General features: G+C 35.4%; 61 protein-coding genes (2 of these 61 only partly in view). 32 read left to right on the forward strand and 29 right to left on the reverse strand.

What is annotated here, in order from left to right:
* The 12 genes from sufB to RM542_RS03115 all read left to right on the forward strand — a co-directional run.
* On the forward strand, nucleotides 1–1,182 hold the 3' portion of the coding sequence (sufB, locus tag RM542_RS03060) for a Fe-S cluster assembly protein SufB (RefSeq protein WP_311384239.1). 264 nt of this gene lie to the left of the window's left edge; only the last 1,182 of its 1,446 coding nucleotides appear in the window; its start codon lies off the left edge, out of view; its stop codon occupies nucleotides 1,180–1,182.
* 31 nt (nucleotides 1,183–1,213) lie between these two features.
* Nucleotides 1,214–2,086 (forward strand): N-acyl homoserine lactonase family protein, encoded by an 873-nt coding sequence (locus RM542_RS03065; protein WP_311384240.1) that lies wholly within the window; start codon nucleotides 1,214–1,216, stop codon nucleotides 2,084–2,086.
* A 4-nt stretch (nucleotides 2,087–2,090) separates the two neighbouring features.
* The gene (gene sufC / locus RM542_RS03070) at nucleotides 2,091–2,843 is read left to right on the forward strand and encodes a Fe-S cluster assembly ATPase SufC (RefSeq protein ID WP_311384241.1); all 753 of its coding nucleotides are present in this window, start codon (nucleotides 2,091–2,093) and stop codon (nucleotides 2,841–2,843) included.
* A gap of 69 nt (nucleotides 2,844–2,912) precedes the next feature.
* A complete protein-coding gene (gene sufD / locus RM542_RS03075) occupies nucleotides 2,913–4,229 on the forward strand; it encodes a Fe-S cluster assembly protein SufD (protein WP_311384889.1) in 1,317 nt (438 codons plus the stop codon).
* 1 nt (nucleotide 4,230) lies between these two features.
* Nucleotides 4,231–4,902, forward strand: coding sequence for a porin family protein (locus tag RM542_RS03080; RefSeq protein ID WP_311384242.1), 672 nt, complete (start codon nucleotides 4,231–4,233; stop codon nucleotides 4,900–4,902).
* Between the two features lie 56 nt (nucleotides 4,903–4,958).
* Complete coding sequence (locus RM542_RS03085; protein WP_311384243.1) at nucleotides 4,959–6,173, forward strand: cysteine desulfurase; 1,215 nt, start codon at nucleotides 4,959–4,961, stop codon at nucleotides 6,171–6,173.
* A gap of 115 nt (nucleotides 6,174–6,288) precedes the next feature.
* Nucleotides 6,289–7,377, forward strand: a complete 1,089-nt coding sequence (locus RM542_RS03090) for a zinc metalloprotease (RefSeq protein ID WP_311384244.1) — start codon at nucleotides 6,289–6,291, stop codon at nucleotides 7,375–7,377.
* Nucleotides 7,378–7,447: 70 nt separating this feature from the next.
* Nucleotides 7,448–7,852: a hypothetical protein gene (locus tag RM542_RS03095; RefSeq protein WP_311384245.1), complete on the forward strand. Its 405-nt coding sequence runs from the start codon at nucleotides 7,448–7,450 to the stop codon at nucleotides 7,850–7,852.
* Between the two features lie 40 nt (nucleotides 7,853–7,892).
* Nucleotides 7,893–8,315: a SufE family protein gene (locus RM542_RS03100; RefSeq protein WP_311384246.1), complete on the forward strand. Its 423-nt coding sequence runs from the start codon at nucleotides 7,893–7,895 to the stop codon at nucleotides 8,313–8,315.
* A 1-nt stretch (nucleotide 8,316) separates the two neighbouring features.
* A complete protein-coding gene (locus tag RM542_RS03105; protein WP_311384247.1) occupies nucleotides 8,317–8,646 on the forward strand; it encodes an SUF system Fe-S cluster assembly protein in 330 nt (109 codons plus the stop codon).
* Between the two features lie 18 nt (nucleotides 8,647–8,664).
* Nucleotides 8,665–9,171: a DUF2480 family protein gene (locus RM542_RS03110; RefSeq protein WP_311384248.1), complete on the forward strand. Its 507-nt coding sequence runs from the start codon at nucleotides 8,665–8,667 to the stop codon at nucleotides 9,169–9,171.
* Nucleotides 9,172–9,239: 68 nt separating this feature from the next.
* Nucleotides 9,240–10,166 (forward strand): DUF3078 domain-containing protein, encoded by a 927-nt coding sequence (locus RM542_RS03115; protein ID WP_311384249.1) that lies wholly within the window; start codon nucleotides 9,240–9,242, stop codon nucleotides 10,164–10,166.
* Nucleotides 10,167–10,385: 219 nt separating this feature from the next.
* On the opposite strand, the gene hflX is transcribed toward RM542_RS03115, so the two are convergent.
* Nucleotides 10,386–11,597 (reverse strand): GTPase HflX, encoded by a 1,212-nt coding sequence (hflX, locus tag RM542_RS03120; RefSeq protein ID WP_311384250.1) that lies wholly within the window; start codon nucleotides 11,595–11,597, stop codon nucleotides 10,386–10,388.
* 84 nt (nucleotides 11,598–11,681) lie between these two features.
* On the opposite strand from hflX, the gene RM542_RS03125 reads away from it, so the two are divergent.
* The 3 genes from RM542_RS03125 (at nucleotide 11,682) to RM542_RS03135 (ending at nucleotide 15,788) form a co-directional block, all read left to right on the forward strand.
* Nucleotides 11,682–12,449, forward strand: coding sequence for a TMEM175 family protein (locus RM542_RS03125; RefSeq protein WP_311384251.1), 768 nt, complete (start codon nucleotides 11,682–11,684; stop codon nucleotides 12,447–12,449).
* Between the two features lie 32 nt (nucleotides 12,450–12,481).
* Complete coding sequence (locus RM542_RS03130) at nucleotides 12,482–13,441, forward strand: endonuclease (RefSeq protein WP_311384252.1); 960 nt, start codon at nucleotides 12,482–12,484, stop codon at nucleotides 13,439–13,441.
* A 151-nt stretch (nucleotides 13,442–13,592) separates the two neighbouring features.
* The gene (locus tag RM542_RS03135) at nucleotides 13,593–15,788 is read left to right on the forward strand and encodes a S8 family serine peptidase (protein ID WP_311384253.1); all 2,196 of its coding nucleotides are present in this window, start codon (nucleotides 13,593–13,595) and stop codon (nucleotides 15,786–15,788) included.
* On the opposite strand, the gene RM542_RS03140 is transcribed toward RM542_RS03135, so the two are convergent.
* Together RM542_RS03140 and RM542_RS03145 are read right to left on the reverse strand one after the other, a co-directional pair.
* A complete protein-coding gene (locus RM542_RS03140; protein WP_311384254.1) occupies nucleotides 15,785–16,153 on the reverse strand; it encodes a glyoxalase/bleomycin resistance/extradiol dioxygenase family protein in 369 nt (122 codons plus the stop codon). The two genes, RM542_RS03135 and RM542_RS03140, sit on opposite strands and share 4 nt — an antisense overlap.
* Entirely contained in the window at nucleotides 16,150–16,863 is a 714-nt protein-coding gene (locus RM542_RS03145) for a 3'-5' exonuclease (protein ID WP_311384255.1), read from the reverse strand. The genes RM542_RS03140 and RM542_RS03145 overlap by 4 nt, the downstream gene beginning before the upstream one ends.
* 78 nt (nucleotides 16,864–16,941) lie before the next feature.
* Between RM542_RS03145 and RM542_RS03150 the strand changes: the two genes are divergently transcribed.
* Complete coding sequence (locus RM542_RS03150; protein ID WP_311384256.1) at nucleotides 16,942–18,051, forward strand: hypothetical protein; 1,110 nt, start codon at nucleotides 16,942–16,944, stop codon at nucleotides 18,049–18,051.
* Here the strand turns inward: RM542_RS03150 and RM542_RS03155 are convergent.
* Genes RM542_RS03155 through hemA form a run of 12 tightly spaced genes read right to left on the reverse strand, consistent with a single transcriptional unit; the run spans nucleotide 18,048 to nucleotide 28,597 of the window.
* Nucleotides 18,048–18,518 (reverse strand): methylated-DNA--[protein]-cysteine S-methyltransferase, encoded by a 471-nt coding sequence (locus tag RM542_RS03155; protein WP_311384257.1) that lies wholly within the window; start codon nucleotides 18,516–18,518, stop codon nucleotides 18,048–18,050. The genes RM542_RS03150 and RM542_RS03155 overlap by 4 nt on opposite strands.
* Entirely contained in the window at nucleotides 18,518–19,639 is a 1,122-nt protein-coding gene (locus tag RM542_RS03160; RefSeq protein ID WP_311384258.1) for a hemolysin family protein, read from the reverse strand. Before RM542_RS03160 ends, RM542_RS03155 begins: the two co-directional genes overlap by 1 nt.
* 55 nt (nucleotides 19,640–19,694) lie before the next feature.
* Nucleotides 19,695–20,966 carry a serine hydrolase domain-containing protein gene (locus RM542_RS03165; protein WP_311384259.1) on the reverse strand — a complete coding sequence of 424 codons (1,272 nt, stop codon included), beginning with the start codon at nucleotides 20,964–20,966 and terminating at the stop codon, nucleotides 19,695–19,697.
* Between the two features lie 34 nt (nucleotides 20,967–21,000).
* Nucleotides 21,001–21,990 (reverse strand): porphobilinogen synthase, encoded by a 990-nt coding sequence (gene hemB / locus RM542_RS03170; RefSeq protein ID WP_311384260.1) that lies wholly within the window; start codon nucleotides 21,988–21,990, stop codon nucleotides 21,001–21,003.
* A gap of 15 nt (nucleotides 21,991–22,005) precedes the next feature.
* Nucleotides 22,006–22,794 carry a PhzF family phenazine biosynthesis protein gene (locus RM542_RS03175; RefSeq protein ID WP_311384261.1) on the reverse strand — a complete coding sequence of 263 codons (789 nt, stop codon included), beginning with the start codon at nucleotides 22,792–22,794 and terminating at the stop codon, nucleotides 22,006–22,008.
* Nucleotides 22,795–22,801: 7 nt separating this feature from the next.
* On the reverse strand, nucleotides 22,802–23,704 hold the full coding sequence (gene hemF / locus RM542_RS03180; protein WP_311384262.1) for an oxygen-dependent coproporphyrinogen oxidase: 903 nt from the start codon (nucleotides 23,702–23,704) through the stop codon (nucleotides 22,802–22,804).
* A gap of 2 nt (nucleotides 23,705–23,706) precedes the next feature.
* Nucleotides 23,707–24,195 (reverse strand): DUF6973 domain-containing protein, encoded by a 489-nt coding sequence (locus tag RM542_RS03185; protein WP_311384263.1) that lies wholly within the window; start codon nucleotides 24,193–24,195, stop codon nucleotides 23,707–23,709.
* Nucleotides 24,192–24,734 (reverse strand): GNAT family protein, encoded by a 543-nt coding sequence (locus tag RM542_RS03190; RefSeq protein WP_311384264.1) that lies wholly within the window; start codon nucleotides 24,732–24,734, stop codon nucleotides 24,192–24,194. Before RM542_RS03190 ends, RM542_RS03185 begins: the two co-directional genes overlap by 4 nt.
* 9 nt (nucleotides 24,735–24,743) lie before the next feature.
* Nucleotides 24,744–25,772, reverse strand: coding sequence for a uroporphyrinogen decarboxylase (hemE, locus tag RM542_RS03195; protein WP_311384265.1), 1,029 nt, complete (start codon nucleotides 25,770–25,772; stop codon nucleotides 24,744–24,746).
* A complete protein-coding gene (locus RM542_RS03200) occupies nucleotides 25,769–26,446 on the reverse strand; it encodes a uroporphyrinogen-III synthase (RefSeq protein ID WP_311384266.1) in 678 nt (225 codons plus the stop codon). The genes hemE and RM542_RS03200 overlap by 4 nt, the downstream gene beginning before the upstream one ends.
* Nucleotides 26,421–27,344, reverse strand: coding sequence for a hydroxymethylbilane synthase (hemC, locus tag RM542_RS03205; RefSeq protein ID WP_311384267.1), 924 nt, complete (start codon nucleotides 27,342–27,344; stop codon nucleotides 26,421–26,423). Before hemC ends, RM542_RS03200 begins: the two co-directional genes overlap by 26 nt.
* On the reverse strand, nucleotides 27,341–28,597 hold the full coding sequence (gene hemA, locus RM542_RS03210; protein WP_311384268.1) for a glutamyl-tRNA reductase: 1,257 nt from the start codon (nucleotides 28,595–28,597) through the stop codon (nucleotides 27,341–27,343). Before hemA ends, hemC begins: the two co-directional genes overlap by 4 nt.
* A 204-nt stretch (nucleotides 28,598–28,801) precedes the next feature.
* On the opposite strand from hemA, the gene RM542_RS03215 reads away from it, so the two are divergent.
* Entirely contained in the window at nucleotides 28,802–29,683 is an 882-nt protein-coding gene (locus tag RM542_RS03215) for an AraC family transcriptional regulator (protein ID WP_311384269.1), read from the forward strand.
* Nucleotides 29,684–29,693: 10 nt separating this feature from the next.
* On the forward strand, nucleotides 29,694–30,449 hold the full coding sequence (locus tag RM542_RS03220; protein WP_311384270.1) for a ThuA domain-containing protein: 756 nt from the start codon (nucleotides 29,694–29,696) through the stop codon (nucleotides 30,447–30,449).
* Here the strand turns inward: RM542_RS03220 and RM542_RS03225 are convergent.
* Nucleotides 30,446–31,282 carry an N-acetylmuramoyl-L-alanine amidase-like domain-containing protein gene (locus tag RM542_RS03225; RefSeq protein ID WP_311384271.1) on the reverse strand — a complete coding sequence of 279 codons (837 nt, stop codon included), beginning with the start codon at nucleotides 31,280–31,282 and terminating at the stop codon, nucleotides 30,446–30,448. The two genes, RM542_RS03220 and RM542_RS03225, sit on opposite strands and share 4 nt — an antisense overlap.
* A gap of 110 nt (nucleotides 31,283–31,392) precedes the next feature.
* Here RM542_RS03225 and hemH point away from each other — a divergent pair, with 110 nt between their 5' ends.
* Nucleotides 31,393–32,427 carry a ferrochelatase gene (gene hemH / locus RM542_RS03230; RefSeq protein WP_311384890.1) on the forward strand — a complete coding sequence of 345 codons (1,035 nt, stop codon included), beginning with the start codon at nucleotides 31,393–31,395 and terminating at the stop codon, nucleotides 32,425–32,427.
* Between the two features lie 15 nt (nucleotides 32,428–32,442).
* Here hemH and RM542_RS03235 read toward each other — a convergent pair whose 3' ends face one another.
* Nucleotides 32,443–35,604 carry a S41 family peptidase gene (locus RM542_RS03235; protein WP_311384272.1) on the reverse strand — a complete coding sequence of 1,054 codons (3,162 nt, stop codon included), beginning with the start codon at nucleotides 35,602–35,604 and terminating at the stop codon, nucleotides 32,443–32,445.
* A gap of 128 nt (nucleotides 35,605–35,732) precedes the next feature.
* On the opposite strand from RM542_RS03235, the gene RM542_RS03240 reads away from it, so the two are divergent.
* Nucleotides 35,733–36,833, forward strand: a complete 1,101-nt coding sequence (locus RM542_RS03240; protein WP_311384273.1) for a lactonase family protein — start codon at nucleotides 35,733–35,735, stop codon at nucleotides 36,831–36,833.
* A 2-nt stretch (nucleotides 36,834–36,835) separates the two neighbouring features.
* Here the strand turns inward: RM542_RS03240 and RM542_RS03245 are convergent, their stop codons facing one another.
* The 4 genes from RM542_RS03245 to RM542_RS03260 all read right to left on the reverse strand — a co-directional run bounded on the left by RM542_RS03245 (nucleotide 36,836) and on the right by RM542_RS03260 (nucleotide 40,041).
* The gene (locus RM542_RS03245) at nucleotides 36,836–37,222 is read right to left on the reverse strand and encodes a DUF2306 domain-containing protein (RefSeq protein WP_311384274.1); all 387 of its coding nucleotides are present in this window, start codon (nucleotides 37,220–37,222) and stop codon (nucleotides 36,836–36,838) included.
* A 6-nt stretch (nucleotides 37,223–37,228) separates the two neighbouring features.
* Nucleotides 37,229–37,666, reverse strand: coding sequence for a nuclear transport factor 2 family protein (locus RM542_RS03250; protein WP_311384275.1), 438 nt, complete (start codon nucleotides 37,664–37,666; stop codon nucleotides 37,229–37,231).
* Between the two features lie 51 nt (nucleotides 37,667–37,717).
* Nucleotides 37,718–38,809: a DNA helicase PriA gene (locus RM542_RS03255; RefSeq protein WP_311384276.1), complete on the reverse strand. Its 1,092-nt coding sequence runs from the start codon at nucleotides 38,807–38,809 to the stop codon at nucleotides 37,718–37,720.
* A 92-nt stretch (nucleotides 38,810–38,901) separates the two neighbouring features.
* Nucleotides 38,902–40,041 (reverse strand): SPFH domain-containing protein, encoded by a 1,140-nt coding sequence (locus tag RM542_RS03260; RefSeq protein WP_311384277.1) that lies wholly within the window; start codon nucleotides 40,039–40,041, stop codon nucleotides 38,902–38,904.
* Between the two features lie 115 nt (nucleotides 40,042–40,156).
* Here RM542_RS03260 and RM542_RS03265 point away from each other — a divergent pair, with 115 nt between their 5' ends.
* Complete coding sequence (locus RM542_RS03265) at nucleotides 40,157–41,260, forward strand: DUF2891 domain-containing protein (RefSeq protein ID WP_311384278.1); 1,104 nt, start codon at nucleotides 40,157–40,159, stop codon at nucleotides 41,258–41,260.
* 9 nt (nucleotides 41,261–41,269) lie between these two features.
* Here RM542_RS03265 and RM542_RS03270 read toward each other — a convergent pair whose 3' ends face one another.
* On the reverse strand, nucleotides 41,270–41,830 hold the full coding sequence (locus tag RM542_RS03270) for a DUF427 domain-containing protein (protein ID WP_311384279.1): 561 nt from the start codon (nucleotides 41,828–41,830) through the stop codon (nucleotides 41,270–41,272).
* Between the two features lie 12 nt (nucleotides 41,831–41,842).
* Nucleotides 41,843–42,223 (reverse strand): DoxX family protein, encoded by a 381-nt coding sequence (locus tag RM542_RS03275; RefSeq protein ID WP_311384280.1) that lies wholly within the window; start codon nucleotides 42,221–42,223, stop codon nucleotides 41,843–41,845.
* Between the two features lie 49 nt (nucleotides 42,224–42,272).
* Between RM542_RS03275 and RM542_RS03280 the strand changes: the two genes are divergently transcribed.
* Genes RM542_RS03280 through RM542_RS03290 form a run of 3 tightly spaced genes read left to right on the forward strand, consistent with a single transcriptional unit; the run spans nucleotide 42,273 to nucleotide 43,776 of the window.
* Complete coding sequence (locus tag RM542_RS03280; protein ID WP_311384281.1) at nucleotides 42,273–42,641, forward strand: DoxX family protein; 369 nt, start codon at nucleotides 42,273–42,275, stop codon at nucleotides 42,639–42,641.
* Between the two features lie 37 nt (nucleotides 42,642–42,678).
* A complete protein-coding gene (locus tag RM542_RS03285; RefSeq protein ID WP_311384282.1) occupies nucleotides 42,679–43,053 on the forward strand; it encodes a DUF2237 domain-containing protein in 375 nt (124 codons plus the stop codon).
* A 60-nt stretch (nucleotides 43,054–43,113) separates the two neighbouring features.
* Complete coding sequence (locus RM542_RS03290) at nucleotides 43,114–43,776, forward strand: HAD family phosphatase (protein WP_311384283.1); 663 nt, start codon at nucleotides 43,114–43,116, stop codon at nucleotides 43,774–43,776.
* Here RM542_RS03290 and RM542_RS03295 read toward each other — a convergent pair.
* A complete protein-coding gene (locus RM542_RS03295) occupies nucleotides 43,773–44,153 on the reverse strand; it encodes a hypothetical protein (protein WP_311384284.1) in 381 nt (126 codons plus the stop codon). The genes RM542_RS03290 and RM542_RS03295 overlap by 4 nt on opposite strands.
* A gap of 303 nt (nucleotides 44,154–44,456) precedes the next feature.
* Here RM542_RS03295 and RM542_RS03300 point away from each other — a divergent pair, with 303 nt between their 5' ends.
* Nucleotides 44,457–45,425 (forward strand): helix-turn-helix transcriptional regulator, encoded by a 969-nt coding sequence (locus RM542_RS03300; protein ID WP_311384285.1) that lies wholly within the window; start codon nucleotides 44,457–44,459, stop codon nucleotides 45,423–45,425.
* A gap of 1 nt (nucleotide 45,426) precedes the next feature.
* Here the strand turns inward: RM542_RS03300 and RM542_RS03305 are convergent, their stop codons facing one another.
* The 3 genes from RM542_RS03305 to RM542_RS03315 are packed head-to-tail and all read right to left on the reverse strand — an operon-like array spanning nucleotide 45,427 to nucleotide 47,994.
* Nucleotides 45,427–46,659 carry an FAD-dependent oxidoreductase gene (locus tag RM542_RS03305; protein ID WP_311384286.1) on the reverse strand — a complete coding sequence of 411 codons (1,233 nt, stop codon included), beginning with the start codon at nucleotides 46,657–46,659 and terminating at the stop codon, nucleotides 45,427–45,429.
* Between the two features lie 54 nt (nucleotides 46,660–46,713).
* Nucleotides 46,714–47,175, reverse strand: a complete 462-nt coding sequence (locus RM542_RS03310) for a RidA family protein (RefSeq protein ID WP_311384287.1) — start codon at nucleotides 47,173–47,175, stop codon at nucleotides 46,714–46,716.
* Nucleotides 47,176–47,226: 51 nt separating this feature from the next.
* A complete protein-coding gene (locus RM542_RS03315; protein ID WP_311384288.1) occupies nucleotides 47,227–47,994 on the reverse strand; it encodes a carboxypeptidase-like regulatory domain-containing protein in 768 nt (255 codons plus the stop codon).
* Nucleotides 47,995–48,153: 159 nt separating this feature from the next.
* Here RM542_RS03315 and RM542_RS03320 point away from each other — a divergent pair, with 159 nt between their 5' ends.
* The 7 genes from RM542_RS03320 (at nucleotide 48,154) to RM542_RS03350 (ending at nucleotide 54,646) form a co-directional block, all read left to right on the forward strand.
* Nucleotides 48,154–48,444: a DUF2188 domain-containing protein gene (locus RM542_RS03320; RefSeq protein WP_311384891.1), complete on the forward strand. Its 291-nt coding sequence runs from the start codon at nucleotides 48,154–48,156 to the stop codon at nucleotides 48,442–48,444.
* Nucleotides 48,445–48,455: 11 nt separating this feature from the next.
* Entirely contained in the window at nucleotides 48,456–49,016 is a 561-nt protein-coding gene (locus tag RM542_RS03325; RefSeq protein ID WP_311384289.1) for a TlpA disulfide reductase family protein, read from the forward strand.
* A gap of 395 nt (nucleotides 49,017–49,411) precedes the next feature.
* The gene (locus tag RM542_RS03330; protein ID WP_311384290.1) at nucleotides 49,412–50,005 is read left to right on the forward strand and encodes a hypothetical protein; all 594 of its coding nucleotides are present in this window, start codon (nucleotides 49,412–49,414) and stop codon (nucleotides 50,003–50,005) included.
* Nucleotides 50,002–51,852, forward strand: coding sequence for a sensor histidine kinase (locus tag RM542_RS03335; protein WP_311384291.1), 1,851 nt, complete (start codon nucleotides 50,002–50,004; stop codon nucleotides 51,850–51,852). Before RM542_RS03330 ends, RM542_RS03335 begins: the two co-directional genes overlap by 4 nt.
* Nucleotides 51,849–52,463, forward strand: a complete 615-nt coding sequence (locus tag RM542_RS03340) for a response regulator transcription factor (protein WP_311384292.1) — start codon at nucleotides 51,849–51,851, stop codon at nucleotides 52,461–52,463. Before RM542_RS03335 ends, RM542_RS03340 begins: the two co-directional genes overlap by 4 nt.
* A gap of 13 nt (nucleotides 52,464–52,476) precedes the next feature.
* On the forward strand, nucleotides 52,477–53,232 hold the full coding sequence (locus RM542_RS03345; protein ID WP_311384293.1) for a DUF998 domain-containing protein: 756 nt from the start codon (nucleotides 52,477–52,479) through the stop codon (nucleotides 53,230–53,232).
* A gap of 157 nt (nucleotides 53,233–53,389) precedes the next feature.
* On the forward strand, nucleotides 53,390–54,646 hold the full coding sequence (locus tag RM542_RS03350) for a hypothetical protein (RefSeq protein ID WP_311384294.1): 1,257 nt from the start codon (nucleotides 53,390–53,392) through the stop codon (nucleotides 54,644–54,646).
* An 83-nt stretch (nucleotides 54,647–54,729) separates the two neighbouring features.
* Here the strand turns inward: RM542_RS03350 and RM542_RS03355 are convergent, their stop codons facing one another.
* The gene (locus tag RM542_RS03355) at nucleotides 54,730–56,199 is read right to left on the reverse strand and encodes a DUF2779 domain-containing protein (protein ID WP_311384295.1); all 1,470 of its coding nucleotides are present in this window, start codon (nucleotides 56,197–56,199) and stop codon (nucleotides 54,730–54,732) included.
* Nucleotides 56,200–56,204: 5 nt separating this feature from the next.
* A protein-coding gene (locus RM542_RS03360) for a DUF262 domain-containing HNH endonuclease family protein (protein ID WP_311384296.1) crosses the window boundary here: on the reverse strand, nucleotides 56,205–57,671 show its 3' portion. Its footprint extends 348 nt past the window's final position; only the last 1,467 of its 1,815 coding nucleotides appear in the window; its start codon lies off the right edge, out of view; the stop codon is at nucleotides 56,205–56,207.

A 57,671-nucleotide genomic window follows, 5' to 3' on the forward strand; every position in this document is an offset into this window, starting at 1 on the left:
GCTCCAAAACAAGCAGACCCTAACAAATCTTTGGATGATGTAGATCCTGAGTTGTTAGAGATGTATAAAAAGCTAGGAATCTCAGTTGATGAACAGAAGCGTTTGCAGAATGTTGCTGTTGATATTGTGGTTGATTCTGTTTCTGTAGCGACAACGTTTAAAAAGACTTTGGCAGAAAAGGGAATTATTTTCATGCCTATTTCTGAGGCGATTCAAGAGCATCCTGAATTGGTCAAAAAATATATGGGAACTGTCGTTCCAAGAACAGACAATTTCTACGCAGCATTAAATTCTGCTGTTTTTACAGATGGTTCTTTTTGTTATATACCAAAAGGTGTGAGATGCCCAATGGAGCTTTCAACGTATTTTAGAATAAATGAAGGTGGAACCGGCCAATTTGAAAGAACTTTAGTAATCGCGGATGAAAGTAGCTATGTAAGTTATTTAGAAGGTTGTACGGCACCTTCTCGTGATGAAAACCAATTGCACGCTGCGGTTGTAGAATTGATTGCCATGGATGATGCTGAAATAAAGTATTCAACAGTCCAAAATTGGTTTCCTGGTGATAGTCAAGGTAAAGGTGGGGTATACAACTTTGTGACTAAAAGAGGTCTTTGTGAAAAGAATTCTAAGATTTCATGGACACAGGTTGAAACGGGTTCAGCAGTAACTTGGAAATATCCTTCGTGTATTTTGAAAGGTGATAATTCGGTAGGCGAATTTTATTCAATAGCAGTAACCAATAACTACCAACAAGCCGACACAGGTACTAAAATGATACATCTTGGAAAGAATACCAAGAGTACCATTATCTCAAAAGGAATTTCTGCGGGTAAATCACAAAATAGTTATAGAGGTTTAGTACAAATTGGTTCTAGAGCTGCAAATGCTCGTAATTTTTCTCAATGTGATTCTCTTTTAATGGGCAATGAATGTGGAGCCCATACTTTTCCTTATATCGAAGCCAAAAATAAGACAGCCCAAATAGAACATGAGGCCACAACTAGTAAGATTGGTGAAGATCAAATCTTCTATTGTAATCAAAGAGGTATTGATACGGAAAAAGCCATTGCACTAATTGTAAACGGTTTTAGCAAAGAAGTTTTGAATAAGCTGCCAATGGAGTTTGCAGTTGAAGCTCAAAAATTATTAGAAATAAGTCTAGAGGGTTCAGTTGGATAAGCCTAGAAAGTGAGCACTAAATAAGTTGAAAATGAAAAAAGTAGTACTTGTCTTTTTACTCTTTGGAGCCTTAGGCTGTAAAAACGCAAAAAAAGAAGTTGAAACTGAAAACGCAATTGAACTTGCCGCAGAATCTGGGGTCAAGTTATATACTCTTAGTGGAGGTACCGTTCAAGTAAATCAATTAGAATTATTCTCACAAGATACTACCTACACTGGACAAACTAAGGTGTTTGCTGATGCATTTTATGTTATTGAACACCCCAAAGGAACTTTAATGTGGGATGCCGGATTACCAGAAATGTTAGTTGGGATGCCTGAACCTTACACGGACCCTAGTGGTGCATTTACAGTATCAAGAAAAGATTCCGTTGAAGCTTTATTAGCCTCAATTGATATGACTATAGATGATATTGATTATTTGTCATTATCTCATACTCATTTTGATCATAGCGGACATGCGGAAAAATTAAAGAAGGCAATTTGGTTAGTTCAAGAAGCAGAATATGATTTTGTGACCAGTGAAGAAGTACAACAAACTAATGCTGATGTTTACAATGCAGTAAATGATTTGACCAATATCAAAAAAATCAATGGAGATTATGATGTTTTTGGGGATGGTAAAGTGGTTTTAAAATTGATGCCAGGTCACACACCAGGACATCAAGTTTTGTATTTAGAATTAGATGAGCACGGTCCTCTTCTATTGACAGGAGATTTGTATCATTTTTATGAAAATAGAGAATACAAGCGTATTCCAATCTTCAATTTTGATGTAGATAAGACCAAAGAAAGTATGGCTGCCTTTGAAACATTTGCAGTGGAAAAAGGAGCAAAAGTATATTTACAACACGCCAAGGGTGATTTTGACATGCTACCCAAAGCACCAAACTATTTAAAGTAGAATAATGTTACAGATTAAAGATTTGCACGCGAGTGTTGAAGACAAAGAAATTCTTAGAGGTATTAACCTTGAAGTTAATCCAGGTGAAGTACATGCTATTATGGGGCCTAATGGTTCGGGTAAAAGTACTTTAGCTTCTGTTATTGCTGGTAAAGAAGAGTTTGAAGTAACTAAAGGTTCGGTTTCTCTTGATGGAGAAGATTTAGAAGATGTTGCACCAGAAGAAAGAGCACATAAGGGTGTTTTTCTTTCTTTTCAATATCCTGTAGAAATTCCTGGTGTTTCCGTAACCAATTTTATGAAAACAGCAATCAACGAATCTAGAAAAGGGAGAGGTTTAGAAGATATGCCAGCAAATGAGATGTTGAAATTAATACGTGAAAAATCAGAATTGCTGGAGATTGATCGTAAGTTTTTATCAAGATCATTAAATGAAGGCTTTTCAGGTGGTGAAAAAAAGCGAAATGAAATATTTCAAATGGCAATGCTAGAACCTAAGGTTGCTATTTTAGATGAAACTGATTCTGGGCTTGATATTGATGCCCTTAGAATTGTTGCTAATGGTGTGAATAAACTAAAAAGCAAGGATAATGCTGTTATTGTTATTACCCACTACCAAAGACTTTTAGATTATATCGTTCCTGATTTTGTACATGTACTTCACAATGGTAAAATTGTAAAGTCTGGAGGTAAAGAATTGGCGATGGAATTGGAAGAAAAAGGATACGACTGGATCAAACAAGAAGCTACAGTATAGCTTAAGAAGTTCAATTGTTAGCACCGGTAATTATGTCAAGTGAGAACCACGAACTGAAAATTTAAAATGATGGATTTAAAAGATAAATTAATTTCTTCTTTTATGGCATTTGAGAACAACGTGGATGTTGAACATCCTGTTCACGATGTGCGCAGCGAAGCCATAAAGAATTTTGAAGCAAAAGGTTTTCCTACAAAGAAAGAAGAGGCTTGGAAGTATACTTCATTAAATAGCCTTCAAAAAATAGATTTTAGCATTTTTCCAAAGCAAGAGAATACGCTTGATTATAAAGAAGTTAAACGCTATTTTTTGCATGAGATTGACACTTATAAGATTGTTTTTATAGACGGAATTTATAGTTCTTTCCTATCAGAGACTACTCATGACGGTGTTGATATTTGTTTAATGAGTTCGGCTTTGACCAAACCGATGTATAAACAGATAATAGATGTTTATTTCAATAAAGTGGCTTCAAAAGATGAGTCTTTAACTACCTTAAACACAGCATTTAGTAAAGAAGGTGCTTACATCTATATTCCTAAGAATAAGATGCCTAAAAAGCCTGTAGAAATTATTCATTTTGCTACAGGGAATGAAGCTTCTTTGATGTTACAGCCGCGTAATTTGTTTATTGTTGAAGAAAATGCTGAGGTTCAAATTATAGAACGTCATCAAAGTTTAACGAGTAATGAAGTGCTAACCAATGCTGTTACTGAGATTTTTGCTGCCGAAAGTGCTATAGTTGATTATTACAAAATACAAAATGATAGGTCTTCCGCTTCATTAATTGATAATACCTATATCAATCAAAAAGGGAAAAGCAATGTGAATGTGCATACTTTTTCTTTTGGAGGTAAACTAACACGTAATAACCTAAACTTCTATCAGAATGGAGAGTATATGGATTCTACCATGAAAGGGGTTACCATTCTTGGAGAAAAGCAACATGTAGACCACCATACTTTAGTGCATCATATAGAACCTAATTGTGAGAGTCATCAAGATTATAAAGGCATTTATGGGGAGAATTCTACAGGAGTGTTTAATGGTAAAATAATCGTAGATAAAGTTGCTCAAAAAACCAATGCCTTTCAGCAAAACAATAATATTCTTATTAGTGATAAGGCTACAATTAACACTAAACCGCAGTTAGAAATTTTTGCTGACGATGTTAAATGTTCGCATGGCTGCACAATCGGCCAACTTGATGAAGACGCCATGTTCTATATGCAATCAAGAGGTATACCTAAGAAAGAAGCGAGAGCATTATTGATGTATGCCTTCTCAAATAATGTTTTAGATAGTGTTCGTATTCCTGAATTGAAGATTAGAATTAATAAGATTATTGCCAAAAAATTAGGAGTTAATTTAGGGTTTGATTTATAAGATGAAGACTAGACAAGAGGTTACCATTAAGAGATTATTTTTTCATTCTCTTTTGCTCTTTATTCTCTTTTCATCATTTGTGAGCGCCCAAGAAACTAGATTGGGCATTAAGGCGGGACCAAGTTATTCTTCAATAGTTGGAGATTTAACTGACGGTCTCAAATTTAGATTTTCTGGTCATTTAGGAGTGTTTTTAGAGGTAGACTTATCTTATAAATTCAAATTGCAGCCAGAATTAGTGTATAGTTCGCAAGGCTTTCAATTTAGTAGTGATTTGGCATCCATTCAAACTGGTGCCCCAGTTGCTGGTGAAAATGATTTCAGGACCAATGTGCAATTAAATTACCTAACAATTCCTTTAATCGGTAAGTTCGCACTCAATGAAAACATCACAGTAGATTTTGGACCCCAATTCGGTTTCCTTTTGAATCAGGTTACTATCATTAAAAATTTAGATGAAATTGATGGCACTGATCTCGCTAGAAGAACATCTATTTCCGGAGATTTTCAATTGGATTATGGGGCTGCTGTTGGATTGGGAATACAATTAAACGACAACTTTTCTTTATCCCCAAGGGCTTATATCGGTTTAAGAAATCGTTTAAACGGTCTTGGAGGAAATGTGCAGAATTATAATGCGGCCATACAACTTTCTGTAGATTATCTATTTTAAAACAGATAGCACAATCTACTAAATACTAAATATCTTTGTAAATCAATTGAATTGCTATGTTCGATGTTACTAAAATAAGAGCTGATTTTCCCATTCTCAACAGACAGGTTAATGGTAAACCTTTAGTGTATTTAGATAATGCAGCCACATCACAAACCCCGACTCAGGTAACTGATGTTATCGTAGATTATTACCAACGTTTAAACGCCAACATTCATCGAGGGGTGCACACTTTATCTCAAGAAGCAACTGATGCTTACGAAGAAGCTCGGATAAAAATTCAAAAGCATTTCAATATTGCCAAATCACATGAAGTTATTTTAACCTCTGGAACCACGCATAGTATTAATTTGGTAGCTAATGGTTTCACAGCACTATTAGAAAAAGGTGATGAATTATTGGTGTCAGCCATGGAACATCATTCTAATATTGTGCCTTGGCAAATGTTATGCGAGAGAACAGGAGCAATTTTGAAGGTGATTCCAATGAATCAGAATGGAGAATTGGTAATGGAAGAATTTCACCTGTTGATTTCTGCAAAAACAAAACTGGTATTTTGTAACCATGTCTCAAATGCTTTAGGCACCATAAATCCAATTGAAGAAATAATAGCGAAAGCCCATAGTGTTGGGGCAGCTGTTTTAGTAGATGGGGCTCAGGCTGCTCCGCATATTAAAGCAGACGTACAAGCTTTGAATGTTGATTTTTACACCATTTCGGCACATAAGGTTTGTGGACCAACAGGTGTAGGAATGTTGTATGGTAAAGAAGAATGGCTAAAAAAACTACCGCCCTATCAAGGCGGCGGTGAAATGATTGCTGAAGTTACTTTTGATAAAACCACCTATGCTGATTTACCACATAAATTTGAAGCTGGAACACCAAATATTTGCGGAGGTATTGCTTTTGGTGCGGCACTAGATTATATGAATAGTATAGGATTTGAAAATATTGCTAGTTACGAGCATGAACTTTTAGAGTATGCTACTTCAGAGTTACTTAAAATAGAGGGGCTTAAAATTTATGGGACTGCTGAGCATAAAACTTCAGTAATTTCATTTAATATTGAACACATTCACCCTTATGATATCGGAACTATTCTTGATAAATTAGGAATTGCAGTACGAACAGGACATCATTGTGCCCAACCAATTATGGATTTTTATAAAATTCCAGGTACAGTTAGAGCTAGTTTCAGTTTCTATAATACTAAAGAAGAGATTGATGTTTTAGTTCAAGGTGCTGAGAGAGCTAAGAGTATGTTGCTGTAAATTCAATTTCTTAACATTTTAACTATGTGTTAACAATATTTTTAACATTCCCTTTGTCTTTTGTTAAATAATGGTAACTTCTACCCCGATAATAACCATTATAATTCTAAGTTTTATGAAAAAAGTAATTTTTACAATAGCCGTAATTGGTATTGTAGCCGTTTCTTGCGTGAAGGAACAATCCCCTGAAAATGATGATTTAAATTCTCAAGAAGTACAAGTTGACATGAGTGACTTCTATGTATATACAGACGAGATTGAAACTGGAGATCAGACTGCTAAAGGAAATAGTGGTCGCGAATGCCATAGTATGAAAGTTTTAAATGAAAAACTAAGAGCAAACCCAGGCCTCGAAAAGAAGATGTACGACATCGAATTTAATATTAGAAAGTTTATAGCTTCAAAAAAACCAGATGGAGTAGGAAACGGAAATGGCAATGGTAATGGTGGCGGAGGTGAGGAGCCAGAACCGCCAGTAGATGACAATCTTGGGACAATTACAATTCCTGTTATTGTTCATGTTTTATATAATAGCGCAGCAGAAAATATTAGCGATCAACAAATAAATTCTCAGATAGCTGTTTTAAATGCAGATTTTAATGCATCTAATAACGATATTAACCAAGTCCCTTCTTTATTCGCTCCAAATGTTGGTGATGTAGATATTCAATTTACTGTGGATAGAGTTATCAGAAAATCTACAACGAGAACTTCATTCGGAACTAATGATGCTATAAAATTTAATTCTCAAGGAGGGTCAGATGTAGTTACCCCAGATACGCATTTAAACATGTGGATAGGAGATATTGGAGGAGGAATTTTGGGTTATGCACAATTCCCTGGAGGTAGTACTGCTACAGATGGCGTAGTTGTTGGTACCGCATTTTTTGGCACCAGCGGTACGGCAACGGCACCTTTTGATGGTGGCAGAACAATGACACATGAGGTAGGACATTGGCTAAATTTAAGACATATATGGGGCGATGGTAGATGTAATAGAGATGACTTTGTTTCTGATACTCCTCGTTCAGATAGACCAAACTATGGTTGTCCTAGTTATCCAACTACACATTGCAGAACTACAGATATGACAATGAACTATATGGATTATGTAAATGATGATTGCATGTATATGTTTACTAATGGACAAACTGAAAGAATGCGTGCATTATTTGCACCAGGTGGAGCTAGAGACACCTTTTAATCATTCACTCATATTTTAAGATAAGAAGAGGCATCTATTTTTGGATGCCTTTTTTGTAGTTTTATATACTATGAAAACATTATTGGTGGCTATTATATTGATATTAGGCATGAACAATTGTCAACAAAATAATGTTGAGCTGAATTATTTAGCTCAGTCACGTGGGCTTTATCTTGAAATTGAATTGCACTCGAACGTATTAATTACAACTAATCAAAGAGAAGGTGAAACCAAAAAGAGAGAATTATCAAAAATTGAACTAGAAGATTTAAGAAGGATATTAGAGTATACAAATTTTGATAATATACTCTCCACTCCAGGTATAAAAAGTCATTATGATGCCGCTGCTATTGCAAGTTTAAATTTGACTTTCAAAGGCAATGCTCATGAATTTGAGTTTGATCACGGTAACCCTCCTAAAAACCTAGAAGCATTAGTAAACAAAATCATAACACTTTCTGAAATAGTTGAGTAGACCGAGGATATACACTAATTTTGTAAATAAATTGCTTTAAATGAATATCGATACTATTCAAGAAGAAATTATTGATGAGTTCAGCATGTTTGACGATTGGATGCAGCGTTATGAATACATGATTGATTTAGGTAAGGCATTACCTTTAATTGAAGAGCAATATAAAACCGATGATAACATTATCAAAGGCTGCCAAAGTAAAGTTTGGGTACATGCAGAGTTAGAGGATAGCAAGCTTGTTTTTACGGCCGACAGTGATGCTATCATAACAAAAGGAATTATTGCTATTTTAATAAGGGTTTTTAGCAATCAAAAACCACAAGATATTATCGATGCTAACACTAATTTCATTGATGAAATTGGTTTAAAAGAACATTTATCGCCTACACGGGCTAACGGTTTGGTAAGTATGATTAAGCAACTAAAGCTATATGCTGTTGCTTACCAAACACAATTAAATTAAAATGAGCGAAGAAACGAATATAGACACGGCAGCATTGGGGGATAAAATCGTAGGGGTTTTAAAAACAATTTATGACCCTGAGATTCCTGTTGATATTTATGAATTAGGTTTAATTTATGATGTTTTTGTCAATGAAGACAATGATGTTAAGATTTTAATGACTTTAACATCGCCTAATTGTCCTGTTGCAGAATCATTACCTGTTGAGATTGAGGAAAAAGTGAAATCATTGGACGCTGTTAAAGATGCCGAAGTAGAAATTACATTTGACCCACCTTGGACTCAAGAATTAATGAGTGAAGAGGCTAAGTTAGAATTAGGAATGCTATAATAATTTCTTAATGAACTTATGAGCGAAGAAATAATTAATAGAGTTGCAAAAAGTAACCTAGTAACTTTTAATCTTGAAGAATTTTATCCGGAGGGTCATAGGGCTATTTTGGATATTAAAGATTGGTTGTACGAAGAAATCATTCTAAAAGAAAGAGAATTTCGAGCATTTGTTGAAGCATATGATTGGTCGCAATATCAAAACCAATACGTGGCATTAACTTGTTCCAGTGATGCTATAATTCCTGGTTGGGCCTACATGTTGGTCACTTCAAAGATTAGCCCTTTCGCTAAAAAAGTGGTTATCGGTAATATGGAGCAGCTTGAATCTGCAATTTTTCAATCTATTATTGAGCATATTGATGTTTCAGATTTTAAAGACAAACCTGTAATTATAAAAGGTTGTGCGAACAAACCTGTGCCTCAGAACGCCTATATTATGGCTACCAGTAAAATTCAAAAAGTTGCTAAAAGTGTTATGTATGGCGAGGCGTGTTCATCAGTACCTCTTTTTAAGAGAAAATGAGCTTTTCTTTTACAACTATGTGACAATTCTTACTTTTACGGTTCTAATACACTAAACATTATATACAAATGAAAAAAATATTATTTGCTTTTGCATTTCTGTTTGTTACAGCTACTATTACTGCACAAACTGAGGAGGAATTAAAGGCCACTTTGGCTACAAAGAAAGATTCTATAGCCGCTATACAAGGCAGAGCTGACGCCATACAAGCGCAAATTGATGGTTTGCCAGGTTGGCGAACTGGCGCTTTTGGTACCATAGGTGGGAGTTTGTCAAACTTCAGTAATTGGTATGCTCAAGGTGTACCGAATAACTCTTCTGGTAATATCGGAGTTACGGCAAATGTTTTTGCCAATTTACAACAAGAGAAGTTCTTTTGGAGAAACTCTTTAACGGCAAATTTTGCATGGGTAAAGCTTGATGATAAAGATATAGATACGGACGAGGAAGGGTTTACCGGTACAACAGACGTTTTTAATATTTCATCACTTTATGGTCGTAAACTGAGCGAAAAATGGGCGGTTTCAGGTCTTATGGAATATAGAACAACAGTTTTAAATAACTTCAATGACCCAGGATACCTTGATTTAGGTGTTGGTGCAACTTGGACTCCAGTTCAAAACTTGGTAGTGGTAATACATCCTTTGAATTACAATTTTGTATTCGCTGATAACGATGCCGTTTTTCAATCTTCTTTAGGTGCTAAAATTGTGGCAGACTATACAAGACAGATAGGTGCAGTAGGTTTTAAATCTAACTTATCAATGTTTCAGAGCTATGAAAGTGGTGATTTGAGTAACTGGCAATGGACAAATACCTTCACATATACCTTATGGAAAATGATTGGTGTTGGATTTGATTTTGGCTTACGTAACAACGCACAAGAAGCACTTAACTACGAGCTGACTACTTTGGGTAATACGGGAGCAACTTTTGACAATATAGATAATGACCTCCAAAGCTTTTGGAACATAGGTCTTAGTTATGCCTTTTAAGTGCAATCAGAAATAAAAATAAAAAGCCTCTGATATTTATCAGAGGCTTTTTTAGTTAGGTTATTTAGTTCAATTGTTTTGGTAAACAATAGCCTTGGGGAGAACTATTGTTTTTACTGAGATAAATGTATGTGCTTTATAAAACAATTGAAATTCTTTGTTGAGTAAGCGTCAATAAATGTTGAGAATATGAATGTTAATTTTTTTCTGTCAGAAAAATTAATATTCATCTAAATTTTCAGGATACAAGAAGTTATTATAGGGGAAACGAGTTACATGAATATCTCTAACTTCATTATAAACACGTTTTCTAAAATCGTCTAAGTTTTCTTTATTCAAAGCTGATATAAATAGCGCTCGGTCACCTACTTTGTTATACCAGGTTTGTTTCCACTCGTCTAATGAAAAATGAATTTTGGTTTTTTCAGTAATCAAATCATCTTCATCAATTTTTTCAGGCAGATATTGGTCAATTTTATTGAAAACCATAATGGTCTTTTTATCAGCGCTTTTTATTTCATCTAAGATTTTATTTACAGACGCAATATGTTCTTCAAACTGTGGGTGAGAAATATCTACAACATGTAATAATAAATCAGCTTCGCGCACTTCATCTAGCGTGCTTTTAAAACTCTCTACCAATTGTGTTGGTAATTTTCTGATAAATCCTACGGTATCACTTAAAAGAAAAGGTAGGTTACCCAATACCACTTTTCTCACAGTGGTATCTAGTGTTGCAAATAATTTATTTTCTGCAAAGACATCACTTTTACTTACTACATTCATTAATGTAGATTTACCAACATTAGTATAACCAATAAGTGCGACACGTACTAAGGAACCACGATTACCACGCTGAGTTTCCATTTGGCGGTCAATCTTCTGAAGTTTCTTTTTTAATAATGAAATTCTGTCTCGAACAATTCGCCTATCTGTTTCAATTTCAGTTTCACCGGGTCCCCGCATACCAATACCCCCTTTTTGGCGCTCTAAGTGAGTCCATAAACCGGTTAATCTAGGCAATAGATACTGATATTGAGCGAGTTCTACTTGCGTTCGTGCATAACTTGTTTGGGCGCGTTGTGCGAAAATATCGAGAATTAAACTTGTACGATCAATTATTTTACAACGTAAAATCTTCTCAATATTTCTTTGTTGGGCCGGAGAAAGTTCATCATCGAATATTACAGATCCTATTTTGTTTTCTGTCACATATTTTTCAACTTCTTCCATTTTTCCACTTCCAATAAGTGTTTTAGGATTAGGTATATCCATACGCTGAACAAAACGTTTATACACCTCGCCACCTGCAGTGTAAGTCAAGAACTCCAGTTCATCAAGATATTCAGTAACCTTTTCTTGGTTTTGATGAGAGTTGATAACACCTATCAACACTGATTTCTCATAATCAATAGTCTTTTTCTCGAGCATAAAAATCTTTAATATGCAAAGCTACATAATGTTTACAAGCCGTTTTTTGTATTTTTCACTAAGTTTAAACATTATGAGTCTTGTATGAAGAAATTATTGGGTTCAACTAAAGAGATTTCAAAAGAAGGTTTTAGGTATCGCGGTATGCAGGCAACACGTCTTGAAAACCTCACTGATGCTGTATTTGGTTTTTCTATTACACTCTTAGTAATTTCCTCACAAGTTCCAACTACATATATTGAACTTCAGGCCTCTATGTATAGCTTTATAGGCTTTATTTTTTGTACCATGCTTTTGTTAGGTTTGTGGAATAACCATAGTAATTTTTTCTTGTATTATGGTTTAAGTGATGGTAAAACAAAGGTGTTAAATGCCTTGTTTTTGTTTGTCTTACTATTCTACATATACCCTCTAAAATATCTTTTTTCTTATATCGGAACAGCTATTTATGCTACTTTAAAACGAAGTTTAGGTGATTCGTCTGAAGCACTTAGAACAGCAGTTAAGAATCTTAATGCTGCAGAATTAAATGTTGAACAATGGGAAGATTTAATGATTCGTTTTGGTTTAGGTTTAGTCTTTATTTATGGCATAGTTATACTCATGCATTTAAATGCTTTGAAACAGTCTGAAGAGCTTCAATTGAATTTAAGAGAAAAGTATATCACTAATACTTTTATACATAATTATATTCAACTGATGCTTATATCTGTTGCATCTATTATGGTTGTGGTTATTTTTGGTGGTACGGCGGCAGGTTATTCAGGTATGGTTTATTTGTTGACCCCAATCATCATTCCATTATATAAAAAATATCGTGTTCGAAAAATGGTCGATTTGGACCAAGAATAAAAACTGCAGACGTTCTATTTAAAAAATTCTCTATGGATAACGAAAAGTTTTCGAATCGATTTACGCTGGCCTTTTATAACCTTGAAAATTATTTTGATACAACAAATGACGAACATGTTTTAGATGATGATTTTACGCCGAAGGGTTTCAAAAAATGGAATGATAAAAAGTTCTACAAGAAATCACATAAGCTGGCTAAAGCAATTGCGCATATAGGGGAAGGGGAGTCGAATCTGCCACCGGTGCTATTAGGTATTGCTGAGGTTGAAAATGACGGAGTTATCAAAAAACTGTTAGATACTGATGAACTTGAAGATATTAATTATGATTATGTTCATTTTGACTCTCCTGATGAACGAGGTATTGATACTGCATTAATATATCATCGTGATTATTTCAATGTTTTAGAAGCAGAGACTATTCCATTAATTATAAATTCTCAAAATGGCAATCGAGATTTTACTAGAGATATTTTATATGTAAAAGGGGAATTGAATGGGGAAGAAATTCACGTTTTTGTGAATCATTGGCCTTCAAGAAGGGATGGTGCAGATCAAACTGCTTACAAGCGTATTGAAGCTGCAAAAACCATTTTAAAAAAAATTAGTTCAATTCAAAATGAACAAAATCATCTGAATCTCATAGTTATGGGCGATTTTAACGATGATCCCAATTCAGAAAGTATAAAGACTTTAATGGCTTCAGGTTTGTTTATTAATCCCATGGAAAAACTACTATCACCTCATAGTGGTAGCGCAAATTATAAAGGCGAGTGGAGTCTTTTTGATCAAGTAATTCTGTCGCATAGTTTTCTAAATTTTGAACAAGGAACACACAGTTTTAAAAAGGCCAAAATTTTTGCTCCTGACTTTTTGAAAGAGTGGAAGGGTAAATATAAAGGCAACCCTTTTAGAACATATGCGGGTAAAAAATATATTGGCGGTTATAGCGATCATTTTCCCGTTTATGTAGTTCTTAAATGGAATTCATAAAAGAAAGAAAAATACTACACAACATAAAATTGAAGTTTCACAACAACTGAACTAGCCTAGTCGTGTCATTCATCGAAATAAAGATGTTTTTTATCGATAATACTTGAATTTGAAAATATATTTGTAGTCCAAATCTTACCTATCTATAATCATGGTCTGCAAAAACCCTACTGTAAATAAAGGCTTTTTTTTACCTTTCTATTTTCTATTTTTAGTTTCTTCTATTTTAATTGGACAATCAGAAGAGCAGCGGGCGGTTATAATATCGTCTTACAATACTGCTAAATTTGAACAGTTGATTAATACCTTCAAAAAAGAGCGCCAAGCACAGAAACAGCGAATACAGGCTGTAGTCAAAACAAAACAAGTAAAAGCGTTTGAAAAGGCTTTGGATGGAACTATTGTCGCATTGAATTCTATTGGAATTGACGATACACCATTATTCTATACCACGTATTTAGATCCTACTAGCAAAGTTTCCAGAACGGATGCTCTCTATAAAGGCGGAAGCTTAGAATCAGATATTACAGGTTTGGGTATGCAAATAGGTGTCTGGGATGCTGGAATTGCTTTAACATCCCATCAAGAATTTGACAGTAGAGTACGCAATGCCGATGGTAGCAGTCTTACTGATAGACATAGTACTATGGTCACAGGGGCAATGGTTTCTTCTGGTATAAAGGAAAAAGCAAAAGGGGTGGCTTTTGAAGCAAAAGCGCTTACTCATGATTGGACACGAGATAAAATTGAAGTTGCTGAAGCAGCTGCTAACGGTATGCTTATATCAAATCATTCATATGGTATAAAAACTGACCGTGTTCCTGATTGGTATTTTGGCAGTTATATCAGAGTTTCACAAGATTGGGATAAAATAATGTATAATGCCCCTTACTATTTGATGATTTCCGCAGCGGGTAATTCTCAAAATAGCCGAGATAATGAACTTCCAAATTCCGGTAATGCACAAGATGGATTTGATTTATTATTAGGATTTACTACTTCAAAAAATGGCTTAGTTATAGCCGGCGCAGATACAAAATTAGCTAACAATGGTGATTTAAAAGATGCAAGAGTATCAGGCTATAGTAGTTTTGGACCTATAGATGATGGTCGTATAAAACCAGATATAGCGGGTGATGGCACATTAATTTACTCGACCAGCTCTAATAACAATACTAGTTATAGCAGTGCAATGGGTACTTCTATGGCAGCCCCAGGAGTTTCGGCTTCTTTATTATTATTACAGCAATATCATGAAGAACTATTTAGTTCCTACATGAAAGCAGCCACATTAAAAGGCTTGGCGTTGCATAGTGCAGATGATGTTCAAGCACCTGGGCCAGATTATAGAATGGGATGGGGTGTACTTAATACCGCACGCGCTGGAGAGATCCTAAAGAAAAAAGAATACGCCACAATTGTTGAAGAAAATACTTTACAATCAGGCGAAACCTATTCGGTAATAGTTAATGCTAATGGTGAAGAACCTTTGATAGCGTCTATTTCATGGACAGATATTGAAGGTTCTTATATTAACAGAGGCGATTTAAATTCGGTCACCCCTGCACTTGTTAATGATTTAGATATTAGTATTTCTAAAGACGGAAGTAAATTTATGCCCTGGAAATTGAACGCTTCAAACGCTAGTGCGCCAGCTACTAAAGGTGATAATAGGGTTGATCCTTTTGAACGTATAGATATAGATAACGCATCAGGTGAATATGTTATTACTATTTCTCATAAAGGAGATTTACAAAACGGAGCACAAGATTTTTCTTTAATTATATCAGGAGTTTCATTGAGTCAATGTCAAATGAATCAAGCGCCAAAACCTCCACAAATTAAAAGCGCAGATGAAAATTCTTGCACCATAACATGGGAAACAAATCAAGACACTTTGTATGAAGTTCAGATTAAAGACATCTACGATGATAATTGGAAGACTGTAAACACTTGGGAAGGTGAAATGATATTTTCCGATTTAGAATTGGGAATTAATTATACCGCCCGAATAAGAGCCGTTTGTTCACAAAACCTTGCCTCCGAATTTTCTGAGGAATTACTGTTTGAATTTTCTGGTACAGAAACGGAGGAATTGCTTTATGAAACATTAAGTACTAATGAACTAGCGCTAAAAGTATATCCGAATCCTACTGTAAATGAGCTTCATTTAGCTTCAGAATTTTCAAAAGACGCTTATTATACCATAACAACTACAGCAGGTCAAACAATTAAAGGTGGTAATGCCAATGAAAAGATAAAAGTTACTGATTTATCATCAGGCTTATATATCATTTCTTTACAAGATTATAGTGGAATGGCGAGTACTATGTTTTTCAAGGACTAAATAGACTGAACAATAAAAATAGCATTATGGTTCAAATCAAAAAAACCAAATTCATGCGTACCCCAAGCCGTATTCATTCGAAGTTTATCTTTAGAAACAGTTGTTCTTTCGACGAATTCATCAAAAACTGGTTTAATATCTCCTACAAATAATTTGATTACAGAACCACCCAATAATGGGTCTTCAGGTGTTTCTGCATGCCATTGTAAATGAATATGCATATGCGCTCTTTGTAGTCCAGAATACATATTGTCTCCAAAAATAGGATTAAAACCAGTGTGTTTTTGATGCCACTCAATATCACGCATAATATTTTGAGAAGGGAGTACTGGAGTGATTTCTAAAAAATTTGATTCAAGATTCATATCTTCTTAATCTGGTTTTCATTTAATAAATCATCCCCTCTAAGTCTCAGTAATACCTGTGCGGTAGTAACCACATCTAATTCGCAATAAATAACAATCCTATCCAAATCATTTTCCTCATAAAAAACATCTCTGACCATACTGCCATCCATATCATCCTTTGGAGAAGGTATACCGAGCACGTTTGCCATGAGTTTAAGAGAAGTGTAGTGTTTATAATCACCAAACTTCCACAGTTCCATGGTATCTAAATGAGGAATTTCCCAAGGTTTTTTGCCAAATAAATTAAGTTTATAAGGCAGTTTTATGTTATTAATGAGCATCCTACGGGCTATGTAAGGAAAATCAAATTCTTTACCATTATGACCGCAGAGCAGGTGTTTGGCTTGGTTAAAATGTTCTTGTAATAAGTTTTTAAAGTCTTTTAATAGTTTAGGTTCGTCGCCGTAAAAAGAAGTAACTCTAAAGTTTCTTTGTGTTCCTTTTTCAGTAAAATAGCCTACTGAAATACAAATAATTTTACCAAATTCTGCCCAAATACCAGCGCGATCGTAATATTCTTCGGGGCTAAACTCTTCCTTACGTTGGTATTTAGATTTTTGTTCCCAAAGGATACGTTTTTCTTCTGATAGTTCTGAAAAGACTTTATTTTCAGGAACGGTTTCAATATCTAAAAACAGAATATTCGCTAAATCAAGTTTATAAAGCATGAAGTAAAATACTAAAATGCATTGAACTAAAGTACTTTACCTAAATTAAATTGTATCTTGAAAACGTATTGCTACGCTATGAATTGGAAAAATATCTTTGGGGTCACGCTGACCCTTTTAATCGTTGGTTGTTCTAATGATGACAATATTATTGAAGAACCTGATGAAATACTTGCCGCTAGTTTCGAAGTTATAGGTGAAGATACGGAAGCGGTATTTCAATACACATTTGATGCTACTACGAACACGACTGAGTTATTGAATTTGACCTCAGAGATTGGAGTTCCAACAGACTATTTAACTTTAAGACAAACCGATGATTTTCTTTCCTTTTACTCATTTAGACAAGGAGCGTTTTCTTTGGTTATAAAGAATATAAGCACGGGCGCAACAGCTAGTTTTGTTGATTTTTATGCCAACGGACCAGGTCGTTCGGTAGTGTGGGGTACTAACACCTTAACTAATGTCTTTTTTGGATATTTTGCTCCTGGCGACTCTCGAGAAATTGGCCTACAAGACGTAGAAATTCAAAACCAAACAAGTCTAGACGTTAGTATTGATATAGATATTGATCTTTTGTTTCAACCTCTTTTATTTAATGATAAGGTGTACATCACATTTTTAGATAATCAAGGAGAATATAAGCTTAGCGTTTATGATACCTTAACTAAGAGCCTTGGAAATATTATAAATTTCGGGGACACTCCTATCAGTATTTTCATAGATGATTTAGGTAATCTAGTTGTAATTAAAAACGGTATAGATGCATCTTTAGAACTTTATGATACAAATGATTTATCTTTTATTAGTTCTAGTAATCTTGGCTTCAATAGTGGTTTTGCATCTGGGCCAGTTTCAGGCACTGTGCTTTCTGAAAATAAGTTATACTATGCACGACCTTACATACAACCGGCTCGTTTTGCTTCAGGCCCAGCTATATTTGATATAGAAACACAAGAAAGTTTTATTCCTGATTTTATCACTATCGCTGACGAAATAGAGGCAGAAATTGGGTCGAATATAACAATCACTACACAAACTTACAGCAGTTCAAGAAATATGTTTTTTATTGGGTATGCAATTTTGACAACACCTAATCAGGGAGGCATTTTACAAATTTCGCCAGGGGGAGAATTAATTGATAACACCGCTTTACCCTTTTTCCCGTCTTATATCGTAGCAGACTAGAACAGACTTTGCTGTTTAACTGGGCTTTCATGTTCAAGTAACCATTTTTTGCGATGTAATCCTCCAGCATACCCTGTTAAATCACCATTACTGCCAATAACCCTGTGGCATGGCACTATAATCCATAGCGGATTTTTACCATTTGCTGAAGCGACAGCTCTAATGGCTTTTACATCTCCTAATGTTTTCGATAATTCTAAATAGGATGTTGTTTTTCCATAAGGAATTTCTAAAAGTCCTTGCCAAACTCTTTTTTGGAAGTCAGTGCCCTGCGGATTTATTTTCAAATCAAAGGTTTTGCGTTTCCCTTCAAAATATTCTTGAAATTGATAAACTGCGTCTTCTAAGACTTCTGGAATAGTATCTAAAAAAGTCATTTCATCAAAAACTTTTACAGAAACCAAGCCATTTACATCACCTTTAAATTCTGCATAACCAATAGGCGTTTTTAAATAAGCAGTTTCCATTATTCTACTTCATTAGAACCTTCAATTAACCCCAATCGTTTTGCACGGGCTTCCCAATTTTTTCTAGCCAAAACCTGCAAATCTTCAACATTGTCAGATTCATCCATAATTTCAAGACCAAGGAGGGTTTCAATTACATCTTCCATGGTAACTAGGCCACTAACTGATCCATATTCATCTACTACAAGAGTAACGTGCTCATTTTTTTCGACAAATTTTTCTAATAGTTCAGGAATGGGTTTAATACGGTTTGTAACTAAAATTTCACGTCGAATCGTACCAAGAGTTTCTCCTCCTTTTTTATTTATAATTGCTTCAAGCAGTTCATCTTTTAAGAAGAACCCCGTAATATTATCAGCACGTTCTTTAAAAACTGGAATTCTTGAAAATCGTAAAGGCCTATTAGCTTCAAAAAAATCTTGAATGGTCATATCTTCTGACGCAATTTTCATTACGGTTCTTGGAGTCATGACATCTTTGGCCTGAATTTCATTAAAGGTCAATAAGTTTCTAATTACAGTGGATTCAGATTCTTGAAATACACCTTCTTCCTCTGCAATATCAGTCATGGCTGTAAAATCTTCTTTGCTAAAAACACTACCATGGTGTCCCTTGCCACCAACTAACTTGGTAAATAGTTGAAGTATCCATAGCAAACCAGTCCATTTCATAAAAAAGACCATTGCCTTTAGTGCTTTAGCAGTAAAATTTGCTAGTTGCTTCCAGTAGGTGGCACCAATAGTTTTTGGTATAATCTCAGAGGCGACCAAAATTAAAATAGTCATGATTGTTGAAACTGCGCCAACCATTAAATCTTCAGTAAATTCTATTCCCAAAACAGAACGTGTTGTAGTTCCATATAACTCAGCATATGCAACCTTAGCTTGTACACCTACCAAAATTGCACCCACTGTATGAGCGATAGTATTTAAAGTTAAAATTGCAATTAATGGCTTGTCGACATCTTTTTTTAAGTTTTCTAGTTCTTCAGCATAAGCCTTGCCCTCGGTCTTTTTAACATTGAGGAAAGTTGGAGAAATACTTAAAAGTACCGCCTCAAGAATGGAGCACAAAAATGAAAAGAAAATAGAAATAACAGCGTAAAATATTAGGAGTCCCATAGGTTGTTTCTAGTGTATACTAAGGTAATCAATAGCAACAAATCTAAAGAAAGATTTATTGAGCCTTTATGAGTTCATCATAAAAAATATCATGAAGCCGTGTTCTGATGTTTAACCCATATAGTTTTCTATGACTTCTATCAGGATAAACCCTATTAGAAAGAAAAATAAATACCAATTGGTTTTTAGGATCTGCCCAAACAAAAGTGCCAGTGAAACCTGCATGGCCAAAGCTTGATGGGGCTGCCTTTGGTGAAGGGTAGGCATTTTCAAGAATTAAAGTATCATTCCCAATTAAAGGTTTGTCAAAACCAAGACCACGTCTATTGTTATTCTTTTGAAATTGTATTCTAGTAAACTCTTTTACTACTGCTTCAGATAGAATTTGTTGTCCTTTATATTTGCCCATATTTTGGTATAAATTCATCATTTTATAAAGATCATCTGCTGTGCCAAAAAGCCCAGCATTTCCGGAAACACCACCTAAAAGAGCTGCATTTTCATCATGTACATAACCTTTTACTAATGATTTACGCCAAAACGTATCTAATTCTGTTGGCACAATAGTGTTGGAATATTGTTTGTCATTTGGATTAAAACCAAGAGTTCTGCTTTTTACAGCGTCATAAATGTTTTCTTTAAGATAAGATTGATATGTTTTACCGGATAAATTTTCAATAACCTTCGGAAAGAGCAGAAAGCTTAATCCAGAATATCTATACTCTTTATTTGACGATACTTTTGATCGATTTATAATACGAAAAACCTTGTTTTGAAATCCATTTTTTACAAATTGATTTGAATAGGCTTGTTTTTTGTAATTCTTGCTCTGAGAATCCTTTATAAATCTATCTTTTGGAATTCCGTTTTTAGTTGCTCGGTTTAAAAACACAATATAAGGCACCAAACCTGCCTGATGAGCTAAAATCTCTCTTAGCGTTATCTGTTTTTTGTCTTTGTATTTGCGCCAAGGTTGCCAATAATCACTAAAGGGGACGTCTAAATCAATTTTACCTTCATCGACAAGTTTCATTAAAGCAGGTAAAGGGCCTAATATTTTGGTGACTGAAGCTAAATCATACAAGTCATTTAAACCAACTGATTGAACGCTATCATAAGTGTGATAGCCATAAGTTTTATGAAATACAATCGCGTCTTCATGTGCAACTAGAATTTGTGCTCCAGGGAAAGCTTGTTGCTGAATTGCATCTTCTAGTAATGCATCAATTTTACTTAAACCAGTGTCACTAATTGCTGAATTCTGAGCATTAGAAGTGCAAATAAAACCGATAAGTATAAATAATAGTAATCGTAGTTTTAATAGCAATGTTATTCACTTTGAGTTAAATATAATGATATTTTTAACTCATAAGTTGAACAGCGTCTTTAGCAAAATAACTAGCAATAATATTAGCTCCGGCTCTTTTTATACTAATTAATTGTTCCATCATGACTGAGTCATGGTCTAACCACCCTTTATCGGCAGCAGCCTTTAACATTGCGTATTCTCCGGAAACTTGATACACAGCTATTGGAACGTCAACTTCATTTCGTATTTCACGAACGATATCTAAATATGCTAAACCTGGCTTAACCATTACGATATCAGCTCCTTCATCTATGTCCATTTGAGTTTCTCTAATTGCTTCAAATCGGTTCGCAGCATCCATTTGATAGCTCGTTTTATCTTTAGGAACGTTTTTGATATCAACTGGTGCAGAATCCAAAGCATCTCTAAAAGGACCGTAAAAAGAACTAGCGTATTTTGCAGAATAGCTCATGATACCGGTATTATGAAAACCTTCGTCTTCAAGGGCTTCACGAATGGTAAGTATTCTACCATCCATCATATCACTTGGAGCTACAAAATCTGCACCTGCACCTGCATGACTCACGCTCATTTCAGCTAAAACTTCACTTGTTTCATCATTAAGTATTTGCCCATCAGTAACGATACCATCATGGCCATAAGAGGAAAATGGGTCCAAAGCTACGTCAGTCATAACGAGCATATCAGGACAACTATTTTTAATGGTCTTTATAGCGCGTTGCATAAGTCCGTCTGGATTTAGCGCTTCCGTTCCTTTATTATCTTTTAGATTATCGTTGACCTTTACAAAAAGAAGTACTGCACATAGCCCCATATTCCAGAGTTCTAAGACTTCTTTTTCTAGTTTGTCAAGGCTCATTCGATAGTAATTGGGCATTGATGAAATTTCTTCTTTAACTCCTTTACCTTCAACGACAAAAAGAGGAACTAAAAAATCACTGGGGGTGATAATAGTTTCTCTTACTAAATGCCGTATGGCCGAAGAGGCTCTTAATCTTCTATTTCTTATAAGTGGATACATATTTTAATTTTCTAATTAAATATTAATTTCACCAACCAAGTATAGCACAGCTTGCCCAGAAATTTTAACGCGTTCTCCTAAATATTCACATTGTAAATCACCACTTCGTTTGGATAACTGTTTTGCAGCTAACTGAGTTTTCCCTAAAACTTTTGACCAATAGGGTAACATGGTAGTATGAGCCGACCCCGTAACAGGATCTTCAGGAATTCCACATTTTGGAGCAAAAAAACGTGAAACAAAATCAACGTTCTTGCCTGGAGCTGAAACGATTACTCCACGACAATCAAGCAGGTCTAATAAATGAAAATTTGGTTGAATAGCTTCGATTTCTTCTTGAGAATTATAAATTAACAAGTAATCTGTTTTGCCTTTTAAGGTTCTAAGAGGAGTTAAACCAATAGCTTTGTCAATAGATGTATTTCCTTGTAAAGCAACTAGTTGGTCTGTTGGAAAATCCATGGTCATCCACCCGTTATCTTTTTTTGTAACTAGAAGTTCTCCACTTCTTGAAGAATAAAACCGAATGGTTTTTTCCGTATATCCATAATGATTGAAAATAACAAAGGCAGAGGCTAAAGTCGCATGGCCACATAAATCAACCTCAATTTCTGGAGTAAACCAGCGCAGTTCAAAAGTGCTATTTTTTTGAACTAAAAATGCGGTCTCTGCAAGGTTATTTTCTTGCGCAATTTGTTGCATAATTTCAGTTGGCAACCATCCATCTAAAATACATACAGCGGCAGGATTACCGCCAAAAACTTTGGCAGTAAACGCATCGACCTGGTAAATTTTAAGTTTCATAATTTATTTACACCCATTCTTTGGGATTTTTTAGAACCTGGATTAATTTTTCCTCTTCACTGCCGGTTTCTGGATGATGATCGTACTTCCATTGCACATGAGGCGGTAAACTCATTAAAATACTTTCAATTCGACCATTGGTGCGCAAACCAAACAATGTTCCCTTGTCATGAACTAAGTTGAATTCAACATAGCGGCCTCGACGAACTTCTTGCCAATCACGATTCTCATTAGTAAAATTAAGGTCTTTACGTTTTGTAACAATTGGTATATAGCATTCTAAAAAGCTATTGCCAACTTCGGTTACAAAGTTATACCAATCTTGCATGCTCATTTCTGGGGTGCTTTTGCAATAATCAAAAAAGAGTCCGCCTATTCCTCTAGCTTCATTGCGGTGGGCATTCCAAAAATATTCATCACATCTTTTCTTGTAAGTGCTATAAAAACCGGGGTCATGCTTATCACAGGCTTCCTTACAAATCGAATGAAAATGAGCTGCATCTTCATGAAAAAGGTAATATGGAGTTAAATCTTGGCCACCTCCAAACCATTGGTCTACTATAGCTCCCTTTTGATCATACATTTCAAAATAGCGCCAATTAGCATGTACGGTGGGCACAAAGGGATTTTTAGGGTGAAGAACTAAACTTAGTCCGCAAGCAAAAAAATCAGCATCAGTTACTCCAAAATAGTTTTGCATACTTTTAGGTAATGCTCCATGAACAGCTGATATATTAACACCTCCTTTTTCAAAAACAGCACCATTTTCTATAACTCTTGTTCTGCCTCCTCCGCCTTCTGGTCGTTCCCATATATCTTCAACAAAAGTTGCTGATCCATCTACTTCTTCAAGTTTTGAAGTAATGCTTTCTTGCAGATTTTGAATGTATTGATAAAATTCATCTTTCATCTTTATTCCGTAATATGAACTAAATTAAACTTGTTTTTAAGGATATCAGCCTCGACTTCAATTTTTTTAGAAGAATTAGTTAATTGGAGAAGTTGCTGTAGAACTTCTTCTTCCGTTTTTGTTTGATTTTGAATAAAAATAGCCCTGCCAATTTCATTATTGTGAAAGTCCATTAAACGCGCTAGCTCTCTATTTTTAAAGGTATTCTCGTGCCAATCTGTAATAGATTTGGTCCATTTCAGAATTCTTGAATTAATTTTAGACCATTTGGTACAATATTTTGCGATTAAATAATTCCAAAATGCATGGCGAAATGCATTTGCTGGGCTATTTTGGTAATGAGCTCTTCCAAAATGGTTAGTTGAAACCTTTAAACACATTCTAGTTGCCTTATATGTGGGATACAGGAATAAAGGATTTTGAATACTTATTTTAAAAAGCGACCAAAAGGAACTGATATCAATTCGTTTGAAAGTTGCAATCACATTCATGGAACTTTGTTATAAAGTTCATACAATTCCATATCTACAGATTCTCCATCAAATTTTTGATGAGATTTTGAAAGGGTCTTTTGAAAAGTAAAGCCATTTTTTTCTGCGACTCTCAAACTTCCTAGGTTGGTCTTATGTGCAATAATTTGAAGTGTCTCAAGTCCTAGGTGATTGAATGACCAATCCAGAATTTCAGAAACTAATTTAGAAGTAATACCTCTACCTTCATATTGATAACTAATACAATAAGCAAGTTCTGCTTGATTTGGCGCCTTGAACAGTTCCTTTACATAGAGCAATCCAATAATAGTCCGATTGGTATTTTCTTTTATTGTGAATAGATACTCTTCTCTATTGCCAAACTGTTTTACTTTGGTCTTGACAAAAATTTCTGCAAGAGTTGGTGTTAAATTCGCTTTTAATGTTTGTGGAAAGAAGGGTTTTAATCTTTCTGAATTTGAAACAACAAAATCACAGATTCGCCAGGCGTCTTTAATATGAACGGGAGCAATACTGTAGTTTTCAAAATCAATTTGCATAATAGGTTGTTATGGAGCTTTATATTCTTTTACAGCTTCAATAAAAGCACCAGCATTTTCAATAGGAATATTTGGAAGAATACCGTGCCCTAGGTTAACAATATATTGGTCTTTGCCAAATTCATTAATCATTTGATGGACCATTCTTTTTATTTCATCAGGAGGTGAAAGCAATCTAGAAGGGTCAAAATTACCTTGTAAAGTAATCTTTCCTCCACTTAAATATCGCGCATTACGAGCTGAGCATGTCCAATCTACCCCTAGAGCGGAAGCTCCGGATTTTGCCATTTCATTTAATGCAAACCAGCAACCTTTGCCAAAAACAATTACAGGTGCTTCATCTTTTAAGGCATCGATAATCTGCTGAATATATTGGAAAGAAAATTCTTGATAATCAGTGGGTGATAACATTCCTCCCCACGAATCAAAAACTTGAACTGCGTTTACTCCGGCTTTTACTTTTTCTTTTAAATAAGCAATAGTAGTATCCGTAATTTTTTGCAATAATTCATGAGCTGCTTTTGGCTGAGTAAAACAAAATCCTTTTGCCAAATCAAAGTTTTTACTGCCTTGTCCTTGAACACAATAACATAAAATTGTCCAAGGTGATCCCGCAAAACCAATTAATGGAATTTCATCATTCAATTTCTCTTTGGTCATTGTAATGGCATCCATCACATAGCCGAGTGTGTCTTGAATATCGGGAACAATTACTCTTTCTAAATCTTTTGCAGTTCGTATAGGTTGAGGTAGATAAGGTCCAAAATTAGGTTTCATTTCTACATCAATATTCATCGCTTGGGGTATAACCAAAATATCGCTAAATAGAATGGCGGCATCCATGCCATATCGGCGAATCGGTTGTACAGTAATTTCAGATGCTAATTCAGGAGTTTGACACCTCGTAAAGAAATCATATTTTGCTTTAATTTCCATAAACTCTGGAAGATAACGTCCGGCTTGGCGCATCATCCAAACAGGGGGTCTTTCAACAGTTTCTCCTTTTAAAGCTTTTAAAAATAAATCGTTTTTAATCATGAGTTATAATGTTTTACCGCCTGCACTATTACGTTTTCTATCGTGGGTTTATTGGCTTTAATTAACCGATTGGTATATTTTTTTGCCTCATTCATTGTTGTTGATCCAATGCAAAAGGCAGTACTATCTGATAGACTGTTGTCTTGAATGAAACTCTCAACTCCACTCGGACTAAAAAACAGAATTCCTTCAAATGTATTTTTAAATTTTTTAGGTTTTAAAATAGTTCTATAGACCTCAATCTCCTTATAGTCAATTTTATTTTTGATTAATTGTTCGGGCAAAGTTGTTCTTCTCAAATTCCCACTTAGAAATAAAAATGAGTAGAACTTATAATTGGTTATGATTATTTGTGATAAGTTCTCCGCATTTTCGCAAGTCGCCAGAACCTCAAAGTTATTTTTTTGTAGTAAAAGCTTTGTTTTTTCGCCTACACAAACAGCTTTTAATATTTGAGATTTTTCGCCCTTGTTGACTTTTGATTTTTGCTCTTCTAAATAACTATGAACTGCATTTTTACTGGTAAAAATATAGCAATCAACATCAGAATTTATTTCAAAAGGCAGGTATTCAATATTAATAGCATCATACTCGACAATATTGAGCTTGCCATTGAGTGCCAACTCACGTTGAGATCCTGATAATCTTTTAGTGGACAGAATTGTTGAGTTCATTTTTTATCTCATCCATTAATTGTTTTCCGCCGCTTTCCAAAATTTCATAAGCACAGCTTTTTCCAAAACCTTCAATTTTAGTCAGAGGACGCTCTTTTATCGTTTCGACAAAAGCACTCCCATCAAGGGCGTGCAGACATCCTTTAAAATAAACCTTTTGGTTTTTTATTTCAGCCAAAGCTCCAATTGGCGCTGTACAACCACCTTCTAAGGTCTTTAAAAACTCACGCTCTATCTGAGTGGTTATAGCACTATGATCATCATTCAATTCAGATGCAGCTTGAATAACCTTTTCATTATCTTTTAGGCCAGCAACCAACATAGCGCCTTGGGCAGGTGCTGGTATCATCCAATCTAATTGAACGGCATCTTTAGGTAAAAGTTTAATGCGTTCCAATCCGGCTTGGGCAAAAATTGCACCATTCCAATCATTTTCTATTAGTTTGATTAATCTAGAATTGACATTGCCTCTTAAATCGACCACCTTATGCTTAGGGTATTTTGCTAACCACTGCGCTTTCCGTCTTAAACTTCCAGTAGCTAGTATACCCTCTCTTTCTAAAAAGTCAGTCCCCTTATGTACTAAAACATCATGAGTTTCAGCTCTTTCTAAAACTGCTGCCTGAACAACACCTTTAGGTAAAACGGTCGGCACGTCTTTCATGGAATGCACAGCGATGTCAATATCACCTTTAAGCAAAGCCACATCAAGTGTTTTGGTAAATATTCCGGTGATACCTAATTCGTATAGGGGTTTGTCTAAAACTAGGTCTCCAGTAGCTTTAACAGGAATTAAAGTCGTGTTATGACCTAGTGCTTCAAGTTTGTTTTGAACGGTATTAGCTTGCCATAACGCCAATTCGCTATCTCGGGTACCAATGCGAATTACATTCTTCATTTACTATTAAGTTCTAATTGAAATACTTCTTGAATAAGTGCGAGACTATCATCTGTATCGGCATCTGATTTACGAAGATGATTGGCCACTTGTTTGGTTATTTTTTGAATAATCCGCTCTGATACCAGCTCCGCTTGTTCTTGATTAAAATCTTGCAGTTTTTTCGAGTGAAAATCAAGCTCTTCTTCTTTCATGGTCATCAATTTTGCTTTTAAGGCATTGATGACGGGAGCAAATTTTCTACTTTCTAACCATTTGATAAAGTCCAGTTTTACTTCCTCAATAATGTCATAAGCTTTCGGAATGTATTCCTTTCTTTTATTTAAATTTTCGTCTGTTATTTGAGAGAGTTGATCTAGGTGAACTAAGGTTACGTTATCCAATTCCAAAACGTTATCAGCTACATTCTTTGGTACCGACAAGTCTAAAATTAACAATGGTTTTTTTGTATGTAAAAGCGATTTTGAAATAGTTGGAAGTTGTGCGCCAGTAGCAACTACTAAAATATCAGTTTTTCTAATTTCCGTTTGTAAATCGCCATAATCTTTGACCAATAATTGAAATTTACCAGCGATGGCTTCAGCTTTTTCTTTTGTTCTATTGATTAAGGTGATGTGTTTGTTATTGGTATGCTTGATTAGATTTTCACAGGTATTACGACCGATCTTACCTGTACCAAACAGTAAAATATTCTTGGAAGATATATCAGAGATATTATGAAGAATGTATTTAACTGATGCAAAAGCTACGGATGTGGCACCCGTTGAAAGTTCCGTTTCATTTTTGATTCTTTTGCTGGCTTGTATTACAGAATTGCATAACCGTTCTAAGAACGGATTAGACATACCATGTTTTTTAGATCGGGAAAAACTTTGTTTGATTTGACTTATAATTTCAAAATCACCTAAGATCTGACTATCCAAGCCAGTGCCCACCTTGAAAAGATGATTAATAGCATCATGATTTTTATAAACGTAAGCTACTTCTTGAAACTCTTCGATGGAACCTTGTGTATGATCACATAACAACTTAATTAGTTGAAAGGGTTGTTGTGCAAATCCGAAAAGTTCAGTACGATTACAAGTAGAAATGGTCAATAAACCTTCAACGCCCTGCTTTTGGGCATCAAGGATAATGGCATCTATTTTTGGCACATCCAAACTAAACTTTCCTCTAACTTCTGCCTCGGCTTTTTTATAACTCAAACCAACTGCAAAAAAGGATGGATGTTTCGAAATATGGTAGTTCTTCATTAAACTCTAACCTGGCTGTAAAATTAATGGTGTCACAAAACAAAAAATAACGCTAGCGGAACAATTAATAACATCAAATATCAAGTTAAAGTGTAATTTTGTAAAAAACTTTCAAAAACACTAGCTTTATTGATGTTAGACTAAATATCGACATTGTTTAGAGTGATTCTAAATAACATAATTCAAGCTTAAATAAAATTATAAATGATAGAAAATGTCGCTATAGGTTCATATGACGAGATATTAGTTGATGAAGGCTTCTATGTGCTTAAAATTCAAAACGATACGGATGACCGTAAAACTGTTGTTCGAGATATTGATAGTACTTATATTCAGTTTCATTTTGCTTTAAAAGGAAAGATTAAGTTTTTATTTAATGAAGGGGGCTATGCCCTTGAAGTATCCGAAGAGAATTCACTATTGTTGTATAACACACAGAAAAACCTACCTATGAATGTGGTATTGGAATCAAATTCATGGATGCTTTCCATTGTGATGACAATTAGAAAATTTCATTCACTTTTTTCTAGTGAAGCGTCATATATTCCTTTTTTAAGTGATGTTTCGGGTGAGAAAAAGTATTATTCTCAAGAAGTTTTAACCCCAGCAATGGCTGTAGTCTTGAGCCAGTTAATGAGTTATAACCTGCACCCATCGATAAAGAACCTTTATGTGAAAGGCAAGGTATATGAATTGATATCTCTATATTTTAATAAAACCGAAGATGCTGATTTAGAACAATGCCCTTTTTTAGCTGATGAGGATAATGTTCGTAAAATTAGACAAGCAAAAGAGATTATCATTGCAAGAATGACAGAACCACCAACTTTAGCCGAGTTATCTAATGAAATTGGTCTAAGCCTTAAAAAGTTAAAAGAAGGATTTAAACAAATTTATGGTGATTCAGTCTTCGGTTTCCTTTTTGACTATAAAATGGAATACGCTCGTAAGATGCTAGAAACCGGTAAGCATAATGTCAATGAAGTTGGTCTTAAAGTCGGTTATAGCACTGCCAGTCACTTTATAGCATCTTTTAAAAAGAAATATGGTACGACCCCAAAAAAATATTTAACTTCATCAACCTAAACCATCATCAATGAAATTCATCAAATCAATCTTCATCATCTTTTTTAGTATTTCTCTAATTTGTTCGGCACAAGAAACACCAAATACTACTCCAAAAAAACGTCCTGATTTTGTGTTAGTTTTTACTAAGACTGAGGGTTATCGGCATGAAAGTATTTCAACAGGTGTAAAGGCTTTACGCGAGCTTGGTCGAAAGAATAATTTCATTGTAATAAGAACTGAGAGTTCTGAAGATTTTACGGAACGCAACTTAAAGAATTATCAGTTGGTGGTGTTCTTGAGTACAACAGGTGACGTGTTGGATGCTGAAGAAGAAAAGGCATTTGAAAATTATATAAATGGAGGAGGTAGTTTTTTAGGAATTCATGCTGCAGCAGATACTGAATATGATTGGAACTGGTATGGTAAATTGGTTGGCGGCTATTTTGAAAGTCATCCCAATAATCCAAATGTAATTCAGGCATCTGTTCAACTGGTAGATGGAACACACAGTTCAACAAAACATTTACCCGAAACTTGGGTACGCAATGACGAATGGTATAACTATAAAAACTTAAATTCTGAAGTAAACGTTACTTTAAATTTAGATGAGAGTTCTTATGTTGGGGGTACAAATGGAGCCCAACATCCAATTGCCTGGTATCATCAAGTTGGCGCGGGAAGAGCTTACTATTCTGGTGGCGGCCATACCAATGAATCTTATGCTGAAAATAATTTTATTCAGCATTTATTGGGTGCCATTGAATGGTGTTTAAACCGCAGTTAAGGCATTGGCCTGGCAACAATAATACCTATATTATTTTTCACCTTTTTTAAATAATCTACCAGGGGTACCTCGGTAATTTTAACTTCACCTGAACTTGAAGCATGTAGTAAGTGAATTCGGCCATTTGGTTTTTTAAAAGCAATACCGGTATGGGTAACATCTAAACCTTTTATTGAAGTGGCTAAGGCTATAATATCTCCTGATTTCATATATGCTTCGCTCTTTTTAATCTCCTTTTGAGGCAGATAACAAAGCGTTTTTTTAGCCAGGGAGGTCTCAGTCTCTATAATGCGTTGATAGTTGGTGTCATCACTCAAAAAAGGATAAAGCTCTCTGTGGGTTCCCATGAAGTTAATGGATTTGTTAAGTTCAATTCCACCCAAGTCGGCAGTAATATCTTTAACTAAACCTTTTTCTTCATTATTTCGTATCCAATCTGTAAAGTAATGCAGGCGAGATGAATAGCCATCAAGAATGCCATTTCTATACCGAATGGTTTTTAAATTATCGGTGAAAGAGAAAAAATCTGTTTTCTCTTGTTTTTGAAGTAAACTTATCGCTAGTGTATTCTCAACAAATGTGGTGCAATCAAGACCTCTAAAATTAATTACTAGAGCTTCAGTTTTACCAAACTCCAAAGTTTTTTCCACATATGGTGTTCCTAAAAAAGTTTTTCCAACTTCTAACAGGTGCTCATTAAAAGAAGAAGTTTCAACATCTTGAATTTGTAATAATCGGGTTTTAAAAATCGCTTCGTCTTCCGCTGAAGAAACAATTTGGGCTGTCACAAAATGGACTAGTAAAAAATTCAATAAGAGTAAATAGTACTTCATTTATTTTGTCTTTCAATCAAAGTTATCTATTTCTATATAACAAAACTTATTCCAATCTGTAAAAATAGAATGCCTTTCAAATTGTATTTTTGAAACTTAAATTTAATGCTGTGCAAAAAGGAGTTTTATTGGTCAATTTAGGGTCACCTGATAGCCCAACCCCAAAAGATGTAAAACCATATTTAGATGAGTTTTTAATGGATGGTCGTGTAATCGACGTGCCTCCACTTTTAAGAAATCTTTTGGTAAGAGGAATCATCTTGAATACAAGACCTAAAAAATCGGCCAAAGCGTATTCAAAAATTTGGTGGGATGAAGGTTCGCCTTTAATTGTAATTTCGGAACGATTTACCAAAAAACTACGCGAACATACCAAGCTTCCTGTGGCCTTAGGTATGCGTTATGGTTCAGGTAGCATAAAAGAAGGCTTGCAAGAGTTAGCCGATAAAAATGTTGATGAGGTGCTTTTAGTACCCATGTATCCACATTACGCTATGTCTTCTTACGAGACCGTTGTGGTGAAGGCCATGGAAGAGCAACAGCAGCATTTTCCTGACATGAAGGTGACTACTATGCCAGCATTTTATAGTAGCCCGGAGTACATAAAAGTGCTTGGTGATAGCATTGCTGAAGGCTTAAAAGATTTTGAATACGACCATGTTTTGTTTTCTTATCATGGAATACCTGAACGCCATATTAGAAAATCGGACCCTACAAAATTTCATTGCAAAATAGATGGTACGTGTTGTTCCATTAATTCGGTGGCACATCATACTTGTTACAGACATCAGTGCTACGATACTACGGAGTTAATTAAAGCTTATTTAGGCTTGCCAGAAGAAAAGGTTAGTACTTCTTTTCAGTCTCGATTGGCTGGCGACCCATGGTTAAAGCCTTATACGGACTATGAATTTGAAAGATTTGCAAAAGAAGGTAAAACACGTTTAGCTGTAATTACCCCTGCATTTGTTTCAGATTGTTTAGAAACCCTAGAAGAAATTGCCATGGAAGGTGATGAAGAATTCAAAGAGGCCGGTGGAGAGTCATTTAAGCACATTTCATGTTTGAATGACCGTGATGAATGGGTTTCCCTTATGGCTAAATGGATTCTTGAATGGGAAGAGCAAGCTAAATTACCTGTTTAGCAATTAACTATAGGGCTATTCTTTCTTAAGTTGCTTTTCAATTTCAAGTAAGGCCCTATCTAATTGTGGATTTTTGCCATCTAATCTGTCTTTGAAAGTTTCGTTAATCAAAATGTCAGGTTGTACCCCTTCTTTTTCCAAGTTTTTACCATCTAAAGTGTAGCAACCCCATGAAGGTAATCTGTAAAATGAACCATCTACCAATCCACTACCCGAAGTAAACACAATCCAACGGTAGGTTTCTGTGCCGATAAGTGTACCCAAACCCAATTCTTTAAATCCTGCAGAAGTCATTTCGGCATCACTTAAAGATTGCTCGTTGATTAAAATGACAATTGGTTTAGCCGCTGGTCCAAAATTGGGTTGCGGAGCTAGTTTTCCTTCACGATACTTCCATTTCAAGTACGGCTTTTGGGATAAAAATTGAAGTACTTCATCATGCACGTTACCACCTGTATTATATCGTAAATCTAATATAAGCGCCTTTCTTCCATTCGCTTCGGAAACCATTTCACGCTTAAAACGTTCCAATTCTCGGCCCGTCATGTTTTTCATATGGATATAAGCTACCTCTTTATTACTTTTTTGGTCAATGTAACTTTGATTGGCATCCATCCATTCATCATACAAAAGGGTACGAGCATTATTTGTGTTTGTTGGATGTATTTTCACCTTAATGGGACTACCATTTCTTGAAAAGGTGAGCGTTATTTCTTTATCTCTTGAAGGCTGTACAAAATAAGATTCCCTATTCATGGCTTCATTGACTTTTACATCATTTACAGCAATGAGGCGATCTCCTTTTCTGAGAGGCATCCCTGTAATATCAGCAGGGCCATCGGTTAAAAGGCGTTCAACCAAATAAGAGTCTTCATTAGAAAAAACAATTCCCGTGCTCATTGTGGCGTTCTTATAAAAGGAACTTTCTTCTTTTCCGTTCGAATAGAATCCGAAATGAGAAGTGTTCAATTCACCCAGCATGTCATTAAAAAGCAATCGTAATTGGGAGCGTTTTGTAATGAATGGTAGGTATTGGGCATATCGGTCACGAAGTTTTTGCCAGTCTTCACCATGAAAGTTTTCATCATAAAAATTCTCCTCAAAACCAGCCCAAGCTTCGTAAAACATTTGAGTAAACTCCTCTGATAAATTTCTTCTAAATGTATTCGAAATTTTGATTTTTTCGGTTTTGTTACTTTTAATATCAAGGGTGTGAATATTACCTTTAACCAACAAGTAGTATTGGTCTTTGGCAGTTTCGATATGATAACCACGAATTTCTTCATCTAAAACATTTTCAGTTTTATTCTTCTCAAAATGCTCAAATGTAGTTTTCCATAACTTCATTTTACCTTCGTCATGGTTGCTCAAATAAAATAAATAGGTTGTTTTATCTTTTTTATAAGCCGCAGGAGCATATTGCGAACCAAAAGAGGGACTTACTCTCTTGATACGTTCCATTAATCCTTTTTCATTGATCTTAACAGTTACTTTTTTAGTGTCATCAACTTTGCTTTTTTCTTCTTTGTTCTTCTTTTCCTTATCCTCAGGTTCTTTTTCTTCCTCTTTAAAAAGCTTATCAAATTCATCAATTAAATAGGGGTCTTCAAACTTATCAAGTGCCATTTGGTAAATTTTAGGAGCTTCCATACCATACGGATAACTAGGTTTGGTCAAGTTTGAAGTGAAATAAACATATTTGCCATCTGGCGACCACGCCGGACTTGTTTCGGTTACTCCAGTTTGGGTTAAATTGGTCACTTTTTTATCCGATAAACGAATGGTAAAAACATCATGTTCAAAATTGCGGTAGGCATTATACACAACGTATTTATCATCTGGCGAAAAGTAGGGCTGAGGTGCATATAAAGCCCAAAATTCATCTTTAACCAAGACTTCACTTTTGAAATTCTTCAAATCCAGTAAGCGCAGTTCATCACGACCGCTAATGTAAAGTGCTTGGGTCATATTAGAATTCAAGGTAATATTTACATTATTTCTAGCGTCTTTTGTTATTTGTTTTTCATCTTCTTTTCCACTTACGTCAATCGTAAAAAGATTAGTATAGCCCTTATCAGTTCTAGTGAACAGAACAGTACTATTGTTTTTCAACCATAGAACTTCCTTAATCCTTTCTTTGTTTTTAAGTGATATTTGTTTTACAAATTTTCCTTTGACATCGGAAACAAAAAGTTCACCTCTTGATACAAAAGCCAGTTTTTTATTATCCGGAGAAACTGAAAAATTGGTGATGTTTCCGCTTACATTAAAATCTTGTAGATTTTCGACAGTGTTATCTTTGGCCAATTGAACGGATACTTTTTTGGGTTGTTTACTTGCCACATCATATAAGAAAATTTGGTAGTCTTTTGTGAATACTACCGCTGCGCCATTTGCGCTGGCTTGTGGTCGCCCAATAGATGTATTAAAAGATGTTAGTTGTGTTTTTGAATTGTTATCAAAGGTGTATAGATTATACTCTCCATTGGCTTGGTCTGAAACAAAATACAATGTCCCTTCCAAATCAAATGTCGCCCACATATCTTTTCCTTTATAAGAGGTATATTCTTTATAAGAACCAGTTTTAGTATCGTATGATTTTATATCAGGATTATAGGCTCCTTTGTAACGTTTACGATTGGTGAAGTTTTTACTCTCCCAACTTTCATTAAAAAAAAGCTCATCTGTTTTAGGATGCTTGGCAAGGTTGTGCACTGTATGAAAATAGTGTTGAAAAAGGCGTTTTGGAGTGCCCCCTTGTCTGGAAATAGTGTACCCTGAATAGCGATTCTCTCTATTTGAGGTAAAATAAATGGTTTCTGAATCCCAAGACCAACTATCTACTTCGTCTGATTTATCATTAAAAGTGAGTTGTACAATCGCACCTCCTGACAAGGGCATGATATAGATATTCTTATTGCCAAGTGAATTTGAAGTAAAGGCCAGCCATTCACCGTTTGGAGAAATTCTTGGTAGTGTTTCTTCACCATCCATAGCTGTAATTCGGGTAGCCAATCCACCGGTCGAATTAACCTTCCATAGATCTCCATCATAACTAAAAACTATAGTTTGAGCATCGGGAGATATAGTAGGGTCCAATAAAAAATAAGGTTCTTGCGCTTGAGTAATTGAAATAAAAAAAGCTGTTACAAGAAATCCGAGAGTTTTTTGTATCATTTTTGGTCGTTTTTGATTGGCTTTGAAGTTACAAAAATATGCGCTGCATATGATATCAATTAGAAGAGCATGGTCATAATTAATAATCTTAAAGAGTTGTGTATTTTTATAAAATTCAACTAAGTATTATGAAATTAAAATTTAGTCCTTTGTACCTCCTAAGTGTTTTTATTTTTATAGGGTGTCAAGAAAAGAAAACGCCTATGGAAACCTTTGATTTGTTTGTTGGAACGTATACAGATGGTGACAGTAGGGGTATCTATAAACTTCAGTTTAACCCATCCAATGGAACACTAGATTCAATGAAATTGATGGCAGAACTAGCTAATCCCTCTTTTTTAGCTATTGCTAAAGACAAGAAAAATCTATATGCTGTTCAAGAAACTGCTGATTTTGATTCATTAGGAGGTGGAGTATATGCATATGCATTTGAAAATAATATGCTAAAACTTATCAATAGTAAGGGAACAGCAGGGGCACATCCTTGTCATGTTGCACTTTCAGAAAATGGGCAATTAGCGGCTTCAAATTATACGGGTGGTAATTTGGCGATTTTTGATTTAGCTACTGATGGAAGTTTAGCAGACCGTCAGGTTTTAAATCACCACACCTCAGACACACTAGAAATTCCTCATGTGCACAAAGCACATTTTAATGAAGACGGCCTTTTTGTGGCTGATTTAGGTTTAGATGCTATAAAACGATATGATAAACAGCCTTACGGCTGGGTGGCCGCACATCAGTCTTCCATAAATATGGACCAAGGCGCTGGACCAAGGCATTTCACTTTTAGTCAAAATCGCACTTTTCTTTATGTAATAAACGAGCTCAATTCTTCCATTACAGTTTTAAAAAGAGATGATGAAGGCAGCTATAATGAAATAGAAACTCGAAGCACGCTTGCTACTGATTTTGAAGGCGAGAGTTTTTGTGCAGATATTCACTTGTCTGCCGATGGTAAATTTTTATATGGTTCTAATCGTGGGGAAAATACAATTGTTGTTTTTTCTGTAAATCAGGAAAACGGAAAACTAACGACTATTGGCCGTACTTCGGTTAATGGAGATTGGCCTAGAAATTTCACCATGGATCCTTCAGGTAATTATCTATTGGTCGCCAATCAGCGGAGCAATAATATAACTATCTTTAAAAGGGAAGGTGATATGGGGACTTTAACTTTCTTAAATGAAATGAAAATGGGAAGTCCGGTTTGTTTGGTTTTTAAGTAAGATTACCCAAAAAACAACTCATTCAAATAACGCCCAGGCGCAAAGGTAAAACCACCTGCTATCAAAATAGCTCCAATATATAGTAAAACCATTTTGCGTTTATGCGCCCTAACATTTCCTTTTCTAATCGCTGTATATGCCGTTGGAACGGTATATATAGTTAAAAAACTAAAGAGATGAATCCAACCAAAATGACCAAGAAATTGTGGGCCTACTAAAGCGGGCATAAATAGGGTTATTAGCCCCGTTATGAGCATTAAAATCATATAGATTTTTCCTAAAAACCGGTGCACACTTGTTCCTTTTTTCGCCAATAAAACATAAGCACCTAAAAACACACAGGGTACAACGGTAATCAAATGAGCGTACATTAAAATAGCATAATTCATAGCACTCTAATTTACTTTGGCCGAGGTATCGGCAATTACCTTCCATTCCCCATTCATTTTTTTCAAGATGAGCATAAAAATGCCATTGGTATTGCCAACTTCTCTGGTTAAATGATACTCGCCCATGACTGAATATGCCCCCTCGTTTATGGGCGAAACATCGTTAAAGACAAATCTTAGATTACCAAAATGTGCTTTAGTGGGATAGCTTTTTTTATAGCGTTCTAAAGTACTTTGCCATCCTTTTACCACGCCTCCAGCACCATAAAATTTAAGCTCTTCTGATTTCCAATATCCTTCCATAAAAGTTTCTATATCATAATTATTCCATGCTGTTTCTTGGGCATTCAAAACTTCTAAAATGGCTTTTTTATCTGCCTCTATTGAATTTTGTGAAAAGATGGATACGGATACTAAAAAAAGTAAGAAACAAAGTTTTTTCATAATCGATTATCAATTAACCATGGTTTTAAAAGTAGCTAAAAAATTTTGAGCTTAACCTTGGGCAAAAAATATGATAAGACCTAGTACTATAAGCCCAAATAAAATTGCAAAGAAAATCTTCCATGCACTGTATGGTCTTGACCCTGAAATGGTGCCGTTTTCTCCATTGATGAAAAAATTATATTCCTTTCCATTATAGCGATAAGCACTAATATAAACTGGCAGCAAAATATGCTTAAACGTTTCTTGAGATAATTTCATGTTCATGCTTGTTACTCTTTGGGTATCGCCACCAATATCTTGTCGGCACCAACGTTTGGCAATTCGCTCAGCTTCACCTTTGGCAGAAAGATGCCCTTGGATTAGGGGAATGGTATATTTTTCGGTAACAAAACCTCTTAAAAAACTGGAGCTGAAAGGTTGTAATAGTTTTAAATTCCAACGAGCAATTTTTGAAGGTACTCGACCTTTGCGCTGTTTTGAAGCTTCGACTAAAGTATCATCTACGAAACCTGAAATATTCCCTGAAGCCGGATACCATCTTGTTTTTCGAACTCGTTTGGTCACGGTTTTACCTTGTGAATTCCGAACTCTTTTAGTTTCGTAGTAATATTCGCCACGTTGGCCAGAATAGCTGGCTTTTAGTTGCGCATCAAAGGTCCAGTAGGGTAAATAGAGCCCCTTGGTGAATTGCGGGTCTAAAGCTGCTTTTTTTAGTTTGTTTGGTGCAAACCAAAGACTACTTACCCAACGTTTGAATATTTGAAAAGATTTCTTTTTATCAATCTGAAAAGGCAAAACAGCGCCTGGTAAAATCCAATCTTCTTTATAGGCATCCTCTAAAATAAGCGGCATACTACAATACACACAATGCAACGATTTGTAGTTTTCTTCAATATGTTGATTGGCTCCGCAGTTTTTGCAATGAAGCATAGAAATTTCTTCGCTATGCTTTTGAGCACCCATTTCTTTTAGATATGGGTATAACTCCAACTCTTTAAAACCATTTTCATCAATAGAAATGATTTCTTTATGACCACAATACTCGCAACTGATATTGGTAGTACCGGGCTGGTACTTCAACTCGGCGCCACAATTAATGCAGGGTTTTTTAAGTTCGGTCTGTTGGGTTTTTCGTTCCATGAAAAATTACAAGGGGTCGTTGCTTGATACCAAGCAATCCATCGAAAATTGATTAAGAAGAATGCTTGGTACCCAGCAATGACTTGTTTGTATTAAGCTCCGGGTAAAGGTGGTGGCGTATTACCTCCTAAGAACGATTTTAATTCGGCAACTTCTTGCAAAGCAGTCCAATTAGCCATGCCTTGTTTCCAAACCAAACTTTCTTTGTTGATTGTTCTGTTAGCGAATAAGGCTTTAAGCTGGTCAATACTAACCGGCCCTTGTTGCGCTCCGTTGACTGCGTAGAAATATTGAACGGCAACTGGCATTGGAGGAGGAAAAGCCCCAACTTGTGGTTGACCACCCATTTGTGGCGCTGCCTGCGGGGCTCCCGTCATCATACCACCCATTTGTTGAGCGAGTACAAAACCCATTCCCATTCCCATTCCGGCACCTGCGGTGCCACCTTCATTTTTGGCTGCAGCTTCAATCGCTTTAGCTGTTTTGAACTTAGTAAGCTTGTCTAAATCTAGTTTGTCAATACGGCTATATTCAAAGATTTCTTTCTTTAAATCTTCCGGCATTGATACATTTTCAATGTAGAATTTTTCTAATGAAATACCCACCGATAAAAATTCTGGTTTCATTACCTCTTGGCACGTATCAGACAACTCAGAGGTATTTGCGGCGTATAATTCAATAGGTAAATTAGCTTCACCAACAGTATCGGTAAATCGGGTGGCGATTAAACTTTTTAGGTGCTCATTAATCTCAAAATTGGTAAAGTTATTATCGGTACCGACAATATCAACGATGAATTTACCGGCATCAGCAATTTTAAAGGCATAGGTTCCGAAAGCGCGAATTTCAACCAAGCCAAAACGGTCATCACTTAGCGTAATTGGGTTTTTTGTTCCCCATTTTTCATCTGTAAAAAGGTGTGTATTTACAAAATAAACCTCCGCTTTAAAGGGAGAATTAAATCCGTATTTCCATCCTTTTAAGGTAGAAAGAATAGGTAGATTTTGAGTGGTAAGGTCATAAGTGCCCGGGGTGAATACGTCGGCTAACTGCCCTTCATTCACAAAAACAGCGGTTTGTCCTTCGCGAACAATGAGTTTAGCTCCGTTTTTAATTTCGTTTTGATAACGCTCAAAACGATGCGCAATGGTATCATCTGTAAAGTCCAGCCACTCGACTATGTCAATAAACTCATGACTGAGTTTCTCTTTTATTTTGCTAAAAATATCCATGATAAGTGTTTTAAAAATTCGTGTTCTAAAGCTATGAAAAAAGGATGGTTCCTTTATTCATTTTATTAGTATAAAATTCCCATTAATGTTACATTTAAGGCATAAAGCAATCCTAATGAAGTATCTAATTACCCTTCCAATACTTATTTGTACTCTTTTCTTTTTTAGCTGTAAAACGAATTCAGAAGAGTCGCAATCAATTAAAGAAAAAACCGTAAAAATGGAGTTAACTCTTGACCAAGCTAACAATTTGGCGAGTTTACCTTTGGCTTGTGTTCAAAAAGAATATCCTAATAAGACAGGGCATACATTAGGAAGTGAAGAAGATTTGGCTGGCCCTCGAACATTACACCCATCTTTTTATGGTTGTTTTGATTGGCATTCTGCTGTACATGGCCACTGGTCCATGGTGAAATTATTGAAAACACATCCGAATTTGCAAGAAGCAGAGCGTCTGAAATTAGTTTTAACTTCCAATTTATCTAAAGAGAATATTGCGACTGAAATAGCTTACTTTGAAGGAAAGCACAATAAGAATTTTGAGCGGACTTATGGCTGGGGATGGCTTTTGAAATTGGCCGAAGAATTGCATACTTGGGACGACCCAATCGCTAAGGAGTTATCACAAAATCTTCAACCACTCACTGATTTAATTGCAGAGAAATTAATTGATTACCTTCCAAAGTTGCAATATGCAGTTCGTGTGGGTACTCATAGTAATACGGCATTCGGATTGTCATTTGCTTGGGATTATGCACAAACAGCGAATCATGAGGCTTTAATGAATAGTATCCGTGCTCGAGCATTGTATTTCTATGAAAATGACCAAGCTTGCCCGATTGGTTGGGAGCCAAGTGGAGCTGATTTTTTATCACCTTGTTTTGAAGAGATAGATTTAATGCGAAGAATTCTTTCAGAAGTGGAATTTAAGCAATGGATGACAAAATTTTTACCCGACATGGCACAACCAAATTTTGATATTGAAGTTGCTCGTGTTGGCGATAGAGAAGATGGACAGTTGGTACACTTAGATGGCTTGAACTTTAGCCGAGCTTGGGTATTTTATGGTTTGGCGAAACAGTATCCTGAGGCCTATCGACATTTAGATGTAGTAGCAAATAATCATATTGCGTATTCTTTTCCGAATTTGGTTGGCGACAATTATGAAGGCGGACATTGGCTAGGTTCTTTTGCTATTTATGCTTTAGATGCACAGTAAAAACAAAATCTACCAAAATCCGGTTCCAGGTTCCCCTTTGAACGGACCAGCATAGTTATCTGTAATCCAACCCGCATAAAATTGGCCAGGTTGCGGTCGGGCTTTTTCATTGCCCACAAAACAATCAAAGTACTGTGGGTAAAATGCGAAATGTTTGGTTAGGGCTTCAAACTCTGTAAACGGATTTGCATAGCTCCAAGCAATAGGTTGTAATGGTGCAGATTTAAGTGCCCAGTAGGTTGCGGAGCCTTTCCACTCACATAAAGACTTTTTGTTGGGTATAGTTACTAATTGATTTTGGTCAACTGCATCAGAAGGAAGATAATAACTTGGTGGATGTGCAGTTTCCATAACTGCATAGGCTTGATTAGTCTTTGCGAGGCAGATTTCACCGGAATACACAGAGATCTGTTGTTGTACTTTCACTAATGCCGGAGGTCTTGGAAAATCCCAAACAGATACTTGTCCTTTTTTTGGGTCCTGCGCAAATGAGGGTCTTTCTTTACCATTAAAATGCCATTTATCGCGAGCTTTTAATAGCCAATCTGGTATCGTTTTTTTAGAAGCCATAATAGTTCGTCTTTAGGCGAATGATGACGATGCATCCCAAATCAAAATAAGGGATAGTATTAAGAATATGGCCGCCGGTAAGGCTTTATTCAATGGGTCTTTTATTTTTAAATGCATAAGTATGGCTCCTAACATGAGTATCGCCATGATGGCTGCCGGATAAATAGTGAATTCTGGCATCCAAATAGAAATAAATAAGGCTAGTGCACTTCCTACTTTTAAAAGGCCAATGACATATAAAAAGCTTTCTGGTAAGCCATAAGCTTCAAATTCTTGTGGCATACTATTGGCTTTTCCACCTCGGAAAGGTGTTGTCTTTTTGAACCTAAAAAACCAAACGTTGATAATGCTAATAAAAATGCCAATTTTAATGCCCCAAATGAGATATTCCATAATGTTTAAGTAATTTTGAAAAATATTAAACAAAAAGTACTGCTTCTTGATGGACTATCCAAATGTAAATGCGTTTTCTTTAAGTTTAATAGTATTCTTAGTAGGTTCAGGCCTGTCATTTCTGGTATTTGGGTTTAGCTGTCTTTTTTCACCTTATATGGTTGCCGAATTCAAGCGTTATGGGCTTATAACATACCGAAGGTTAAATGGTTATTTACAGGTAATTGGGGGCTTGGGATTATTTTTGTCGTTTTATAAACCCCTAATTGGTATCATTGCAAGTCTTGGGCTTGCTGTTTTAATGTTGCTAGGCTTTTTAGTTCGCCTTAAGATTAAGGACGGCTTCATAAAATCTTTTCCTGCCTTTTTTTATATGATTATCAATGGTATCATCTGTTTTTTACTTTGGAATCAATAAATTCATCTTTTAAATTACTTCTTAAAAGAGATCAAAATTGGACGATAAGAATGTATTAGGTACTGATTTAAAACCCTGTTGTTACCAACCAAAAACAGGATTCTACCGAGACGGATTTTGCCGAACCGGTCCAGAAGATGTAGGTACCCATGTGGTCTGTGCGATTATGACCGAAGAGTTTTTAGTCTATACCAAAGCACAGGGTAATGATTTAAGTACACCGATACCTATGTATCAGTTTCCTGGTCTAAAGCCGGGTGACAAATGGTGCTTATGTGCCTCGCGATGGAAACAGGCCTACAAGGCTGGTAAAGCTCCTGAAGTTGACCTAGAGGCAACGCATGAAAAAGCATTAGAGATTGTAGATTTTGAGATGCTTTTAGAGCATAAATATAGCGCTACTACTGAATAGAAATAGTATGCCTCATTGAGTGGAGTCGAAATGTGGTAGCCTTGAAAATAAACTAAAATAATGATAAAAGCGGTACTTTTTGACATGGACGGAGTCATCATTAACTCAGAACCTTTGCACCAAAAGGCCTATCATGGGATGTTTGATGAAGTGGGCATTACTGTACCTGCTACCTTATATGAAAGTTTTACAGGACAAGCTACTCTAAACATTTGTAAACAGTTGGTACAGCAATTTAAGTTGCAAAGAGCTCCAGAAGATTTGGTTACTATCAAGCGCAATATTTTCAAAAAGCTATTTTTCAATGATCCTGACCTAGATTTGATTCCTGGGGTCAGAACATTGATTCAAGATTATCATAATAACGGACTCACATTGGTATTGGCAAGCTCGGCTTCTATGCCTAACATCAATAATGTGTTCACTAAGTTTAACTTAGACCAGTATTTTTCAGCAAAACTTAGTGGTGCCGATTTAAAAGCTTCAAAACCACATCCTGAAATTTTTATAAAAGCAGCTGAAGCATCAGGGTTTCAAAAAGAAGAATGTATGGTGATTGAAGATTCTACAAACGGAATTAAAGCAGCGCATGCGGCAGGTATTTTTTGTGTGGCCTTTAAAAGTCCACATTCTAAAAATCAAGATTATTCGTTGGCGAGTAAGGTGATAACAGATTTTCAAGAAATCAAATACACCAATTTAACTAGTTTTAAGATAAACTAAGCTACCATATTATTTACGAGCAGCTTTTTTGAATCTTCTAGGTTTTCAATATTGTAATATGTAGCCCCTAGTTTATTCAGCTCCGTATTTACAATAACAAAGTGTAGCTTAAAACCATTCTCATAAGTGGCCTTTGCAAAAGAGCAAAATCCGTGATTAGCAGCGTGCTTTCTGATGGTACCACCGAACTCATCTAGCCAGTTGGTCTCTTTTATAAGTGCTTCATCGTTTTTAGTGGCAATAAAAAACTTTAAAATTGGATTTTCTTTACCTTGTTCAGAGTTAGTTACATCCGTTTGAAGGATATAATTAATGACAGATTGTTGCTCCCCCCATGATTTGATTTTTAGTATTAATGAATCTAATATCGAATTCATGATTTTTAGGTACTGAGTTGGATTAGTTGACCTTGAAATAAACTAATTCTAAGCTATACTAAAAATGCCAGTTGTTACCATTTACGTATTTGTACCAATTTTTAAACGAGACAGTTGTTAGTTTTCGACATTCTATTTGGGCTAAGTATTATTCTTTGCATTACTACAGCTTTTCTAATTTGGTTTAGAATAAGCAAAGGCCAACGGTATCCGGTTCGGTTTTTAGCCTTGTTTCTTTTTATCAAAGGCTACTCTTTTGGCTTTTATATTTTTATCAAATATGGGTTAATTCAGTATTTTCCTGTGCTTTATAAAACCCCAGTACCTCTAGAGTTTTTAGTGCCTCCTTTTGCATTTTTATATGTTCGTGCTGTTCTGCGACAAGAAGCTACTTTTCGTAAGAGTGATTTGTGGCATGCCATCCCTTTTGTTTTGGGAGTCATTAACTACGCTTCATTTTATATCATACCATTTAAAGAAAAAAAAGCGATTGTAGCAGATGTAATAGCTTATCCTGATAATATTTATTTTGTACAAGACGGATTGTTACCAGAGTGGTTAGTGCTCATTGTACAATTATTACTTTTCTATGGCTATTTAGTAGCGCAATGGTATATCATTATTCAACATTTTAAAGTAGAACCCTCGGCCTTATCTAAGCAATTTCTTTTTGTAAAAAAATGGCTCTATGATTTTGTAAAGCTCCAAACCTTTTATACCACTTCGCTTGTTTTGGTTTATGTAGCAAGTTCTTTATTAGTGTTTGCTGATTATAAAGGATATGACGTGCCTTTAATACTTACCACAGTTTTAATGGCCGTTAGCTTTTTGTTTTTATCTGGCTATTTATTATGGAATCCTGAGGTGCTAATCGGCTTGCCGCAATTATCAAAAAAATCATCAAAAAAGGCACTCAAAAACAGCCTAGAAACCGATGCATATATCCAAAAAATAAAAGAACAGCGGTTGTTTTTGCAACCCAATATCAACCTCTCTAGTGTAGCGCTGCAACTAGGCGTTTCTCCTCGTAAGCTTTCTGCTAGCATTGATAAGGCGAAGTATTCCAACTTCAATGATTTTATCAATTACCATCGCGTGCTTTTTGCTAAGGACCTCATTGAAGAACAGTACTTAAACCGTCATTCTATTGAGGCTTTAAGTCAAGCCAGTGGTTTTCATTCTAAAAATGCTTTTTATCGGGCCTTTAAAAAAGAATTTGGCTGTACACCAAAAGCCTATCATCAAAAAGAAGATGCTACTTCGGATAGCTAAATCAAGCCTTTAAATCGGAAATCACAGCGTTTGCAGCAGCCTCACCAGAAGCCATAGCTGCATTTAACGACCCACTTAAATTATGATCTCCAGCCATATAAATGCCTAAAGGATGTTTAATACTTGACGAGCTAGGCTCCATACTAAGGTTTTTAATATCAGGCAAAGCCTGCTGAATATGGTAGTTTTTTATAAAGGTTTTCACTTGAATACTACATTCTTTCTTTAGCTCTTGAACTACTGCTCCAACCAATTCAGCTTCACTTTTTTGATGCTTTTTAACCACAGTTACGGATAGCACGGCATCGCCGTTCTGCTGTTGTTCAAATAAGTAGTAAAGGTTGTTGGTCAAACAGTTGGTATTTGCCACCAGACCAATGATACCAGTTTCAAAAGTCTGTTTTTCTACCGTAAAATATAAGTTATCGCAGCTTTTCCAAGCCACCTTTTGTGTGGCAATTTGGCCATTAGTATCTAAGGGGAGGGTACTGATAACAGCATCTGCTTTCAGCTTTTTGCCATTCTTTAAATGCACTTCTTTAGCGCTAACTTTTGACACTTCAGTTTCGTATTGAAATTCGCTTTGTGTTAAATTTCCAGCGAGCTGGCCGGCCATTGCTCCAATACCTTTTGCTGGTAGCGCGGCATAACCTTCACCAAACATTTTAAATACAAATTCAAACAAGCGCGAAGAGGTATTTAGCTCTTCCTCTAAAAATATTCCTGTAAAAAAGGGTTTAAAAAAATTATGGATGATAGCCTCAGAAAAGCCATAAGCTTTAAGGTAGTCACTAGTACTTTGCTCTTCGGTCGCAAAAATCTGAGCAATCGATTTTGCTTTAAGCTTTCGGGTTAACTGATAGATTCTGAATTTATCACCCAAAGAGCCTATGCTAGCGCTTAGTGTTGGCCAAAAAGCGGAACGGTCACGCAAGGGGTCACCAATACGTTCTGTTTTTCCATCTTTAAAAATTAAGGCGCCAGGTTTAAAGTAGTGTAGATTTAAGGCATCATAGTTAAGATGTTTTTTTGCCTGTGGATAATCCGTGAGTAAAACTTGAAAACCATGATCAAAGCGCACACCATCAATAGTAGCTGTTTTTACGCGACCCCCAGGTTCTCTAGTAGCCTCTAAAAGTGTTGCGGTATACCCGTTTTCTTCCAAAGTTTTAGCGGCGACTAATCCGCTTATGCCTGCACCAATAATATAAATCTTTGATGATTTTTTTGCCATGCTTCACCTGAATTTTTAACTGTAAAAATAGGTTGAAATGTTTAGAATTAAGGCTTATTTTTTTACTACTGCGACAGCTTCAATTTCAACGCCCCATTTAGGTAAACCTAAGGCTTCAACACCAACTAAGGTACTTGCAGGCATATCAGTATCACCCAATAATTCTTTACGAACAGCTCTAAAACCAGGTAGCATATCAGGACTGTAATTAACAATATAAGTATTGTATTTGACCACATCGTCAAAAGTAGCACCAGAATTTTCAAGGGTGTTGAGCAGTTTGCCCAAAGCATCACGAAATTGTGCTTCAAAGCTTTCACCTTCACCCACCTGGCCTGAAATATATATGGTTTTTATGCCATTGGCTTCTACGGCAACAGCCTCAGAATAACCGTTGTGGGGGTCAATATGAGTTTTAGAAAGGGTAATAGTCTCTTTTGGAGCTTCTGGTATTTGTGGCGTTTCAGTTTTACAGCTAAAAACTAGTATGAACGCTAATAGAAAGTACGATTTCATGGGTTTTAATTTTACCTCAAGATACCGGTTTTCATTACATTCTTAAGTGCCCTAGTATTTTTTTCTAAATAGATTAGCAATACGTCTAAATATGTTGGGTCTATGTACTCGAATACCGCCCGTTACGACTACTTGCTCTAATAGCTCCGTATCTTCTTCAAGTTTGACATGAACATATCTTGTGTTCAAATCAATCGGTTTGAGTGTCGTATGACATCCAATAAAGGAGAACTCCAATTGTTGACCTTCCTTTAAAAATGCTTTAGGAATGCTAAGTGAATACAAGCCATCAAAGTCGCTATAGGTTTCAATTTCAGTACCCAATAGTTTGATTATAGTTCCAGGTAGTGACATTTCACCATCACCAACGGTTCCTTTTATAACGATACTATCACTGACTTGGTCTTGCACGGCAATACGGCCGACCACTTGATTTTGTGGTATTGCTTTTACCCCTTCGCAAGTGACATTACCTTGCAATTTTGTACTTGTAGCAATAAAAATGGTGTCGTTTACTTTTTTTTCTTGAGCAGTTGCCGGACTCGATAAGCTTAACAGTGAAGTAAAACCAAGCATGGCAGCATTCCGTTGAAAATTACTTCGGCTAACAGACGGTAAAGGGCTGTTGAGCTGATTTGCTTTAAAACGCCCACATAGGTTATGCCCATGCTTTATTTTTCTGGCAAGTTCACTTTTTGAGGTTGTTGTAAAATCAATAACCTCTTTGGCACAACTTTTACAGTAGGCCCCCTTTTGGGTGGCAGTCATTTGGTTCCAATCTTCATTACAAGGTTCTGGTATGGTAATTTTATAGCTCATGGTTGCTTATTTAGGTCTAAACTACTGCTGCAGCAATGGGGAAACAAGCCATAATGAGGGAACGCGCCTTTTGACTTAGGCAAGCCCATCGAACTGCAGAATTCTCTAGCAGGCAGCATTTCAAAAAACAGTATCTTGGGCTATACAAAGCAAGCAGATATGGCCGACAGCAACACCTCTAAATCGTGGCTTAAAATACTGATTGAACTGGTTGAGGTCTATTTCAAAAGTTCTCGTTCAAGCAACAGAAAGCGAACATGGCATCAGCATGTAGTGCCTTTTGATGAGGGTTGGGCGGTACGCCGAGAAGGTAACAAGCGTATCACCTCAAAACATAGAAAACAATCCACTGCCATAAACAAGGCCAAAAGTCTAGCGAAAAAGCATAAAGCCGATGTCATTATTCATAGAGCAGACGGTACCATTCGCGACCGAATCAATTATGACTAACACCTGATGCTATGTTGAAAAAGTTGCGTTGGAGTGATTATGTATTTGGTGTATTTCTGCTGCTCTTGATTATCCCGCAAACTCGAAAACCAATTCAGGTAGCAGTGAATAAGGCCAAGATTTTGGTGTGGTCCCCTAGGATAAAGGCTGTGGAAGACCAAGCCCAGCTTATCCCTTTTGATTATAAAGTCTTAAGCTTAGACGGCAAGCCAAAAACTATTGGCGTGGGTAAAGGCAAGGTCACTTTTATCAGTTATTGGGCGACTTGGTGCGCACCATGTTTAGCCGAACTGTCTAATATAGAAAAGTTATACGTTGATTACGGTGAGCACATCAATTTTGTCTTATTAACGAATGAAGCACCAGAAACTGTAACGACCTTCCTTAAAAAGAAGCCGTACACTTTACCTATGTATACGTCTAGAATGGCTCCGCCGCCTTTGTTATTAGATAAAAGTATACCCACCAATTATTTGATAGACCAAAACGGTAAAATTATGAGCAAAGCAACAGGAGCTGCAGATTGGAATAGTAAAAAGGTACGCAGTGTTATAGATGCTTTATTGGAATAAACGAACTAAGTCCTCACCTTAATTAAGGGGAGGTGGCATGCGCATGGCGCATGGCGGAGGGGTTTTATTTTACAGCTCAATTCTTATTTTTTGTAGACTAGCCAGAAGTTTTAACACTTTACAGAATTTTCTGTAGCAAATCATACGACGAAGTGTTAAATTCAAAAGCCCATTAGGGTCGCAAACCTTGATTCCCCCGATTCATGATATGGTACTGCCAATGAGCTTTGTTTATTTAACTAACTCATGGTAAATAAAAGGCAGTATTTGTGTTTATGCAATACCTACAAACAGGTATTTTTTAAATGAAAGAATATTAAATATCCCTAAGAATGGGGATGTTGTAAACAGTTAATAAAACCAATATTTGAACCAAACCAAAAAACTAATAGAAAATGAAAGTATATGAATCCAATTCACCAATATTTCAAAATTTATTTCTTGTCTTAGATGCAAAAAATGAGCAAGACTATCAATTAATTTATCCTAGTCAGTTATATGGTACTTTTTTTACAGTTAGCGCTAAAATAACTTTAAGCAAGAGTAAAAAGAAAGTGACAGGTATAGACATATCTCTTGTTAATTATAAAGGCATGTATAATATAGGTTTAGAAAATTCAACGAAAAATAATTTTTCCTTTGAAAATGGAACTGGAATTCTCACCCTTGATTTGAAAGCATATAGTGGAATTGACGATAAAAGTTTAACAAATGGTATATCTCTTATTCTGAAGGAAGAAATTCCACTTCAAAAATTTCATAGAATTTTCACTACTAGAAAGTTGAAAAGTTTTTCTAAGTCAGGAACGATTGTTGGACATCTTGATGAAGGGCTTTTTGATAGTGAGTTTTACGTTCGAAATGGAAAATATATTGCTGCAATTAATCGATTGGATGATAAATTACCCAATACCCCACCAGCGGATTTTAATATAAAAGCAGGAGATATGTGCATGACATCAACAATTAAAATCGTAAATAGTAATTGATAAGACAAGCCCTAAAGATTATATTATTTTTATCACTCTTTCCTTTAACAGGAATTATTGCTCAAGATAGTTCCAGTAATAAGAATTTAGAGTTGTACTATGACCAACTGCGTAGATTGGATATAAGGTCATCCAAACAATATTTGAAAGATTTAGGAAAAGAGAAAAAAATTTTAGCTCAATCTTTAATCGATTTATGTGAAGGAAAAAATTCACTAGAAGCAATAAAATATATTGATGAATCAGATATTGACAACAAAATTTTGATTCAATTAATCCAAGGGTATTCGAATTATGAAAACGAAAATACTCCCGAAGCGTTTCATTTTTTCTCTAATGCAATTCAATTATCGGACAACCATCAAAGAATCAATGCTCTAAAGTTTTCTTTGGTTAGTATGCTCAATCTTTTGAGAAAACAAACTTTCTTTAGTGGTCAAAAATATAAGCCGTATCTAGACCATTATGAAGAGTTAGTGAAAGATGCCGACGATAAAAGAATTGTTATGATTTATAAAATCGGCTTAGAATCTAAAGATAATGATGAACTAAAATCGAAATTTCAAGGCTACGATATCATAACTCATTTTGATAAATTATTTTATGATGTTTCAGAAGATACTCCATTGAAAGCCAGATATTATTTTGAGACTGCCGCTCAATTAAAACTAGCAAAGGATTTTGATAGGTCTATTTATCGGTTTAAAAAAGCAGAAGAAATTTCACAAAAGCAACTAATAAATACATACGTTTATCAATCTGCAATATGGCAATTATCTTCTGTATTTTTAATTCAAAGTGAAGTTGATAAGGCTTATGTTTATTGGAAAAAATCAACAAAATTATCAAGTAAACTCAGAAATAAATGGTATAATGAACGATTAGGTTCTTGGATATTTCGAGACATGGGCAAGTTAGATTCTGCCTATTATTATTTAAATGAATCAATTAATACAGAATTTAAGTTTAAAGGTAATCAAGAACGTTTTCAATCTTCATTGTTGTCAATTGAAAACCAAACTGAAAAACTAAAACTTGACAAGTTGATTTTAGATAATAGAAGAAAGACCAATCAGAACTATTTGATTCTTGCCATATCCTTACTGGCAATAGGAGGTATAACGGCAATACTCCTCCAAAAAAACACCACCAAAAAACGATTATTAGCCGAACAGGAAGCTTTGCTAAAACAAGAACGGGTTGATAATCTGCTCAAAGAACAAGAGCTGGTCAGTATTGATGCCATGATTGAAGGTCAAGAAAAAGAACGCCAACGTGTGGCGAACGAGTTGCATGACGATTTGGGCAGTCTAATGGCCACGATAAAACTGCATTTTGACAACTCAAAAGTGAGCAAAAAAGACCCTGGATTGCAAAACGCCCAAAAACTCCTTGACCAAGCCTACCAAAAAGTGCGCAGTATGGCCCATAGTAAAAACTCTGGAGTCATGAGTGATCAAGGGCTATTGCCAGCCATTAAAAAAATGGCACAGGTCATTACCCAAACTAATGCTTTAGAGGTTGCCGTAGAGGCATTTGGTATGGGAGACCGCCTAGAGAATTCTTTAGAACTGAACCTTTTTCGTATGGTGCAAGAACTGGTGGCCAATACTATTAAACATGCAGAGGCTACCAAAGTGACCATTCAATTGACCCAGCATGAAGACAATCTGAATATCATTATTGAAGATAATGGCAAAGGTTTTGACCGTTCTGAAATTGAAACCGACAAAACAGGTATGGGCTTGACCACCATTGAAAAACGAGTAGAACATTTAGAGGGTAATTTTACCATAGATAGTATTTTGGGTAAAGGCACCTCCATTTTAATAGACATACCCGTATGATAACCGTAGCGATAGCCGAAGACCACCAAGCCCTGATTGACGGAATCAAATCGTACGTAAAGTACGAAGATGATATCTCAGTGATTGGGCACGCCAATGACGGCGAAGCCTTACTTAAATTGGTACGCCTCAAACAACCCAAAGTGGTGCTCTGCGATATTCGTATGCCTAAGTTAGATGGTATTGAAGCCACCAAAATTATCTTAAAAGAATTGCCCTATACAAAAGTAGTGGCTTTTACGATGTTTGACCAAGACGATGCCGTAAAGCAAATGCTGGCTGCAGGGGCACAGGGTTATATTTTAAAGAATAGCAGCCTTGAGATTGTATTAGAGGCCATACGCGCCGTAGCGAGTGGTAAAACCTATTACGACAAAAAAATTCACTTGCCTGATGCCGAAAAAAACAGCTCTAAAAGTGTGCTCTCTTCTCGCGAACGAGAGATACTACAACTGATAGCCAAAGGCAGAACTAGCCACCAAATTGCTGAAGAACTTTTTATTGGTAAAAGCACCGTAGATACCCACCGTAAAAACATGATTCGTAAGCTAAATCTAAGTGGGGCAGGGGAATTGTTGAGGTATGCCGTAGAAAAGAAGTATAAATTCTAAAATTTTTTTGAAAATGAATAAAATTGAAAACTTTCTAAATCTTGATTTTAGCAAGAAAGACCAAGCATGGATTCATAGTAGCTATAAATTAAGACAAACGGTAGGTATAGCCGGAATGTTAATGCCAATCTTGTTGATGTTTTCCCTTTACTTGTATAATGAAGTGGATTTTGTTCTCCCCTCAATAAGTCATTATTATTTTACTCGCTCTGGGACTATTTTCACATCAGTATTAATTGTTTTGGGTACTTTCCTTTTGATATACAAGAGTTACGAAAAGCTTGATTTTTGGTTGTCTACCCTGGCTGGTGTTTTTGCTTTATTTGTTGCTTTAGCGCCTACCAGTAATCTAGTTGAGGTTTGTTGTGCTATCGATATGAAACATGCAATCACTCACTTTTCGGATGATACAAAGGAATTAAACCCAAGAATTTTGTTTCATTATATATCTGCAGGTTTATTTTTTCTGTGTTTGGCCATCATGTCTTTCTTCTTATTTACCAAAACTGAAAAGGGAAAGAAAAAAACTAAGCACAAAAAAATTCGAAACATCATTTACAAATCTTGTGCAGTGGTAATGGTGTTATCAATTTTGATTATTCTTTTCAATTTTAATAATGAAGACCCAACCAGTTTTTATAATCGAAATCACATGACTTTTTGGTTAGAATTTGCTGCTGTTGAAGCATTTGGATTATCGTGGTTGATTAAAGGCGAGACTTTATTTAAAGACAAAAAGGTAAATGACATGAATAGTATTTCTAATTAACTAATTATAATGTATTAAAGGTCTAAAATCCCCATTCATGGGGATTTTTTTATGCGCAATAGTTTCAAAACAAGAGTTTTAGAGTTAAAAATACCTATGAATGGGTATGTTACAGCTTTTAACCTATTTATAAGTTTGGGGTATTAAAACCAAGTGGATGAAACATAATATCATAGTAATTTCTTTCTTTTTTTTAAATTTTAGTTTTATTAATGCACAAGAGCAAGATGTTGAAAAGCTTTCAGATAGTATAATCAAAATAGTACAAGCCAAGTTAGGTGATGAATATGAGATTAATGAAAAAGAACTTTTAGGAACTTTTATTCTAAAGAAAAAGAAAATTGATGTTGGATTAGAGGAGGAAGAGTCTTTTTTCAAAGGTAATTCGCAAGCAACCTTCAATTCAAAACTGGAAATATCAAACGTAAAGATTGATATACGTGAAGGCGTTATATTCGACTTAAGGGTTAATGGTGAACTGGATTCTAAAGATGTAATCTTTACCAATAGAAAACCTATAAATATTAGCAGTATTAATAATTATCGTATCATACTTCAGTACAGAAGACGAGGTGTAGATGATGATAAACAAAAGATTTACAGCATATTACTTAGAGACTTTCTTGAATACGATTATGAAAATGGTCAAAACTATATAATCGAAAAGGAACTAGTTGAACTTATTGCTGGGAGTAAAGAAAAAGAAAAAATATATGGAGGAACCACACTAAAATCATTAATTGATTTTAGAATATATAGTGATTTCCTTGGCTTAGTTAATGAATCGCCAAATGGTATTGTAAACTTTGAAGGCAATAGTACTTTCTTTTTAAATCCATTTAGTATAGGTGGTTATAATTACATGTTTAAAAAGCTAACCACTAGTATTGGATATTCTAGATTTGACGATAATGATAGAGAAGTAGAACTTTTAGAATTGGATACATTAAATCTGATTCAAAAATCATTTTTAAAAGTAAGTGGTGAGCTTGATTTGTTTGAAACGAGATTTTCTAAAAGGTACCCTTATAAGTTATCTTTAAAAACAAAAGCATCATTAGACTTAGCAGAAGTGTCAAGGGATAGCACCGAAACAACAAACACATCAACATTGAGTATTGGTTTGGGTGCCTCAATTCAGATTCAGCGATATGCAAATTTTGGACTAAATGCTTCAGTATTTCTAAATAGATATGAAAACAGTTCCTTATTGGAGACAGTAACTCTTAATTTTAATACAATTGCTTTAAATACAGAGGTTTATTTTTATGAAAGTAAGGATAGTGATAACGCTTTTTTTCTTCGCTTAAGATATGAACAGGGGACTAACGATTTAAGCTCTAGCTCTAATTTTTTTAATTTCCAAGTTGGGTATAAAGCTCAGTTAAATTTCAAGCCCAAGAAGACGGACTAAATAATTTTACTGAGCAAGCCATATAATCAGTCATTAAAACTCACTGGAAAATAAACTTGGGAATCTACCGCTTTGCCATAACCTTAATTAATTAGCCTTTTTAATACCCTGTAAATCTCCACCATCGCCAAGGTATCTAACTTGCAATACTCTAAAAGGTTTTTTCTGGTTTGCTCTTTATCCTGATTAAAGTTAGGGTCAGTAACCATTCTGCCCCAAGTATCTAAAGCCATAGTACCATCTTGGACCTCTAAGTCTGAATATGAAAATTGTGGGCACAAAACAGGAAGCACTTTTTTAATTGAAATTGAACCATGAAAACGATAATCGACGTAATCATCTTTGAAAATATCCATTAAGTCAAACATATGCTCGTTCATGTAGTTTAGGTATGCACTGTATTCCGGAATCCAATTTATCATATCCTTATTCCTGCCCACTTCAAAAGGAGCACTCCAGGAAATAAAAGTACCTGTCAGACCCGTGAAATCTTCCATTTTGTGAAGCATTTCTATAGGTTGTTCTATTTTTTCACCTAACCACTCAAAATGTGTTACGTCTCCATTTTTTTGCATCGTATGAATAGACACTTGAAATGTTAAGTGATTATGCGGACTCATATTATCTAATAGTGGTATAGCAGTAGGAAAGGTCTCATAATCTATAAAATGCAGCGGAAACTTAAGATTTGATAAGGTCTTATCTATTGTAGCCTTATTTATTAAAACCTTTTCTTGCCTAACAGATTCCACTTGTGCCTGTTGTTTCTCACTTAACTTAAAATCTATGGGGATATCTAGAATACTTAACTGGTTATTATCAACTAGCTGCCCTATTTTTTTAGCTGAAATTCTACTAATTTCATAAATGCTATAATCAGGCACATCTTTGTTGAAGTAGTTAAATGTATCACAGTGGTTTATTCTCGTTTTATATCTGCTACTGCACTCATTTTCATTAATAGTTTCTTTATTAATAAAATTTGAGGCTGCATTGATTTCATTGGCAACAGCAGAATAGATGTCCTCAATTTGCTCTGTAACTTCGGTAATCTCTAATAATTCTTCAGGGTTAATTGCCCCTTGTCTGACATACTCTTTATTCAAATGGATAAAAGACACCTTTGTTACTACATAACCACACTCATGTAATACATGTTTTTGAAAACAGGCGTCTTTTAATTTATCTTTTTTTGCACTGTTTGCAGACTTTATTTCATAAATATGAAAAGTACCATTTGGTAATTTTTCTAAAACGTCAATCCTTGCGAATACCTTATTTTTAGTGACAAATGATGGCTGAAAAAACACCTTTTTTTCAGAAGTTAGCTCAACTTTTGTGTATTCCGCACTTGCATCTTCAGGTAAATCAATGCCATTCTCAAAAAGTTGCTTTGCATAAGCCTCAACTTCATAACCTTCTTTAATCAGCTTTTCTAAGAATAAAGAAAAATCGCCTTTGTATTGCTCATACACCTGAGGTTTATTCTTTAAAAGCCATAAGGATTCAGGGCAATTGAGGTATTGAATAAAATCTGTTTTGGTGAGTTGCACAACTCTTAAAGTTTAAAAATTTCCATGGCCTTTTCAACCAATAAATTTGTTCTTTCTTCTATTTCAGATTTACCCCACTTTGTAATATTCTTCAGTTTTTCATTTAGATAAAGACCATTCTTAAAACCAATCAATTTGCCGTCTTTTGACCTTCTATTTTGCTTTTTATCAAGCGACATATTACTTAACTGGGAGTTATAACCTGTCAAAGTCAAGTTACCCAACTTATGGACATAATTGTTTTTAATATCGTTTGCTAGTTCTTTATCCCCATTGGCCGTCATTTGAATCCAGTTGTCTGGTATGTTATGTCCTTGAGGAAGCACATGTTCAATTGTCCAAACGAATTTTCTTTTCTCACGAGCATAAAAATTCGTGTAAATTTCTTTAGTTTCAGTTTGGGCAAGTTCTATTGAAGATAGTATATATCGTGTCGCACCAACATTTTCCTCATAAAGATTGCCATTCAATTTTTCTTGAAAATATTCATCAGACGCTGGCTTACCTTTTTCGAGTACTATTTCTCGTAGTTTTTCGTATGAATAAGTATCTAACTTATTGGCCTCCACAATAATTTCCATAAAGTGATTGGTTAAATCACGTGTTGGTGGTGAATCAGTGACATTACGTCTTATTGCATAATTGCATAGTAATTTTATCAGCTTTGTTTTTTCAATTGCACTGATGTTGAACTTTTTCTCGACAAAAAGTAATAACATATATGCATCAGCAGCAGTTACGTTCTCGAGGTTTCTAAGAACTTTTATTAACTCGTCTGAATTTTCCTCTACTTCGTATTGAATATTTTTGGAATAAATGGATGAGGCTTCTTCCAAACGATTAAAGAAATGATGAACATCCCTATTAATCAGCTGTTCGTATATCCATATCAAATTAGATTTTAAAGCCTTAGGAGTTTTATTAACTGCTATGTTCTGCTCATTTTTAAACGCATTATAAAACTGTCTTAAAAAGCGTTCTTGCACCTTATACTCACCTGAAAGGTTTGTGATTATGGCATTCCAACGTTCAAAATTCCTATCCAGGTCTGCTTTTTTGTCTTTCTTTTCAAGATGCCCCAATAATTTGTTCTTGATTAGGTCTATGGCCGACAATGGAACCCCACGATTGTTTAAGGTTTCGAATAAGGTAAAAGCATCGGCGTGAGATGCCACATCAATCTTTACCAAAATCGCACTGTTCAATTTTTCCAACAAACCTAGAACATCGTCGTAGCTATATAAATCTTGTTTATTTTCATCTAGCCATCGAAGTCTATCATGGAAATAATTAAAGGCTTTATAAATTCTTCGATTACCTAGATTTTTTGGGCGTTGGTTGGGATTGTATATTTCTTTAACGATGTTCGAAAAGGCCCATAGATAATCTTCATAATTATGATTTGAGTAAGCAGGGATTAGTCTAGGGCCATTTGTGGTATCTAGGTAAATTCTATTTCTCAGATTTCGGAA

The organism is Croceitalea sp. P059 (assembly GCF_031846365.1).
In the GTDB taxonomy this organism is placed as follows: Bacteria; Bacteroidota; Bacteroidia; order Flavobacteriales; family Flavobacteriaceae; genus Croceitalea; species Croceitalea vernalis.

Coding starts and splice junctions, on each gene's coding strand:
- RM542_RS03065 (WP_311384240.1), top strand. CDS start 1,214: ATGAAAAAAGTAGTACTTGTCTTTTTACTCTTTGGAGCCTTAGGCTGT.
- sufC (WP_311384241.1), top strand. CDS start 2,091: ATGTTACAGATTAAAGATTTGCACGCGAGTGTTGAAGACAAAGAAATT.
- sufD (WP_311384889.1), top strand. CDS start 2,913: ATGGATTTAAAAGATAAATTAATTTCTTCTTTTATGGCATTTGAGAAC.
- RM542_RS03080 (WP_311384242.1), top strand. CDS start 4,231: ATGAAGACTAGACAAGAGGTTACCATTAAGAGATTATTTTTTCATTCT.
- RM542_RS03085 (WP_311384243.1), top strand. CDS start 4,959: ATGTTCGATGTTACTAAAATAAGAGCTGATTTTCCCATTCTCAACAGA.
- RM542_RS03090 (WP_311384244.1), top strand. CDS start 6,289: ATGAAAAAAGTAATTTTTACAATAGCCGTAATTGGTATTGTAGCCGTT.
- RM542_RS03095 (WP_311384245.1), top strand. CDS start 7,448: ATGAAAACATTATTGGTGGCTATTATATTGATATTAGGCATGAACAAT.
- RM542_RS03100 (WP_311384246.1), top strand. CDS start 7,893: ATGAATATCGATACTATTCAAGAAGAAATTATTGATGAGTTCAGCATG.
- RM542_RS03105 (WP_311384247.1), top strand. CDS start 8,317: ATGAGCGAAGAAACGAATATAGACACGGCAGCATTGGGGGATAAAATC.
- RM542_RS03110 (WP_311384248.1), top strand. CDS start 8,665: ATGAGCGAAGAAATAATTAATAGAGTTGCAAAAAGTAACCTAGTAACT.
- RM542_RS03115 (WP_311384249.1), top strand. CDS start 9,240: ATGAAAAAAATATTATTTGCTTTTGCATTTCTGTTTGTTACAGCTACT.
- hflX (WP_311384250.1), bottom strand. CDS start 11,597: ATGCTCGAGAAAAAGACTATTGATTATGAGAAATCAGTGTTGATAGGT.
- RM542_RS03125 (WP_311384251.1), top strand. CDS start 11,682: ATGAAGAAATTATTGGGTTCAACTAAAGAGATTTCAAAAGAAGGTTTT.
- RM542_RS03130 (WP_311384252.1), top strand. CDS start 12,482: ATGGATAACGAAAAGTTTTCGAATCGATTTACGCTGGCCTTTTATAAC.
- RM542_RS03135 (WP_311384253.1), top strand. CDS start 13,593: ATGGTCTGCAAAAACCCTACTGTAAATAAAGGCTTTTTTTTACCTTTC.
- RM542_RS03140 (WP_311384254.1), bottom strand. CDS start 16,153: ATGAATCTTGAATCAAATTTTTTAGAAATCACTCCAGTACTCCCTTCT.
- RM542_RS03145 (WP_311384255.1), bottom strand. CDS start 16,863: ATGCTTTATAAACTTGATTTAGCGAATATTCTGTTTTTAGATATTGAA.
- RM542_RS03150 (WP_311384256.1), top strand. CDS start 16,942: ATGAATTGGAAAAATATCTTTGGGGTCACGCTGACCCTTTTAATCGTT.
- RM542_RS03155 (WP_311384257.1), bottom strand. CDS start 18,518: ATGGAAACTGCTTATTTAAAAACGCCTATTGGTTATGCAGAATTTAAA.
- RM542_RS03160 (WP_311384258.1), bottom strand. CDS start 19,639: ATGGGACTCCTAATATTTTACGCTGTTATTTCTATTTTCTTTTCATTT.
- hemB (WP_311384260.1), bottom strand. CDS start 21,990: ATGTATCCACTTATAAGAAATAGAAGATTAAGAGCCTCTTCGGCCATA.
- RM542_RS03175 (WP_311384261.1), bottom strand. CDS start 22,794: ATGAAACTTAAAATTTACCAGGTCGATGCGTTTACTGCCAAAGTTTTT.
- hemF (WP_311384262.1), bottom strand. CDS start 23,704: ATGAAAGATGAATTTTATCAATACATTCAAAATCTGCAAGAAAGCATT.
- RM542_RS03185 (WP_311384263.1), bottom strand. CDS start 24,195: ATGAATGTGATTGCAACTTTCAAACGAATTGATATCAGTTCCTTTTGG.
- RM542_RS03190 (WP_311384264.1), bottom strand. CDS start 24,734: ATGCAAATTGATTTTGAAAACTACAGTATTGCTCCCGTTCATATTAAA.
- hemE (WP_311384265.1), bottom strand. CDS start 25,772: ATGATTAAAAACGATTTATTTTTAAAAGCTTTAAAAGGAGAAACTGTT.
- RM542_RS03200 (WP_311384266.1), bottom strand. CDS start 26,446: ATGAACTCAACAATTCTGTCCACTAAAAGATTATCAGGATCTCAACGT.
- hemC (WP_311384267.1), bottom strand. CDS start 27,344: ATGAAGAATGTAATTCGCATTGGTACCCGAGATAGCGAATTGGCGTTA.
- hemA (WP_311384268.1), bottom strand. CDS start 28,597: ATGAAGAACTACCATATTTCGAAACATCCATCCTTTTTTGCAGTTGGT.
- RM542_RS03215 (WP_311384269.1), top strand. CDS start 28,802: ATGATAGAAAATGTCGCTATAGGTTCATATGACGAGATATTAGTTGAT.
- RM542_RS03220 (WP_311384270.1), top strand. CDS start 29,694: ATGAAATTCATCAAATCAATCTTCATCATCTTTTTTAGTATTTCTCTA.
- RM542_RS03225 (WP_311384271.1), bottom strand. CDS start 31,282: ATGAAGTACTATTTACTCTTATTGAATTTTTTACTAGTCCATTTTGTG.
- RM542_RS03235 (WP_311384272.1), bottom strand. CDS start 35,604: ATGATACAAAAAACTCTCGGATTTCTTGTAACAGCTTTTTTTATTTCA.
- RM542_RS03240 (WP_311384273.1), top strand. CDS start 35,733: ATGAAATTAAAATTTAGTCCTTTGTACCTCCTAAGTGTTTTTATTTTT.
- RM542_RS03245 (WP_311384274.1), bottom strand. CDS start 37,222: ATGAATTATGCTATTTTAATGTACGCTCATTTGATTACCGTTGTACCC.
- RM542_RS03250 (WP_311384275.1), bottom strand. CDS start 37,666: ATGAAAAAACTTTGTTTCTTACTTTTTTTAGTATCCGTATCCATCTTT.
- RM542_RS03255 (WP_311384276.1), bottom strand. CDS start 38,809: ATGGAACGAAAAACCCAACAGACCGAACTTAAAAAACCCTGCATTAAT.
- RM542_RS03260 (WP_311384277.1), bottom strand. CDS start 40,041: ATGGATATTTTTAGCAAAATAAAAGAGAAACTCAGTCATGAGTTTATT.
- RM542_RS03265 (WP_311384278.1), top strand. CDS start 40,157: ATGAAGTATCTAATTACCCTTCCAATACTTATTTGTACTCTTTTCTTT.
- RM542_RS03270 (WP_311384279.1), bottom strand. CDS start 41,830: ATGGCTTCTAAAAAAACGATACCAGATTGGCTATTAAAAGCTCGCGAT.
- RM542_RS03275 (WP_311384280.1), bottom strand. CDS start 42,223: ATGGAATATCTCATTTGGGGCATTAAAATTGGCATTTTTATTAGCATT.
- RM542_RS03280 (WP_311384281.1), top strand. CDS start 42,273: ATGGACTATCCAAATGTAAATGCGTTTTCTTTAAGTTTAATAGTATTC.
- RM542_RS03290 (WP_311384283.1), top strand. CDS start 43,114: ATGATAAAAGCGGTACTTTTTGACATGGACGGAGTCATCATTAACTCA.
- RM542_RS03295 (WP_311384284.1), bottom strand. CDS start 44,153: ATGAATTCGATATTAGATTCATTAATACTAAAAATCAAATCATGGGGG.
- RM542_RS03305 (WP_311384286.1), bottom strand. CDS start 46,659: ATGGCAAAAAAATCATCAAAGATTTATATTATTGGTGCAGGCATAAGC.
- RM542_RS03310 (WP_311384287.1), bottom strand. CDS start 47,175: ATGAAATCGTACTTTCTATTAGCGTTCATACTAGTTTTTAGCTGTAAA.
- RM542_RS03315 (WP_311384288.1), bottom strand. CDS start 47,994: ATGAGCTATAAAATTACCATACCAGAACCTTGTAATGAAGATTGGAAC.
- RM542_RS03320 (WP_311384891.1), top strand. CDS start 48,154: ATGGCCGACAGCAACACCTCTAAATCGTGGCTTAAAATACTGATTGAA.
- RM542_RS03325 (WP_311384289.1), top strand. CDS start 48,456: ATGTTGAAAAAGTTGCGTTGGAGTGATTATGTATTTGGTGTATTTCTG.
- RM542_RS03330 (WP_311384290.1), top strand. CDS start 49,412: ATGAAAGTATATGAATCCAATTCACCAATATTTCAAAATTTATTTCTT.
- RM542_RS03340 (WP_311384292.1), top strand. CDS start 51,849: ATGATAACCGTAGCGATAGCCGAAGACCACCAAGCCCTGATTGACGGA.
- RM542_RS03345 (WP_311384293.1), top strand. CDS start 52,477: ATGAATAAAATTGAAAACTTTCTAAATCTTGATTTTAGCAAGAAAGAC.
- RM542_RS03350 (WP_311384294.1), top strand. CDS start 53,390: ATGAAACATAATATCATAGTAATTTCTTTCTTTTTTTTAAATTTTAGT.